The following is a 57,671-nucleotide window of genomic DNA, read 5'->3' as shown; positions in this document are numbered from 1 at the left end:
ATTTAAAGCATTTAAGCGAAGAATGTAAATTGTTACTTCATAAAAGTAGTTTAAAATTCAGTGAAGTAATTATTAATGATATTGATGATCCTCGTTATCACGTAGTTGAAAATCCTGAAGCTTTTAATTAGTATTTAAAAATGAAATCCAATCTTTTTTAGTATTTAAATTCTTCGTTATAGAAGAATCATTTACAAGCACATATGAAATGCTTTTTTCAGGAAGTTTTTTTAGTTGATAATCTAATCTGGCATCTTCACTTTGTAAGTCAACCTTAATTAATTGTTTCCAAAAAGAATAAGAAAGTTTAACAGGATGTCCTTTTTTATTTTTAAATGAAGGGATTACAACAGTATTTTTAAGTTCAATTATTTTATTAAAATCGTTAGGGTTTAAAATAGGAATATCAATATGGTTAATTAGTACATCCTCTTTGTTTTTTAGGCTTTTTAATACGGTTTGCAATGTTGAAAACGTTCCAAATTCAGGATTTTTATTGATAAGAATGTTTATGGTTAATCCATCAAAAACAAAAGGGTTTTTTGCAGCATTTTCAAACCAAGGAATAGCTTTAAAATAGTTTTTATAATTATATCCTAAACCAATATAAACATTTTTAACCGTAGTTTTCGAAATTCTATGCAGCTGTTCTAAAATCCAAAAAGTATGTTGATATTTTAGCAAACCTTTATCAACTCCCATTCTTTCAGATTTTCCACCAGCAAGTAAAATAAATGTTGTATTAGGTTGCATAAAATTCTTTCAATAATTCAGCTGCTACACTAATAGCAATTTCTTTAGGAGTATTTCCGCCAATTGGTAATCCAATTGGACAATGTACAGGAGATATTCCATCTTTAAAACCTAATTCATTTATAAGTTTATGATGAAATTTATTTTTTTTGGTTTTACTACCAATTAAACCAATGTATTTAGTTTTTTCTGAAAGCGCTAACGCAGTTATTTCAAAATCGAGTTTATGATCATGAGTCATAATAACAATATAACAGTTTTCACCCCAATTAACATAAGATTTGTATAAGTCAAAATCAATATTACTAAACGTTACGTTTTTATCTATAGTAATACTTTCATCCCAATTACTTCTGCTATCTAACAAGTTAATATTAAAAGGAGTATCTTTTAAAATAGCGCATAACTCAATGCCAATATGCCCAGCTCCAAATAAAAATAATTCAGGTGATTTATTCATAGGTTCAATTATTAAGGATACTTTACCGCCACAGCATTGTTCAAAATCTGGACCTAAAGTGTAATCAAGTTCTTTAATTTTATTTTCTGAAATAGCTTTTATAGCTTCATCTATTACTAAAAATTCTAATTTTCCTCCGCCAATAGTTCCAAATAATTCTCCTTGATGAGTAACAATCATTTTAGAAGCTACCTTGCAAGGAGCAGATCCTAAAACTTTAGTAACAGTAACAAGTGCAACAGGTTGATTTTTCTTTTTAAAATCTTGTAATAATTCTATCCAATTATTCATAAATCTAAACTAAACCATAATCAGATAAAGGTAAATTGTAATATCTTTTTCCTGTAATTTGATAAATAGCATTTACAATGGCAGGAGCAATAACAGGAACCCCTGGTTCTCCAACTCCAGTTGGTCTTTCTGAACTTTCTACAATTTCAACATGAACATTCGGAGTATCATTAATTCTAACCATTTTATAATCATGATAATTATTTTGCTCAATGGCTCCATTTTTTGCGGTGATTTTTCCATAGAATGCCAATGACATTCCAAAAACTGCGGCTCCTTCTAATTGAGCTTTTATGGTGTTTCTATTAACAAATGTACCACAATCTATAGCAGTGTAAATATTATGAACTTTTAGTTTGTTATTAATTACTGAAACTTCTACAATAGAGGCTACGTATGTATAAAAACTATAATGTACAGCCAAACCATAAGCATGTCCTTCAGGAAGTTTTTTACCCCATTCGGCATTTTTAGCGGCTATTTTTAATACATTTTTAAGACGGGCTGTATTGTATTTTATAGGATCTTTAGTTTCTTCAATTCTATCTTTACCTATTAAATCTAGCCTAAATTCTAATGGATCTTTATTGGCAGCAATTGCTAATTCATCCGCAAAAACATTTTCAGAAAAACCATGTGGAATATTAATTACAGAACGCAGCCAACCAATTCTAACTTTAGCTGGAGCTTTTCCAACTTCAATTTTCATATTTTCAATTTCAAAAGGAACATTTGATGCGCTAGCAATTTCAAACCCCGCAGCATAATCAACTCCAGGTGAAAAAGTAGAAGCAATAGAAGGCATAGCAAAGCGATGTAGCCAACCTGTTACTTTACCATTTTTATCTAATGAAGCCTTTAAATATTGAGCACTTACTGTATGATAATAATCGTGTTTAATATCATCTTCACGTGTCCATACTACTTGCACAGGAGCATTTAATGCTTTAGACAGCATAACAGCTTCAACAATATAATCTGGCTTAGATTTTCGTCCAAAACCGCCACCTAAAAAAGTAACATTAATAGTAACTTTTTCTTCCTCTGTTTTTAAATAGTTCACCACTTCTTTTCTCGTAGTTTGTGGGGCTTGGGTAGGTGCCCAAACTTCACAAGAATCTCCTTGAACCCAAGCAACTGCATTTGGAACTTCCATTGGAGCGTGAGATAAGTGAGGTAATTGAAATGTACTTTCTATAATTTTATGGGCATTTTTAAATGCTTTGTTAATATTGCCAACATCTTTAGCAACTTTTCCTTGCTTATGAACGTTGGCGGTAATTTCATTCATATATTTTTCGGAATCATAATCACTATTATCCCCATAATTCCATTCAATTTTTAAAGCTTCTTTTCCTTTAAAAGCAGCCCAAGTATTAGATGCAACTACAGCAACTCCTCCTAACGCTCCAAAAGGTCTTTCAATTCTTGGGATTTCAATAACATCTTGTACGCCAGCTATCTTTAAAGCTTCTGTTTTGTCGAACGATTTTACACTTCCAAAAGTAACTGGACAACGTGCAATTGCAACAAATTTCATATTTGGCAAACGCTTATCTAATCCAAAAGTAGCTTTTCCTTGTACATAATCAGCAACATCAACACTTCTTAAACTTTTGCCAATGTATTTAAAATCTTCAGGAGATTTTAGTTTAACGTCTTTTGGAACCTCTAATGTTTTTGCAATTTCTACTAAATCACCATAACCAATTTTTTTTCCACTTGAATGAATTATAAAATGATTTTCTGCTGAACATTCACTTTCTGGAACTTGCCATTTTTTAGCAGCTGCAGTTATTAGCATAGCTTTTGCTGTAGCTCCCATTTGTCTCATAGTTTCGTATAAATAGCGAATACTTCTAGAACCATCGGTATTTTGATCGCCATATTTAGCATCACCAACAGCTTGTTGTACAGTAACTCTATTCCAATCTGCTTCCATTTCATCTGCAATAACAGAAGTTAAGGAAGTTCTAACACCATTACCCATTTCAGAACGTGAGGCAATTAAAATTAAACTACCATCCGAATTTAATTGGACAAATAAATTAGGATTGAAATTGGTTAGATTTTTATTTTTATCTTCTTTGTCAGAAAACAAATTAGTGTTACAGCCTAATATTAATCCTCCAGATGCAATACCAATAGTTTTAACAAAACTTCTACGACTTATATTTTTTATTATCCTCATGATTGTTGATTTTTAAGTTCAACAGTTCTGTGAATAGCATTTTTTATACGTTGGTAAGTTCCGCATCTGCAGATATTACCAATCATTTCTTCTTCAATATCTTTATCTGTTGGATTTTCGTTTTTATCTAATAATGCAGTTGCTGCAATTAATTGTCCTGGCTGACAAAACCCACATTGAGGAACATTTAATTCCATCCAAGATTTTTGTAGTAATTGTAAGTTTTTAGAATTTCCTTCTATGGTTAATATCTCTTTTCCAATTGCCGCCGAAACAGGAATTACACATGACTGAACAGGTGAATTGTCTAATAAAACTTTGCAAGAACCACATAGTCCTTCTCCACATCCATATTTTGTGCCTGTTAAGCCAATAATATCTCTAATTGCCCAAAGTAACGGCATATCAGGTTCAACATCAATGTTGTACTTTTTATTGTTAATAGTTAGTTTAATCATGATTGTTTTTATTTAAAACACCAATTTAAGAATTATTTTATAAATTTACAGTAATCATATTCTTGATTTTTTTATGTAGCCTTTAATTAGGCTCAATATAATTTTATGAAAAAGAATTTTAAATATCAATTTGATAACTCACTCGGCATTTTATTTAAATTTTATTATGGATTAATTACAATAGAAGATATAGAATCTTCTTGGGAGTATGCGTTTAAAAACAGTTTAATACCTAAAGATGTAAAAGGATTTATTTTAGATTATCGAAATTCTAATTTTAATATAAAAGTTGAAGAGTATAATAAGATAGCAGATTTTTATAAAAAACATTTAGAAGTTTTTGGAAATTTTAAAATAGCTATCCTTACTGAGGAACCTAGAGATATTGTTATTCCAGTTCTAGTTGAAACTAAAGATCAAGGTTATAGTTCTAGACCGTTTAGTACGCTTAATTCTGCAATAGACTGGGTATTAAGTTAAAAAATGGTTCACTTCAATTACTTCACCAATATTCATTTGGTTTAGTTTTATTTTTCCTATTCTAACTCTAATTAAACGTAATGTTGGAAAACCAACTGCAGCAGTCATTTTACGTACTTGTCTAAATTTTCCCTCCGTTAAAGTAATAGAAATCCAACTTGTAGGACCATGGCGCTCATCTCTAATTTTTTTTCTTCTTTCAGGAAGTTTAGCGGGTTCTTCTATTTTAGAAACTTTGCATTTTTTTGTAGTGTATTTTATTCCTTCAAAACCTATTTCTACCCCTTTTTTTAATTTTTCAATTGCTTCGAATGAAATTTGTCCATCTACTTGTGCGTAATATTCTTTTTCAACTTTAGCGCTTCGTATAAATTCACTGGTTTGTCCATCTGTAGTTAGTAATAATAAGCCTTCTGAATGTTCATCTAACCTTCCAATTGCCATAGTTTTTTCTGGAAAATCATACAATTCGCCTAACATTTTTTTATTTTTTCTTCGAGTTTGGTTATTTACAAACTGACTTAGATAACCATAAGGTTTAAATAAAATAAAGTGTTTGTGCTTAGTGTTTTCCATTTAAAATGTTATAAACAAGTTCTTTAGAAAGAGTTTGTCCATTTGCTTTTTTTCTAACGTCATCAAAGCTAAAAATAAAATCGCAACCATTTTTAAATTCACTGCAACCATAAGCTGATTTTCCTTTTAAAATAATTCCTTTTTTACATTTAGGACAAGTTAATTTATCTGGGGTTTTCTTCTCTGAAACTTTTTTCTCTTCTAATTTTAATTGAAAATTGTCATCGAATCTAAGTAATCCTTCAATATTACCATTATCTGTTTTAAACCCTTTTAAATTAACAGTACATCCTTTTTGTAATAAACGTATATATTGATTTTCGGAAATTTTTTTATTTAAAAAACTAAATGGAAGTTTAAAATTACATCCGTTTTTATAATTGCTGCAACCATATGCAGTTTTACCTTTTAAGAGAGCTCCTTTTTTGCATTTTGGACATTCTTCAGAGGAAATTTTATTCTTTTTTTTAAGGTTTGATTTTTCGGAAATTATTTTAGTAGAAGAATTTACTGAAGTAATATTTGCTCTAACTTTTTCTGAACGAACTTCATATACTAAATCATCCACCATTCTTTTCATGTTTTTTATAAAAGTTCCAGCGTTAAAAGTTCCTTGCTCAATTTCTTTAAGTTTTTTTTCCCATTGCCCAGTTAATTCCGCAGATTTTAATAATTCATTTTGAATGGTTTCTATTAATTGAATACCTGTTTGGGTTGGTAAAATTTGCTTTTTTTTACGCTCAATATATTTACGTTTAAACAATGTTTCAATAATATTTGCTCTTGTTGAAGGACGGCCAATTCCATTTTCTTTCATCAACTCACGTAAATCTTCATCATCTACTTGTTTGCCAGCAGTTTCCATAGCACGTAAAAGTGTAGCTTCTGAAAATTGATTTGGAGATTTGGTTTCTTTTTCTAAAAATGAAGGAAAATGAGGGCCTTTTTCCCCTTTTACAAAAGTTGGTAAAATATCAGTAGTTGTTTTACTGATTGAATTATTTGGAGAAGTGGTTTCAAAAACTACACGCCAACCTTTTTCTACAATCTCTTTTCCATTGGTTTTAAAAGTTACCTTATTTGCATCTCCAATTACGGTTGTGTTGGCAACTTTACAATCTTCATAAAAAACGGCAATAAAACGTTTAGTTATTATATCATATACTTGTTGTTGGTTGTATTGCAAATTAATTTGTATTCCTGTTGGTATAATAGCATGATGATCGGTTACTTTTTTGTCGTTAAAAACTTTGCTTGATTTTTTTATTTTCTTTGTTAATAGTGGCTGTGTTAATTTGCTGTAATTTGTTAAGTTTTTTAATATTCCAGCTACTTTTGGATATACATCATTAGGTAAAAAAGTGGTGTCAACTCTTGGATAGGTAACTACTTTTTGCTCATATAATTTTTGAACAATTTTTAGTGTTTCCTCAGCAGTAAAGCCAAATTTATTGTTACAATAAACTTGTAAGCCAGTTAAATCAAAAAGTTTAGGAGCATATTCTTTTCCAGCTTTTTTAGTTATAGAAACAATTTCAAAATCACTTTCCTTTACTTTATTTGCAAACAGTTCGCCATCTTCTTTTTTTAAAAAACGACCTTCTTCACAATTAAAAATGGTTTCTCTATATTCAGTTTGTAATTCCCAATAAGGTTGAGGTTTAAAATTTTCGATTTCTTTATATCTGTTTACTAGCATTGCTAAAGTTGGAGTTTGCACTCTTCCAACAGATAAAAGTTGTTTATAACCTCCGTGTTTTAAAGTATATAATCTGGTGGCATTCATTCCTAAAAGCCAATCTCCAATAGCTCTAGAAAAGCCCGCGTAATATAAATTATCGTAGTTTTTAGAAGGTTTTAAATTTTGAAATCCTTCTATTATAGCTTCTGTGGTTAAAGAAGAAATCCACAAACGTTTTACTTCTCCTTTATAATTTACTTGATTAATTACCCAACGCTGAATTAATTCTCCTTCTTGTCCTGCATCACCACAATTTATGACTACTTCAGCTTTATCGAATAAACTTTTTACAATATTAAATTGTTTTTGAATTCCTTGATTGTTAACCACTTTTGTTTCAAACTTTTCAGGAAGCATAGGTAAATTATTTAAATTCCAGCTTTTCCAATGCGGTTTGTAATCGTTAGGTTCTAATAAAGTACATAAATGCCCAAAAGTGTAAGTTACCGCATAACCATTTCCTTCAAAATAGCCATCATGTTTTGTGTTTGCGCCTAAAACTGAGGCTATTTCACGTGCAACACTAGGTTTTTCAGCAATACATACTTTCATTTAAATTTTTTTAATAGACTTTATAAATTGGAAGTTTTAGATACGCTGCTTCGTAATATGGAGAATTTTTATAAACAAAATCTAGTTGAGCTTTTGGATTTTTAGCAAAATCTACATCCGATTCAATTTTATTCTTCAAAGCTTCTTTTATAGATGGATTTTCTTTTAAAAATTGCGCTGCAATATCTTCAAAAACATAAGGAGAATATCCTTCTTTTCGTTGAAGAATGGTATCAAAATAATTCCAGTTGAAAAATGAATCCGTGGCAGATGCTTCTAAAGTTTCAAATAAATATCTTGCACCTGACTGATTTACAGGGATATAAATATCTCCTTTTGAAAATTTAACTTGTTGTTTAGTTTGAGTAACTTCAGTATTGTAATGCATATAATGTCCTTCAAAAACTTTTGAACTAGTTTTAAAATCCTTAATGTGTTGGTTTACAGCGTTTATAGAAGTATCTTTTTTAATAGAAATATATTTAATATGATTTTCTTTCAATCTATTTAAAACTCTCCACCAACCATTTTTTAAAATATAAGCTTTAGGAATGTTTATATATTTTGTTGGTTTAAACTGATTATAATAATCAATTGGTTTTGTATATGGTTTGGTTTCATCATAAAATAAACGTTTTCCTGTAGTTACTTTGCTTGGAACATAACTTCCTTCATATCCTTTAAATTGTAAAGTGGTGAAATTGTTTTTATCTAGTTGATATTGAATTGGGTAGGTTTTATTTTTTAAAATATTCTTCAATGCATTTTTACGAAGTTCTTTAATTCTTTTTCCATTTTGGATAGTGAATTCTATAACCGAATTCATTAAACTATATGTTTGTTCAACACGTACTTTATAAGGTTTTAGCATATGTGTTTCCACCATTAAACCTAGTGTGTTAAAAAGTGTTGTATAACCTGTTGAATATCTTGGAGAATCAAAAAATTGACTAAAACCACTTTCAGGAGTTTTTCCCCAGACGTTAACATAAGGAGTTATTAATATATTTTTTTTTAGTAATGAATTTTCAATAGCTGGTCTCATTTTTTGTTCAATAAAGTCGCCTAATTTATTTCCTAATTTATTATGCTGGGTAAATAAATGAGTAATACTATATTGATAATCAGCGCCATTACTTACGTGATTGTCCACAAAAACATCTGGATTTAAAGAAGTGAAAATATTAGCAAAGCTTCTAGCGTTTTTGGTGTCAGCTTTTATAAAATCTCTATTTAAATCAAAATTTCTGGCATTTCCCCTAAATCCATATTCTTTTGGACCATTTTGATTTGCTCTGGAATGGCTGTTTCTATTTAATGCTCCACCAACATTATAAATAGGAATTATAGCTAAAATAATTGAATTTAATTTTTTAGTTTGTTCCTTATTTTGAACTATATCGCGTAATAAAAGCATAGTAGCATCTATACCATCAGATTCACCAGGATGAATACCGTTGTTTATAAAAATGATGTTTTTGGAACTGTTTTTTAGTTGTTTTAAATCAAAATTTTTATCGGTATTAAAAAACACTAAATAAAGCGGATAACCACTATCTGTTTTTCCAATTTCTTGAATGTTAATTTGAGGATATGTTTTTGCAAGTTTTTTATAGAAATTTATCGTTTCAGAATAAGTTGCAGTTTCGGTTCCGTTTGATTTTTCAAATTTAGTAGTAAAATTTTCGGATGTTTTTGGTGAAGTTTTTGAGCATGAAATAGTAATTAATGTCAAAATAATAACCCAATATTTCATAAAATAATTAATTGCTGGTTACACTTTTAGGAACTAAACCTGAAATATCTCCGCCATTTCTAAGTACATCTCTAACAATACTTGAACTTATATACGAAGTTTCTGCTGAAGTTAATAAAAACACAGTTTCAACAGGAGCTAATTTTCGATTAGTTTGAGCTATTGCTTTTTCAAATTCAAAATCAGCAGGGTTTCGTAAACCTCTTAAAATAAAGTCGATATTTTTTTTATTACAATAATCTATCGTTAAACCTGTGTAAGTTTCCACTTTAATTTTTGGTTCATTGGCAAAAGTCTTTTTAATAAATTCCACTCGTTTTTTTACAGGAAACATATATTTTTTATCTGCATTTATACCAATAGCAATAATAATTTCATCAAATAAAGGTAATGCTCTATTAATAATATCAACGTGTCCTAAAGTTATTGGGTCAAATGATCCTGGAAATATAGCGCGTCTCATAATTAGTTATTTAAAGCCATCTCAATAGCGTTGTGAAAAAGATTTTGTAAAGTAATACCAGCAGCAGCTGCTTGCTGCGGAATTATACTTTCATTAGTTAAACCTGGAACGGTATTCATTTCTAAAAAATAAGGTTCGTTATTTACTAAAATATATTCAGATCGTGTAAAACCTGACATATTTAATATTTGATATACTTTTTTTGCAAGAATTTCTAATTTCTGATGCATTTCATCAGAAATACGTGCAGGTGTTATTTCATCGGATTCTCCTAAATATTTTGCTTCATAATCAAAAAAATCATTGTTGGTAACAATTTCTGTCATTGGCAAAACTTTAATTTCACCTTTGTAATTCAACACTCCAATGGTAACTTCTGTGCCATCTAAAAATTCTTCAATTAGTAATTCGGAATCTTCTTTAAATGCTTTTTCTATAGCAGGAATTAACTCTTCTTTTAATTTTACTTTAGAAATTCCGAAGCTTGAACCTGCATTGTTAGGTTTAACAAAACAAGGTAAACCGAGTGTTTTAATTATTTCATCTACATTAAAATTTTCTCCTTTATTTAAATATATTGATTTGGCTGTTTTAACACCATACTTTTTTAAAACACTTAAACAATCACGTTTATTAAAAGTAAGTGCCATTTGATAAAATGGAGCAGAAGTATGTTTTAAACCAAGTAATTTAAAATAAGCTAAAATGGTTCCATCTTCACCAGGATGACCGTGAATTGCGTTAAAAACACAATCAAAAGTTATTTTATTTTGGTTAATAATTACCGAAAAATCATCTTTATTAATTGGATATTCAAGGTCATTATCATCAACTAAAACCCATTTATTTTTTAAAATATGTATTTTGTAGGTGTTGTATATTTCTTTTGAAATTTGTTGATATACTACTTCACCACTTTTTAAAGAAATATTGGCTTCAGAAGAATATCCACCCATAATGATGGCAATATTTTTTTTCATTTACTGTTATTAACGTGTAATACAAACTTACATATTTAAAGTTTAAAATAATATCGTTTTTTTACTTTGTGAAAAAGTATACTAAACAAACTGCTTTTAAATGGTTTGTAACTTACTATTAATAAAGTATCTTTGTCCATTATCAAAATATACCTATGAATTTTATAAATTTTTTAAAATCTAAAGTTTTTTTTACACAACTTATTATTGCAGCAGTTGGGTTAATTATCGTTTTTTATGCTTTAGCAAAATGGTTAAATATATCTACACATCATAATCAAAAAATAGAAGTTCCAGATTTAAAGAAAATGAGTTTAGTAAAAGTTAAACAAGCACTAGATGAAGTTGATTTAAAAATGGTAGTACTTGATTCTGCTAGTTATAACCCTAATTACCCAATAAATTCTGTAATTGACCAATCTCCAGAAGCAGGTGATTTTGTAAAAGAAAATAGAAAAATTTATTTAACACTTAATCCATCTGGATATAAAAGTATTCCTATGCCTGATTTATATGGAAAAACAAAAAGACAAGCTACAGCACATTTATTAGCTTTAGGGTTTAAAGTTAGTAGTAATGAGATACGTGTTTCAGATATAGCCAAAGATGTAGTAAGAGGATTAAGATTTAATGGAAAAGAATTAAAGCCAGGAGAAAAAATTCCAAAAAATTCCGTAATTACGTTAAAACTAGGAGATGGTAAAGGCTCAGGAAGCTATAAACGAAATTTTGAATAAAAAATACCGATGAGTATAGAAGAGATTGAAAGGGAGGAGTTGTATGAGCATTTTAACTATGTTGCAAGTGAAGGACAAGAGCCTTTAAGAGTAGATAAATTTTTAATGAATTTTATTGAAAATGCTACTCGTAATAAAATTCAGCAAGCTGCAAAAGCAGGTAATATTTTAGTAAATGATCTGCCTGTAAAATCTAATTATAAAGTAAAACCTTATGATGTTGTTCGTGTTGTTTTAGCACATCCTCCACATGAAAATTTATTAGTTGCAGAAAATATTCCTTTAGATATTTTATTTGAAGATGAGCAAGTTTTGGTAGTTAATAAACCTGCAGGAATGGTAGTGCATCCAGGTCATGGAAATTATAGCGGTACATTAGTAAATGGTTTAATATATCATATAGAAAATTTACCAAATAATTCTAATGAACGTCCAGGATTAGTACACAGAATTGATAAAGATACCAGCGGACTTTTAGTGGTTGCTAAAACCGAATTTGCAATGGCACATTTATCCAAACAATTTTTTGACAGAACTACGGAAAGATTATATTATGCTTTAGTTTGGGGTAATATAGAAGAAGATGAAGGCACTATTGAAGGAAATATAGGAAGAAGTTTAAAAAACAGATTACAAATGTCCGTTTTTCCTAATGGAGAGTTTGGTAAACATGCAGTTACGCATTATAAAGTAGTGGAGCGTTTTAGTTATGTTACATTAGTGCAATGTAAATTAGAAACTGGTAGAACGCATCAAATTAGAGCACATTTTAAACATATTGGCCATACACTTTTTAACGATGAACGATACGGAGGAAATGAAATTTTAAAAGGAACTACATTTACCAAATACAAGCAATTTGTTGAAAACTGCTTTAAAGTTTTACCTCGTCAGGCATTACACGCTAAAACATTAGGATTTGAACATCCAACTACCAAAAAATTTATGCAATTTGATTCTGAAATACCTTTAGACATGCAACAATGTTTTGAAAAATGGAGGAGTTATACCATTAATCAAAAAGATTAAAAATGAAAGAATTTGATGTTGCAAACTGGAACAGAAAACCACAATTTGAGTTTTTTAAATCCTATGAAGATCCTTTTTTTAATGTAACTGCTAATTTAGAAGTTACTAATCTTTATAATTTTTGTAAAAAGCATAATTTGTCTTTTTCATTAGCTTGCATTTTTGTAGCCTTAAAAAGCATAAATGAAATTGACGAATTTAAATTAAGAATTCAAAACAATAAAGTATATAGTTTTGAAAAAGTGGATATTGGTTCTACAATTTTAAATGATGATAATACTTTTTCTTTCTGTTATTATAATTATAATCCTTCAATTTTCGAATTCGATAAAGCAGGTAAGCAAGTAATAGAAAATCATAAAAAAGGTATCGTTTTTGAACCAAAAGAAGAAATGCTTAACTTAGTACACTGTTCAACATTACCTTGGATATCCTTTACCGGATTTAAACATGCCAGAAAAGGAGATGAAGCAGAAAAAGGAATTCCAAAAATTATTTTCGGAAAATTATTTGAAGAAAACCAAATTAAAAAAATACCATTTTCAGTAGAAGCTAGCCATGCTTTAATGGATGGTTATCATGTTGCTTTATTATTTGATAAAATGCAACAGTTTATAAATGAATTACTATAAGTTTTAATTATTTTTGAATAATTGTAAAGTATTAAAACAGCTCTTTTTATTTACAAAATAGTTATACTTTTAAATCACTTTAAATCGCAACTTATGAAAATAGTAATTTCTCCGGCAAAATCGCTAGACTTTGAAACTCCGGCTCCATTAAAAAAATATACATCTGGAGTTTTTTTAAAAGAAGCAGAAAAATTAAACGAAGTTTTAAAAAAGAAATCGCCTAAAAAATTAAGCGAATTAATGAGTATTTCACCCAAACTTGGGGAGTTAAATTGGCAACGAAATCAAGATTGGCATCTGCCTTTTACATTAGAAAATGCAAAACAAGCTGTATATGCATTTAAAGGAGATGTTTATATTGGACTAGACGCTTATACATTACCAGAATCTAAAATTGATGAACTTCAACAAAAATTAAGAATACTTTCTGGTCAATATGGCATATTAAAACCTTTAGATTTAATGCAGGCTTATCGTTTGGAAATGGGAACAAAATTAAAGATTGGTAATAAAGAAAATTTATATCAATTTTGGGATAAAACCATTACAAATAATTTAAACTCAGAATTAGCAGATGATGAACTGTTTATTAATTTAGCTAGTAACGAATATTTTAAAGTTATACAACCAAAATCGCTGAAAGTTCCAGTAATTACACCAGTTTTTAAAGATTATAAAAACGGAAAATTAAAAATAATTAGCTTTTTTGCTAAAAAAGCAAGAGGATTAATGGTACGTTATATCATTGATAATTCTATTGAATCTATTGAAGGGTTAAAAGGTTTTAATACAGATGGTTACAGCTTTGATTCTAATTTATCAACAGAAAAAGAACTAATTTTTACTCGATAATTTTAATTTTTTTTAAATAGTATTGTTTTTTTATATATGTTTGTCACGTTATTTTTGATTAACGTTGAAAAATTTATATTTTTTCGATAGTAACTTTTTTATTAAGAAGTTTTTAGGTTACTATGTGGTATGGAATCACAACGAAAAATTAAGGCAAAAGACAACTTCTGTAAACTGCATTTCTAAAATTTACAATCAATTATTGGTTGTAGATAGTCGACACACACATTTAGTATTAAGAGTATAGGTATTAACACTTTATCTCAGGTTAATATCAGCCATATTTTAGGCTGCATTTAAATTTTAATGAATAAAATACTAATAATGAATACTAAATATATTGATTTAATAAATCAAACATTTGATTTCCCACAGGAAGAATTTACCATAGATAAAAATAAAAATTTACATTTCCATGAAATTGATACCATGCAATTGGTTGAAAAATTTGGAACACCTTTAAAATTCACCTATTTGCCAAAAATAAGTGAAAACATTCAAAATGCTAAAACATGGTTTAAGCATGCAATGAAAAAGCATAAATATAAAGGAAAATATAATTATTGCTATTGTACTAAAAGCTCTCATTTTAAGCATATTTTAAATGAAGCTTTAATAAATGATATCCATATTGAAACTTCATCAGCGTTTGATATTGATATTATTCAAAATTTAAAAAAAGAAGGAAAAATAACTGATAAAACCTATGTAATTTGTAATGGTTTTAAAAGAGATGCTTATATAAGTAAAATTCAAGATTTAATAAATAGTGGACATAAAAATTGCATTCCAATTATTGATAATTACGAAGAAATTGGTTTGCTTACAAAAGGCATTAAAAAAAAAATAAATATTGGAATTAGAATTGCATCAGAAGAAGAACCAAAGTTTGAATTTTATACCTCTAGATTAGGAATTGGTTACAAAAATATAGTTGATTTTTATAAACGAGATGTTGAAAACAATAAAAAATTGAAGCTAAAAATGCTGCATTTCTTTATAAATACTGGAATAAAAGATAATGCATATTATTGGAATGAGCTAAATAAGTGTTTAAAGGTGTATATCAATTTAAAACGAATTTGTCCTACTTTAGATAGTTTAAATATTGGAGGAGGATTCCCAATAAAAAACTCATTAGCATTTGATTACGATTATGAATATATGGTGGATGAAATAATAAATCAAATTAAAAGTGCTTGTGATGAAGCTAATGTACCAACTCCTCATATTTTTACTGAGTTTGGAAGCTATACAGTTGGAGAAAGTGGAGGAAGTATTTATAAAATTTTATATCAAAAAAAGCAAAATGATAGAGAGCGTTGGAATATGATAAACTCTTCGTTTATTACAACATTGCCAGATAGTTGGGCAATAAACAAACGATTTGTTTTATTACCTTTAAACCGATGGAATGATAATTATGAACGTGTTTTATTAGGAGGTTTAACTTGTGATAGTGATGATTATTATAATTCTGAACAACATATTAACGCTATTTATTTGCCAACTTATAAAGAAGAAAAACCATTATATATTGGCTTTTTTAACACAGGAGCTTATCAAGAATCACTTGGTGGATATGGTGGATTACAACACTGTTTAATTCCTCAACCAAAACACGTAATTATTTCAAAAAATAACGAAGGAAAATTAGAATATAAAGAATTTAAAGAACAACAAACCGCAAACGATTTTTTAAAAATATTAGGATATGAGCAATAAAACCTATGCTGGAATTCCAGAACAATATGCTAAAAGTGAAACTTCAAAAATAGTTTTAATTCCTGTACCTTATGATGGTACAAGCACTTGGCAAAAAGGAGCAAATAAAGGTCCTGAAGCATTTTTACATGCTTCAGAAAACATGGAAATTTATGATATAGAAACAGATTCTGAAGTATACAAAAATGGTATATTTTTAGCGGATTCTATAGAGGAAAATTCTTCTCCGGAAACTATGGTTGATGCCGTACATAAAACTGCAAAATCATACATAAATAAAAACAAGTTTGTAACACTTATAGGCGGTGAACATTCCGTTTCTATTGGCTCGATTAGAGCATTTAATGAATGTTTTAATAATTTAACAGTACTTCAAATTGATGCTCATGCCGATTTACGAAAAGAGTATGAAGGCTCTAATTGTAATCACGCTTGTGCAGTTTATGAAGCAAGTCAAAACACTAATTTAGTTCAGGTTGGAATACGCAGTATGGACAAAATTGAAAAAACAGTTATGGATTTAGATAAGGTGTTTTTTGCAAATGATATTTTGACAGACGATTATTGGATGGAAAACGCTATAGATTTAATGACCGACAATGTGTTTATTACTTTTGATTTAGATGCTTTAGATCCTTCAATTATGCCGTCAACAGGAACACCTGAACCAGGTGGACTTTTGTGGTATGAAACTTTAGATTTTTTGAAAAAAGTTTTTGAAGAAAAAAATGTTGTTGGTTTTGATATTATGGAATTATGCCCAAATGAAAAGGATAAATCTTCAGATTTTTTAGCTGCAAAATTATATTATAAAATGTTAAGCTATAAATTTAATAATCAGGATGATGAAGATGATTTTGATAATAATTCATTGTCAAAATCAATTAATAAAAAAAGCAAATTTGAAGAAGATGACTTTGAAGAATAATATATAATGATTCATAATGTTATTGCATATCATTTAGGTAAACGAATAAAATTAAAAAGTATTCGTAATAAATTTTCTTTTGAAATAGTAAAAAGAGAACACTCTTTTTTATTGTTTCAAATAGAGGAAAAATCATTTTTTTACCTAAAAGATTATGGTAGTATTGTTTTTATAAATACGAGTAAAGAATTAATAAAAACAATTATTGAACAAATTCTTGATGAGGTAATTTCAATAGACGATTTTCCTAATGAAAATTATCAATTAAAGGAAAACGTTGGAAATAAAATTCTTGTAGATTTTAACACAATTACAGTACCTAAATTTACATTAGATACTGCTCATATTGTGATGTTAAATTTAGGTCAATCGGTTGCGTTAGATAATTATTTTGATATGTCAATTGCATTGCTAGAAAATACAAGAGTTTATGCAAATGAATTAGAAAGTAGAGGATATATAAATCTAACAAGAAAAAAAGTTAGAAAATTTATTGGTAAAACAATGAACCTTAAAAATAGTATTGCTGAGAATCTGTTTATTTTTGAAACTTCTAATTTAGCATGGACAGATAGTAACTTAGCTATGCTTGACAATCAGATGCGAGAAGAATTAGAAATCGTAAACAGGCATCATGGATTACAACATAATTTAAGCGTAATAAGTGAAAATTTAGATTTTTTTAAAGACATTTTACAACACAGACATAGTAGTATATTAGAATGGATAATTATCATCTTAATTCTATTTGAAATTATACAAGTATTATTTGAATAAATATTAAAAAAATGAATAAACCAATATCAGAATTTATAGAAAAATATTATCTGCATTTTAATGCAGCTACTTTAGTGGATGCAGCTAAAGAGTACGATAATCAGTTAAATAAAGGTTCAAAAATGTTAGTCTCTTTGGCTGGAGCTATGAGTACAGCAGAAATAGGTAAAATATTTGCTGAAGTTATACGGCAAAATAAAGTGCATATAATTTCTTGTACAGGTGCAAATTTAGAAGAAGATATTATGAATTTGGTGGCGCATTCTCATTACAAAAGAGTGCCAAACTATAGAGATTTAACTCCTAAAGATGAATGGAATTTATTAGAAAAAGGGTTAAATAGAGTAACAGATACTTGTATTCCTGAAGAAGAAGCTTTTAGACGTTTACAAAAACATATTTTTAAAATTTGGAAAGATGCAGAAGAAAAAGGAGAACGTTTTTTTCCACATGAATTCATGTACAAGTTAGTTTTGTCAGGAGTATTAAAACCTTATTATGAAATTGATCCAAAAAATAGTTGGATGTTAGCAGCGGCTGAGGCAAACTTACCTATGGTAGTTCCAGGTTGGGAAGATAGTACAATGGGAAATATTTTCGCATCCTATGTAATGAAAGGGGAGTTAAAAGCAAGTACTATGAAAACAGGAATTGAATACATGAGCTTTCTAGCAGATTGGTATACTAAAAACTCAGAAAATGGCATAGGATTTTTTCAAGTAGGGGGAGGTATAGCAGGAGATTTTCCTATATGTGTTGTTCCAATGCTTTATCAAGATTTAGAAAGAACAGATACTCCATTTTGGAGCTACTTTTGTCAAATTTCAGATTCAACAACAAGTTATGGATCTTATTCAGGAGCAGTTCCTAATGAAAAAATTACTTGGGGGAAATTAGATATTGATACGCCAAAATACATTATTGAATCCGATGCAACCATTGTAGTACCATTAATATTTGCCTATTTATTAAAAATGTAAATTTTATATATGAAAAGAATAATTGTTGATTACAGTAAATTAACGAGTGATATATTAGATTTATTAGTCGAAAAATTCCCAACAGGATATAATTATAAAGATATAATTACATTTAAAAATGCTAAAGGTGAAACCATAAGAGCTGTTGAAGTTAGAACCGAAGATACCATTTATCTTGTTAAAATAAGTCTAAAATTAGAAGAAACTATGGATGAATATGATGCGGATGAAGATAATTTTGATGAAGCGTATGATGATGATTTTGAAGGAGTAGCAGAAGATATGGATGAGAGTTAATAAAGAACAGACATTATTAAAAATAAAAAACCCGCAAACTGCGGGTTTCTTTTTTTAGCAAGAAAAGTATTTAGTATTTAGATTCTTGTCCTAATTCTTTTACTAATAAATAATATACAATTGCTCTGTATTTATTTCGGTTAGATTTTCCCATTTTTTCAATTACTTTCTCAATAGCACTATCTAATTTTGGACTATCAGGCAAGCCTAATTTTTTCATTAAAAAGTTGTTTTTAACTGTTTCAAGTTCTTTAGGATCAGATCCAGATACTGTTTCAGCATCATTTTTATAGATTGATGGACCTAAACCTTTTGTTACTTTAGTTAATAAATCAGCATTAAAGCTGATTCCTAAATCTTTCATAGCACTTTCATATTGGGCTACTTTTTCATCGAATTTACTCATGAGTTGAATTTTTATTTTAACAATAGTATACTCAAATATATAAAATAAAATTAATCTTTTGTAGAAATATAATTCCTTCAATTTTGCCTTGCTAATAACCAGTTATTTAAAATGTAGAATTGCCATTTTTAACCAATATTTTAAAATTACTCAATGATTTTATGACAAATTGACATAAATAAAATAATGGCATAATCATTGTCTATTTTGTAATTGTTAAAAAAATAGAAACAGAAATTAAAAACATAAATTATGAGTAAAATTATAGGAATAGATTTAGGAACAACCAATTCTTGTGTTGCTGTAATGGAGGGTAACGATCCAGTGGTTATTCCTAATGCAGAAGGAAAAAGAACTACACCATCAATTGTTGCATTTATTGAAGGAGGAGAAAGAAAAGTAGGTGATCCTGCAAAACGTCAGGCAGTTACCAATCCTCTTAAAACCATTTCTTCAATTAAAAGGTTTATGGGGAATAAATTTTCTGAATGTAAAATGGAGGCAGATAGAATCCCATATAAAGTAGTAAAAGGAGATAATGATACGCCACGTGTAGATGTTGATGGAAGATTATATACTCCTCAAGAAATATCAGCAATGATTCTTCAAAAAATGAAAAAAACTGCTGAAGATTATTTAGGTACAGAAGTAACTGAAGCTGTAGTAACAGTGCCAGCTTACTTTAATGATTCTCAACGTCAAGCAACTAAAGAAGCAGGAGAAATTGCAGGTTTAAAAGTTAGTAGAATTATAAATGAACCTACTGCGGCAGCTTTAGCATATGGTTTAGATAAAAAAAGTGATGATGAAAAAATAGTAGTTTTTGATTTTGGTGGAGGTACACATGATGTATCTATATTAGAATTAGGAGATGGTGTTTTTGAAGTGTTAGCTACAGATGGTGATACTCACTTAGGAGGAGATGATGTAGATCAAAAAGTAATTGATTGGTTAGCAGATGAATTTAATAAAGAAGAAAGCATTGATTTAAGAAAAGATCCAATGGCTTTACAACGTTTAAAAGAAGCCGCTGAAAAAGCCAAAATTGAACTGTCATCATCTGCAAGTACAGAAATTAACTTGCCTTATATTACCGCTACAGCTTCAGGTCCAAAACACTTAGTTAGAACTTTATCAAAAGCAAAATTTGAAACTTTAATTGACGATTTAGTTCGTAGAACTATTGAACCTTGTAAAAAAGCATTAGAAAGTGCAGGTTTAACTACTTCTGATATTGATGATATTATTTTAGTAGGTGGTTCGACTCGTATTCCAGCAGTACAAGCTGCGGTAGAAAAATTCTTTGGTAAAGCTCCATCAAAAGGAGTAAATCCTGACGAAGTTGTTGCTGTAGGAGCTGCAATTCAAGGAGGAGTATTAACAGGAGATGTTAAAGATGTATTGTTATTAGATGTTACACCACTTTCTTTAGGAATTGAAACTATGGGTAATGTAATGACTAAATTGATTGAAGCCAATACAACCATTCCAACTAAAAAATCACAAGTGTTCTCAACAGCAGCAGATAATCAACCTTCCGTTGAAATTCATGTATTGCAAGGAGAAAGAGCAATGGCAGCAGATAATAAAACTATTGGTCGTTTTCATTTAGATGGGATTCCACCATCACCAAGAGGAGTGCCTCAAATTGAAGTAACTTTTGATATTGATGCAAACGGTATTATTCACGTTAAAGCTTCTGATAAAGCTACAGGTAAATCACAAGATATTCGTATTGAAGCATCTTCTGGATTAACTGAAGAAGAAATCAAAAAAATGAAAGCAGATGCAGATGCAAATGCTGAAGCAGATAAAAAAGCAAAAGAAACTGCAGAAAAAATTAATGGTGCAGATTCTATGATTTTTCAAACAGAAAAACAATTAAAAGAATTTGGTGATAAATTGTCAGCAGATAAAAAAACACCAATTGAAAATGCTTTAGCTGAATTGAAAAAAGCTTATGAATCTAAAGACCTTGCCCAAATTGATGCAGCAATGGAAAAGATAAATGAAGCATGGAAAGCTGCAAGTGAAGAAATGTACAAAGCAGAACAAGCAGGTCAACAACAAGCACAAGGAGCTCCAACAGGTGACGCAGGTAATGCAGAACCTAAAAATGAAGGAGATAATGTAGAAGATGTTGATTTTGAAGAAGTAAAAGAAGATTAAAACCTTTTTAATAGTAAAAAAAGAGGCTCAATTTTGAGCCTCTTTTTTGTTATAATTAATTTGTTATGCACGCATAATAATTAGTATATTTGAAAAAATAATTCGTAATGACTACCACAAAATTAACCGAACTTTTAAAGATAAAATATCCAATCATTCAGGCTCCAATGTTTTTAGTCTCTAATACTAAAATGGTTATTGAAGCTATGAAAAGTGGAATAGCAGGATGTATACCTGCGTTAAATTATAGAACGGATGAGGAGTTACGAGCAGCTCTTCAAGAGCTAAAAAATGCGAAAGTTGATGGAGGTTCATTTGGTTTTAATTTAATAGTTAACAAATCTAATGTTAAGTATAAACATCAATTAGATATTATTTGTTCTGAAGGAGCTGATTTTATTATTACTTCTTTAGGTAATCCTTCAGAAACGATAAAAAAGGCACATGAAAAAGGAATAAAAGTTTTTTGTGATGTAACGGACTTAAAATTTGCTCAAAAAGTGGAAAGTCTAGGAGCAGATGCAATTGTAGCGGTTAATAATCAAGCAGGTGGGCATAGAGGTAATATTGAACCAAAGGAATTAATTACTCAAATTGTTGAGAACTGTTCAATTCCAGTTATATCAGCTGGTGGAGTAGGATGTAAGTCCGATTTAGATAAAATGTTAGATTATGGAGCAGTTGGAGTTTCTGTTGGGAGTCCTTTCATTGCTTCTGAAGAAGCTAATGTAACACAGGAATATAAACAAGCTTGCGTAGATTATAATGCAAAATCTATTGTGGTTACTGAAAAGATTTCAGGAACGCCTTGTACAGTTATTAATACACCTTATGTAAAAAAAATTGGAACAAAACAGACTTGGATTGAAAATCTGTTAAATAAAAATAGAAAATTAAAAAAATGGGTGAAAATGATACGGTTTTCTATAGGGATGAAAGCTACACAAAATGCAGCTACAAAAGCTACCTATAAAACTGTTTGGGTTGCGGGGCCAAGTATTCAACACACTAAGGCAATTTTACCTGTACGTAAAATTATAGAAAACTTAATTAATTAAATTTTTAAATGCAGCTTCTAAGTTTTGAAATTTGAATTTAAAACCTGTATTCATTATTTTTTTTGAAGATACTCTACTTCCTTTTAATAAAATAATAGACATTTCACCAAAAATTAATTTAAATATAAAGGAAGGTATATTTGGCAACCAAATTTTTTTACCTAAAGAACTTGCTATTTTTTTGGTAAGCTGTTTGTTATTACAATAATCTGGAGCAACAGCATTATAAACACCTTTTAGTTCATTATTTTCAATTGCTTCTAAATACATATTACATAAATCATCAATATGTATCCAAGGGATGTATTGATTTCCGCTACCTAAAGCAGCTCCAAATCCAAATTTTATAGGTTTAAATATTTTTGGAAATGCACCACCTTCGTTTGAAAGTACAACTCCTGTTCTAAAAATAACAGTTCTTATATTTAAAGAATTAAATTGCAAGGATGCTTTTTCCCATAATTTGCAAATTTCACTTACAAAGTCATCTCCTGAAGTATCATTTTCTTCATAAATTTTTTCAGTAGTTGCTGCTCCATAATATCCAATTCCAGAAGCAGAAATAAAGCCTTTTAGATTTGGATTAATTTCTTTTACTTTTTTAAATAATAAATCTGTTGAATCAACTCTACTATTAATTAAAACTTTTTTTCTTGCCTTAGTCCATTTTTTATCAGCAATACCAGATCCCGCCAAGTGAATTATATAATCTGTTTCAATTATAGCTTGTTCATCAATATAATTATTATTAATATTCCAATAAAATGATGTTGGTTCTTCTTTTTTAGTTCTACTTAAAACTAATACTTTGTAGCCTTTTTTATTTAGTAGATTGGCTAAATGTTTTCCAATAAGACCAGTACCTCCAGTTATTAAAATATTTACCATAAAAAAACAGTTATTTTGTAATATTTAAATATACAAAATAACTGTTTTAAAGAATAAAACTATTAAATTTAATTGTGTGCAATTTGATTTGCCAATTTTAATGGGGCTACATTATTCATTCCTATTTTTAATGCTTCTTCATTTAAAGGAATTAAATGATGATATCTTTCTGGAAGTGATTTTTCAAGTCCAGCAAGTACATTTTCTAATTTAACAATTGGTTTAATTTTTAGAAATGCACCCATTACCACCATGTTAAATATCTTTTTATTTCCCATTTCAGCAGCCAATTTACTACCTTCAATTTGAAATATTTGAATATCGGTTCTTGTTGGATGATGTGTAATACCATTAGGATCATATATTAAAACTCCACCTGGTTTTACAGATTCTTCGAATTTATCCATTGACTGCTGATTTAAAATAATAGCAGTATCATAAACTTTTAAATAAGGAGAACTTATTCTTTCATCACTTAAAATAACAGTTACGTTAGCGGTTCCGCCACGCATTTCTGGTCCATAAGATGGCATCCAACTTACTTCTTGATCTTGCATTATGCCAGAATAGGCTAAAATTTTACCCATAGAAAGTACACCTTGTCCACCAAATCCAGCTATAATAATTTCTTCTGTCATAACTATATTATTTTAATTTACCATTTACTTTAATATCTCCTAAAGGATAATATGGAAACATATTATCTACCATCCACTCATTAGCGTCATTTGGTGTCATTTTCCAACCTGAATTACAGTTCGAAACTATTTCAACAAATGAAACTCCTTTTTTTAATTTCAAGTTTTCAAAAGCTTGGCGTATTGCTTTTTTAGCTTTACGCGCATGTTTGTGAGTATGAACAGATTGTCTTGTAACATAGTAGGTTCCGGGTAACTGAGCTACTAATTCAGTCATTTTTAAAGGAGATCCCATAGTTTGTATATCTCTACCAAAAGGAGATGTTGATGATTTCATTCCTTCTAAAGTGGTTGGAGCCATTTGTCCACCAGTCATTCCATAAATACCATTATTTACAAATATGATAACAATATTTTCACCTCTATTACAAGCATGAATAGTTTCAGCAGTTCCAATAGCTGCTAAATCTCCATCACCTTGATAAGTAAATACATATTTTTTAGGCCATGTTCTAGCAATTGCTGTTGCAACAGCAGGAGCACGTCCATGTGCTGCTTGAGTCATATCTATGTTCATGAAGTCATATGCTAAAACAGAACATCCAACAGGAGCAACACCAATAGTATCTTCTGTAATTCCCATTTCATCAATAACTTCCATAGTTAAATTATGGGCAGTTCCATGACCACACCCAGGGCAATAAGACAATGGTGTGTCGGTCATTAATTTTGTTTTACAAAATACTTGATTCTCGGGTTTTATGATGTCTAATACTTCCATTATTTATAATTTTTTGTTCTAAAGCTTCTAAAATTTCTTCAGGAGTATGAATAATTCCTCCTGTTCTACCAAAATGTTCTACTGGTATTTTAGACTCTACGGAGAGTCTAACATCTTCTACCATTTGACCAGAGTTTAATTCAACACTTAACATTCCTTTTACTTGGTCTGCTAATTCAAATAATTGTTTTTTAGGAAAAGGGAATAGAGTTATTGGGCGTAATAATCCAACTTTTATTCCTTTTTCTCTTGCTATCTCAACTGCTTTTTGTGCAATTCTGGCACTTGATCCATAGGCTACAATTAAATATTCAGCATCATCGCAATTAATTTTTTCAAAACGAAGATCTTCATTTTCCATTTGCTCATATTTTTTCATTAATCTATGAACTCTAGCTTCCATTTTCTCAGATTGTAGATCAAGCGAAGTTATAATATTTCTTTCTCTACCTTTGGTTCTACCAGTTGCAGCCCAACTTCCACATTCTTTAATTACTTCTTCGTCTGTTCTGCGTTGTTTTTGTGGTTTCAACTCTACTTTTTCCATCATTTGACCGATTAAGCCATCGGATAAAATAAGTACAGGTGCTTTATATTTAAATGCGATATCAAATGCATCTTCAACAAAATCTGACATTTCTTGAACGGATGATGGTGCAAGTACATATAATTTATAATCGCCATGACCACCACCTTTTACAGATTGAAAATAATCTGCTTGTGAAGGTTGAATTGTACCTAAACCTGGTCCACCACGAACTACATTAACTATTACAGCAGGCAATTCAGCTCCTGCTATGTAAGAAATTCCTTCTTGTTTTAATGAAATACCAGGGCTAGAAGAAGAAGTGAAAACTTTTTTTCCTGTACTAGCGGCTCCATAAACCATGTTTATTGCTGCAATTTCACTTTCTGCTTGTAAAACAACCATTCCTGTACGTTTTTCAGGTTGTTCATTCATTAAATATTCTATTAATTCTGTTTGTGGGGTAATTGGGTAACCAAAGTAAGCATCTGCACCTGCTCTAATAGCTGCTTCAGCTAAAGCTTCGTTTCCCTTCATTAATTTTAATTCTGACATGTTACTAAGTTTTAAATTATGCTGAAACTTTAACTCTATATACTGATATAGCTCTATCAGGGCAAACTATTGCACAGTTTGTACAACCAGTACAAGCTTCAGGGTTTTCCATATAGGCATAATGATATCCTTTACGGTTAACTTCTTTGGACATACTAATAACGTTGTCTTGACATACAGGCATACATACCTCACAGCCTTTACAAGTTTCAGTATCTACAACTATTGCTCCTTTTACTTTTGCCATTTTAATAATTTTAATAGTTATTACTACATTGTAATTTAATTATTTTCAAAGATACAGCGAAAACGTTATCGAAACTATGATATTTGTCAATACAAATGTGATATCCATTTTTTGAAATGTTTTAATATGCTTTTTTGTTTTGTTAATTAAATATATATTTTTATCTTTGACTGACTATTCAGTCATAAAACATATAATGTAGATGTCACCACGTACTGAGAAACAATTTGAAGAAATAAGACGCGTTAATGAAAAAATAATATTAGAAGCGGCTTTATCTCTTTTTGCTGAAAAAGGATATAATAGCACTTCTATGGATTCTATTGCTAAACAGGCAAAAGTTTCTAAAGGAAACTTGTATAATTATTTTAAAAATAAAGAGGCTTTATTAGAAAGTGTTTTGCAGAACGGAATTAATCAGTTTTCTGAACTTTATTATGAAAATCAACTTGAATTAGAATCTGAAGATGATTTTGAGCAATTTTTAAGGGCTAACTTCAAAATTTTAAAAGCAAATAAACAGTTTTGGAAACTATATTACAGCTTACTTACTCAAACTCAAATTCAACATTTATTTCAAAAATTATTTTCACCTTTTTTAGAACAATATATGAAAGTTTTTGAAGCTTATTTTTATAAGAAAGGTGATGAAAATCCAACTGCAACAGCTATGCTTTTAGGAAGTATTATTGATGGCGTTTCACTTTGTTTTATTGTTATGGAAGAAATTTATCCATTAGAAGATGTACAAAAAAAAATAATTGAAAAATTTAAATAAATATGTAATGAAACTAAAAACCCTTTTTATCATTTTATTAATTTTTGCAATCGGATCAGTAGAAATTAATGCTCAGGAAAATTTAACCGCGTCAGAAATTGTTCAAAAATCGGATGAATTAATTCGTGGAAAAACAAATACTTCTATAGTTAATATGGAGATAATTAGACCCACTTGGAAACGTACAATAGGAATAAAAAGTTGGGGAAGAGGACAAGATTATTCAATGGACTACATTACTTCGCCGGCACAAGACAAAGGTCAGGTTTTTTTGAAACTGAAAACAGAAATGTGGAATTACATTCCCGCAATTGGCAGAATGATTAAAATTCCGGCTTCAATGTTATCACAAGGTTGGATGGGTTCTGATTATACCAATGATGATATTTTAAAGCAAAGTTCAATTGTGGTAGATTACAATCATAAACTAATAGATGAAGAAACCGTAAATGGTTATAAAAGCTATAAAATTGAAATGACACCAAAAGAAGATGCTGCAGTGGTTTGGGGGAAAATAATTATGTGGATAATTGAAGATAACTTTATTCAAATTAAAACCGAGTTTTACGATGAAGACAATGATTTGGTTAAAAGTGAATTTGGGTATGATTTTAAAAATATGGGTGGAAGATTAATCCCTACCCGAATAGAAATTGTTCCAGCAAATGAAGAAGGTAAAAAAACAGTGCTGTACATAAAAGAAATGAAATTTAATATTGATTTGCCGGCAACGTTTTTTTCACAACAAAACATGAAACGTGTACACTAATTTTGTAAATCTTAAGAAATGCTTACAATTTTAAAATTAGCCTGGCGAAATATTTGGCGAAACAAACGTAGAACTGCAATAACTATTGCATCCATAATGTTTGCATTGTTTTTTGCAATTATTATGCGCGCTTTTCAAATTGGCTCGTATGTAAAAATGAAAGAAAATGCTGTTGAATCGTATTCCGGTTATTTTCAAATTCATAAAAAAGGATATTGGAGTGATAAAAAAATAGATGCTGTTTTTAATATGAATGAAGACAGTATAAAAAAATTAGCGAAAAACCCAAAAATAAAAGTGATAATTCCGAGATTAGAGTCTTTTTCATTAGCTTCTTCCGGAAGTGTTTCAAAAGGTGTTGCCGTGTTGGGAATTGATCCTGAAAAGGAAAATGAAATGACTAAAATTAAAAGCTATTTAAAAGAAGGAAGTTATATAAACGCAACCGATAATTCAATTTTGGTAGCGAGTGATTTAGCCAAGTTTTTAAATGTACAAGTAAACGATTCGTTGGTTTTATATTCCTCAGGTTATCATGGTTCTAGTGCTGCAGGATTATTTCATATAAAAGGAATTTTAAAATTGCCGATGCCCGAAATGAACAAAAGTACCTTGTACATGCCGCTGGCAGCAGCTCAAAAATTTTTTTCAACAGGAAACCAATATACAGGATTAATTTTTGATTTGTATGCCATTGATGATGCGCCAATTGTTGAACAAACTATTTCAAAACAGCTTAATTTGAATACCTATGAAATTATTGACTGGCAAATAATGAATAAAGATTTATTGCAAATGATAGCTTCAGACAATGCCGGCGGAATTATTATGATTGTAATTTTATATTTGGTAATTGCATTTGGAATTTTTGGAACTGTATTAATGATGACTACCGAACGCATCCGAGAATTTTCGGTAATGATAGCTATTGGTATGCAAAAAGCTAAATTGATATGGGTGGTAATTTGGGAATTAATACTCATTACTTTTTTAGCAGTTATAGCAGGAGTAATATTGAGTTTGCCAGTATTAATTTATTTTTATTACAATCCAATTCAATTTACTGGTGAAGCAGTTCAAGCAATGAAAAATTTTAATTTCGAGCCTGTAATGCCTGTCGCAATAAATACGCAATTATTTGTAAATCAAGCTATCGCAATTGCTATTATAAGCATGCTGGCTATGTTTTATCCGGTATTAAAAATAAAAATGTTAAAAGTTGTTGAAGGATTAAAATCGTAATTATATGTCTATGTTATTTAAAATTGCCTGGAGAAATATTTGGAGAAGTAAGCTCAGAAGTGTTGTGGTTATTTTTGCTATTGCATTTGGATTGGTAGGTGGTTTGGGTGCATCAGCATGGATGAATGGTATGGCCAAACAAAGAGTTAAAAATTCTTTTGATTATCAAATAGCGAATATTCAATTGCATAATCCGAATTTTGCACTGAATTTAGATGTTAAAAAAACAATTGATAGTGTCAATCAAAAAATAGCAGCTATAAAAAAGATGAATGGTATCAAGGCTGTTACAAAGCGGTTAAAAGTTTCTGGAATGGCTTCAACTGCAAATAAAAACTTAGGAGTTACTATTATTGGTGTAAATCCAAAAAGTGAAAGAGAAGTTTTTAGCCTGTATAAAACAATTGATTCTGTTTCAGGAAATTTCTTTGAAACTGAAACAAAAAATGGCATTGTTATTTCTAAGGCTCTAGCAAAAAAATTAAAGGTAAAACTACACTCTAAAATTGTACTTACATTTCAGGATTTTAATGGTGAATTAACAGGTGCTGCATACAAAATTATTGGTCTGTTTAAAACTAGTGATAGTAATTGGGATAAATCAAATGTATTTGTAAGAAATAATAATTTCAGAAAAGTTTTAGGAGTTCCAGCAAATGAATACCATGAAATTGATATTACGTTAAATGATTATAAACAAGCTCCTATCATTTCAAAGATAATTCAACAGAAATTTCCAAAAGTACTTAGTGAAGACTGGGCACAAATAGATCCGTATACAAGTCTTTTAAACAATGTTATGGGTGTTATGATGGGTGTTTTTATGATGATTATTTTAGCAGCTCTTGGTTTTGGTATTGTAAACACCATGTTAATGGTAATTTTAGAACGAACCAAAGAAATAGGTATGTTAATGGCTATAGGTTTAAATAAGAAAAAACTTTTTATAGTTATTATGTTAGAAACCATTTTTTTGTCGTTAGTAGGCGCCATTGTAGGCGAGCTTATAAGTATGTTGTTAATCAGGTATTTTGGTGTTGTTGGAATTGATTTATCATCTATGCAACAAGGGTTGGAATCTGTTGGTTACAGCGCTATTACTTATCCAACATTAGAGTTTATCCGCTATATACAAATTACAATAATGGTAATTATTACCGGAATTTTAGCTTCAATTTATCCGGCTTTAAAAGCATTAAAATTAAATCCGGCTGAAGCAATTAGAACAGTTTAATAAAAAATAAAAATAAAATGAGTGTTATAAAAATATCAAACCTAACAAAAATATATAACAAAACGCAAGTGCCAGTACATGCGGTTAATGGAATTAATTTAACCTTTGAAGAAGGTGAGTTTGTAGCAATTGTTGGGCCCTCAGGCTGTGGCAAAACAACATTTATGAATATGATTGGTGGTTTAGAAGAACCAACTTCAGGAAGTGTTGAAATTAACGAAACCAATATTTCAGCTTTAACTTCAAACCAGCGTATTAATTTTAGATTGCAAAATATTGGTTTTATTTTTCAATCTTATAATTTAATTCCTGTGCTTACTTCAAAAGAAAATGTGGCATTTATTATGCAACTTCAAAATAAGCCAAAAAACGAAATTGAAGAACGTACTACTCAATTATTGCAATCGGTAGGTTTAGGAAATAAAATTAATAGCAAACCAAATCAAATGTCGGGCGGGGAGCAACAACGTGTAGCGGTTGCAAGAGCGTTGGCTTCGAAACCAAAATTTGTGTTGGCAGATGAACCAACTGCTAACCTCGATTCTAAAGCAACTACACAATTGCTTGATATTATGAAAAAATTAAATGAGGAAGAAAATATGACATTTATTTTTACAACGCATGACCAGCGAGTTGTAGATAAAGCTCGCCGAATTATTACGCTTGAAGATGGGAAAGTTATTTCCGATCAAATTATCAGCTAATGTATTTGCAATTAAAACTTTTTAAAATGAAACAATTTTGGTTGAGTATTTTTTTGATTTTCAGCTGTTTAAGGGTTGTAAATGCACAAGAAAATTATTCTTTAAGTGGCTATGTAAAAGGGTTATCTTCCATACAGTTTTCAAATACTTCTAAGTCTTTTGTTGAAAATACAATCCACAATCGTTTTGATTTTAATTGGTACGCCACCAATAAAATAACAATTACTGCAGGGATGAGAAATAGATTTATTTTTGGAAGTTCCATAAATCAAATTCCTGATTACGCTCGTTATTTAGGTGAAGATTCGGGTTTTTTAAATTTAACAGATATTTGGCTTAATAAAAATGCCACAATCGGAATTTCACAACTCGACCGATTTTTTATGGATTATACTTCTGGAAAATTTGAAGTTGCAATTGGTAGACAACGCATAAATTGGGGACAAGCGTTTGTATGGAATCCGAATGATTTATTTAATACCTATTCCTATTTCGATTTTGATTATGAAGAAAAACCAGGAAGTGATGCTTTACGAATGCAATATTATTTGAATGAAACCAGTAAAATAGAATGGACAACTGCAATTGATAATGATAAAAAAGTTACTTCTGCATTATTGTATAAATGGAACACGCATGGTTATGATATTCAGGTTTTAACTGGTATTTATTCACAAACCGATTGGGTAGTTGGAGCAGGTTGGTCGGGAAGCATTGCCGGTGGAGGTTTTAATGGTGAATTAACTTACTTCCATCCAATTACAACTTCTATAAATAATGATAAGTTAACGGCAGTAATTCATTACGATTATACCTTTAAAAACTCTTTGAGTTTACAATTTGAAACGTTATACAATGGTTTTGGTAACAATTCAAGTAGTAGTTCTTTAGAATCGTTTTCTTTAATGAGTTTAAATGCTAAAAATTTATTCCCTGCTAAAACAGCTTTTTTTGGTAGTGCTTCTTATAATGTAAGTCCTTTGTTAACAGCAATGCTTTCCGGAATGGTTGGTAAAGGTGGTGATTTTTTATATGCTGGACCAACGCTTACATATTCACTTTCAAATAACAAAGAATTATCCGTTGTAGCTCAGTTGTATCAACTTAAAAAGGATGCTTTAACTATGCAATCTATTTTTGGCGGAGCAGTTTTTGCTCGCTTAAAATGGGCATTTTAATTTAATATAAAGATTTATATTTAGTTGGATTAGCTTCGTGCATTACGTTATAAATTGCTTCAAAAATAGTTTCATGGTTTGGTTTAGAAAAATAATCTCCATCAGTACCAAATGCAGTTCTATGATTTTTAGCCGTTAAAGTGGTAGGTTTACTATCTAAAAATTGATACGCATTTTGTTTTTCTAAAATTTCTTGCAATAAATAAGCGGATGCTCCACCTGGAACATCTTCATCAATAATTAATAATCGATTGGTTTTTTCAATACTTTTTACAACCTCATGTTTTAAATCGAATGGTAATAAACTTTGTACATCAATTAGTTCTATATCAATTTCAACTTGTTGTAATTTAGTAATAACTTCTTCTACTATTTTAAGTGTAGAACCGTAAGAAACTACTGTAATGTCGTTACCTTCTTTTAACACTTCTATTTCCCCAATAGGGGTTTTAAATTCCCCAAGATTATTAGGTAATTTTTCTTTTAATCGATATCCATTTAAATTTTCAACAATTAAAGCAGGTTCATCACATTCTAATAAAGTATTGTAAAATCCTGCAGCTTTTGTCATATTTCTAGGAACTAATATATTCATTCCTCTTAATAAATGTACAATTGCTCCCATTGGGGAACCTGAATGCCAAATACCTTCTAATCTATGTCCACGAGTTCTAACAATTAATGGGGCTTTTTGTTTACCAGCAGTTCTATAATGTAAGGTTGCTAAGTCATCACTCATTATTTGTATTGCGTACAATAAATAATCTAAATATTGAATTTCAGCAATTGGACGTAATCCACGTAATGCCATTCCAATACCTTGTCCAATAATTGTAGCTTCTCTAATACCTGTGTCTGCAACACGTAATTCTCCATATTTTTCTTGTAAACCAACTAAACCTTGGTTAACATCACCAATTTTACCGGTATCTTCCCCAAAAATTAGTAAGTTTTTATGATTGCTAAAAAGAGTGTCAAAATTTTCTTTTAAAACTAACCGGGCATCTACTAACTTTGCATTTTCATCATAAGTAGGATTTACTTTAGAGGAAGAATTTACTTTTTGTTCCGAATTACTGTATAGATGAGAATCAAATTTTGGTTGTTCAGATTTGGTATAATTAGCTATCCAATTTTGTAATTCTGTTTTTATATTAGAATTTTCATTTATCGTATAAATAAGAGCATTTTTTGCTGCTGAAATTATATCCTTTCTAGCTGGATCAATTTCGCTCATTAAATCTGTTCGTAATTTTAGAATAAATGTTTTGTTTTTGCTGGTATTTGCAATTTTTTCAAGTAATACTGCAACTTCTTTTCTTTTTTCTAAAATAGGATTTAAAAACGCATTCCAAGCATTTCTTTTTGCTTCTCTAACTTCTTTTTTTGCTTCTTTTTCTATTTCAATTATTTCGTCTTCAGAATTCACAATTTTTAAAGAGTTACCATTTTCGTCCTCTAAATTAAATTCTAAAACCCAATCTCTTAATTTTGAGTTACAATCGTTTTGTTTTTCATAGTTTAAACGATCTTTGTCTTTATATCTTTCGTGAGAACCAGAAGTTGAATGTCCTTGAGGTTGTGTTAAATGTTTAACGTGAATTAATACAGGAACATGTTCTTCTCTTGCAATTTTAGAAGCTTTGGCGTAAACATCAATTAATTTTGGATAATCAAAGCCGTCAACAACAAATATTTCATAACCTTTTTCATTTTCATTTCGTTGAAAACCTGCTAGAATTTTTGAAATACTTTCTTTTGTAGTTTGATATTTTGCAGGAACTGAAATACCATAATCATCATCCCAAACACTTATTACCATTGGAACTTGTAAAACTCCAGCGGCATTAAAAGTTTCAAAAAATAAACCTTCTGAAGTACTTGCATTTCCTATTGTTCCCCATGAAATTTCGTTCCCGTTATTTGAAAACAATGGGTTTTTAAGTCCGTCAACATTTCGATAAATTTTAGAAGCTTGTGCAATTCCTAGCATTCTAGGCATTTGTCCAGCGGTAGGTGAAATATCGCTACTAGAATTGTATTGCTCGGTTAAATTTTTAAACTGTCCGTGATTGTCTAAACTATGCGTAGCAAAATGACCTCCCATTTGTCTACCTCCAGACATTGGATCATCTTTAATACTTGGGTTAGCATATAAACCAGCAAAAAATTGTTCAGGAGAAAGTTCTCCAATTGCCATCATAAAAGTTTGATCTCGGTAATAACCCGATCTAAAATCACCTTTTTTAAAAGCTTTAGCCATTGCTAATTGTGGCACCTCTTTTCCATCGCCAAAAATACCAAACTTTGCTTTACCGGTTAAAACTTCTCGTCTTCCTAAAATACTACATTCTCTACTTATAACGGCTAATTTATAGTCATTTAAAACTTCTTTTTTAAATTGTTCAAAGGAAAGCTGTTTAGAATTAGTAGTAGAAATAGTCGACATATAATTTTGATTTTTTAGTTTTGCAAAGTTACAATTTTTATATCATTTTTAAAAATACGATAATCAAACTGAAATATTTCAATTTATATTGAATATAATTCAATAAACACATCTATAATTTGATAAATAGGAAATGAAAAATAAATAATTGTAAAAATTAGAAAAATCCTCTTCGTATAAAATTATAGATTTTTTTTGGTTGAATTTCTAAAACAAACCTAATTCTTGAACTATAACTTGGTTGACTAAGTTCCCATCCTAAATTGGAATGAAAAGGGAAATAAATTTCTAAAATATCTTGTATAAAATTTAAACGAATACCGTTTTCATGTGCAAAATATACTTTTGAATTTTTGTTTTTTACAAAACCAACATCGTTATAAACTTCAATCCATCTCCAAATTCCAATACTGGTGTTAAATGTTGATAACCATTCATTTGCATAAGGCACTTCTAATTTAGATTTGAATCCTCCTTCGTTTATAATAACCTGTTGGCTAAAAATTCCCGAAGTTTCGGATCTTCCTAAATAGTTGTATTGAAATAGATAATCTGTAGGTCTATCTAATGCAAAATTAAAATAAGTAGATTGTGTTTTATTAGACAAAAATACTCCTGCAAAAAATCTAAAATCGAATTGTCTGTTAGTGTCTGTTAGTTTTCGGTATCTAGCTGTTAACGAAACCTTACTAAATTTATTTGCTACCTGGATATCAGTGAACAATCTGATATCTTCAATAATTGCAGGTTTGGCATAACCATAACTAAGATTAAATACATTGTATTTATTAGTTTCTAACGGTAAAGTTTGCGTTGGAGATTTTTCTCTATCAATCATTGTAAAAGATGCCATTAGTGCATTGCTACTAACATCTCTTAAATTTTTACGTTTAAATTGTACTAAAACGTACGGGTTTAAACTGTTGTAAGTTAGGTTGTTATCATAATGATAGTTGCTTCCAAACAAACCTATAGCAAATTTGTTTACTTTTTTATTTTCGGGTAGATATTCATAAAGCATAGAATAATTCCCTGAAAAAGTCTTACTTTTTGTACTATATGAAGGAATAATTTTATAAGTGAAATTTTTCTTTAAAATAGTTTTATTAGAGATTGCTAAACCAATTATTGCACCATCATAATAATTAAATCGGAAAACAGGAGTGTAAAATAATTCGTTATAATATGGGTTTTCAATATCCTTTAAAAATTTAACTTGTAAAGGACGATTTAAAATGCTTTTATTAATGTTTTTCCAATTATTTTTAAAATTACTTTCAGGTAATAAGGATTCGTAATTTAAAGAAAGCCTGTTAAATCCATCTTTTGGAATAGTTATTTTAGTTATTGAATCAATATTTGTAAGCCATTTTCTGTATTTAATTTCCTTGTCTTTAATACCATATAATTCAATTGGAGCTGTAAAATTTCGTTTATTTTCAATCGTTACTTTTAAGGAATCGTTTTCTTGTTCAATTTTTTTAATAGTATAATCAATTTTTTTATTAGTATTTAAAAAATCGGTTTTAAACCATTTAATATCTTTATCCGTATTAATAAAATTAAAAAATAAATTGCTATTTGTTTTTTTGCTGACATAAGCTTTTGAAAAGTGTACAATAGCGCTATCAATTTTTTGATTTCCCAAATAATGATTTAGATATTGCAAACCAATACCAGCTTTATATTTATTGGTTATTTTTCGATTAAAGTTAGATAAAGAATCGGCTTGCATAGTTAATGCCTGATCTAAATTTTTACGTGCCGCAAATTGATGAACAAAATTGTATTTCTGATTAAAATCAATTTTAGCAATATTGAAATTTCTAATTCCCCATATTTTTGAAGCACTTCCAATAGCTTTAATTTCTGGATAATAATTTTCAACATATTTAATCATTAAATAGGTTTGTATGCCATCAGCTAACCAATTATCTTTTCTTCTATTAAATAAAAATGAGCGATTAATGTACTCTTCGGTAATTGCCTTAAACATTTTAATATCCCATTCAAAAGTATCACTAAAAGGGGCTATAAATGAAGGAAGCTGATTAAAACCGTAAATTGGATTTTTATCATAATTTACCTTATTAACAAACAATTTTTTATGTGGAAATTTCCCTAAATAACTTTTAATAAATTCTAATTCTCTATTTAATATTTCTGTTTTTACAGGAATTTTAAGTTTATCAGAATTTAAGTTAGAAACTACATTAACAGGTTTTGATTTGTAAGAAACAAAATCTTTTAAATCATCAATATTTATTTCAACATCTAATATGTTTTTTCCAGATAAATTATAAATATTCTCCTTGTTTTTTGTACTGTAACTACTAGTTAAATTGGTATGAATTTCAAATTTTTCAGGAACTGTAAATGTAATTTTATAGTTGGTGAAATTTTGATACAAATCATCCATGTTTAAATTGGAATAGGCTTGCCAAGTTTTATCAAAAATAGCAGGAGCTAAATACCAATATCGTAAATTATATTCGTCATCAGAAAATCCATATCCTGTATATTTTGAATAAGGTAATTTAACCGTGTATTTTGCAGTAATTAAAATAGAATCTTTTGGTTTTAAAGGTTTATCAAGTATTACTTTTAAAATATCAGGATTTTTATCTTTAATTTCCCAATTAGCTTCTTTGTTACTAACTAATAGTTGATGAATATTGGTGTTTCCTCTGTTTTTATCAGGTGCAAAATGAAAGGCTTTTTTATAATTTTCAACAAATCGTTCAGCTAAAGGAGTATTTTTATCTTTGTAAGCATTTGCCCAGTTATGAAAATAAACTTCATTAAAAGCAACCTTAGAATTATTATAAAAAACAGTTCTTTGAGTAATATCTATTTCATTAGTTTCTACATTTAATTTTGCATTAATATAAATGGAATTGTTTTGAGAAATAGATTTCTGAATACAAAAAACGTAAATAATTATAGTTGCTAAAATGTATTTTTTCAATTTAGGGGCTTTTAAAAATTTGGGCTAAATTTGTATTTGTTATAAAATGTATCAATAACTTCTAAAACTTCATCTTCTGAATCCACAATAGAAAACAGGTTTAAATCTTCTTTATTAATATTTCCTTGCTCAATTAGTGTGTTTTTAAGCCAATCAATTAAAGGAGTCCAAAAAGTTACACCTACTAAAACAATTGGAAATTTTCCAATTTTTTTCGTTTGAATTAAAGTGATTGCTTCAAAAAGTTCATCCATAGTACCAAATCCACCTGGCATAGCAACAAAGCCTTGAGAGTATTTAGTAAACATTACTTTGCGTACAAAAAAGTAATCAAAATCTAAAACTTTATCATCATCTATATAAGGGTTCTCATGTTGTTCATGTGGTAATTCAATATTCAATCCTACCGATGTTCCACCGCCACGTTTTGCACCTTTATTACCTGCTTCCATAATTCCAGGACCACCACCAGTTATAATTCCGTAACCGTGTTTGGTAAGTTTATAGGCAATATTTTCAGCTAATTTATAATACTTATGATCTGGCTTTGTACGTGCAGATCCGTAAATAGTAACGCAAGGTCCAATTTTACTCAAACGCTCAAATCCTTCTACAAATTCTGCCATAATTTTAAAAATCGCCCAAGAGTCATTAGTTTTTACTTCGTTCCAAGTTTTTTGTTTAAACTTTTCACGAATTTTGTTTTCTTCGTTTTTAGTCATTTTTATGATTTTTTTTTAAAGCGAATGGCTAAGTTAATTCTTTTTTTAAAAACTTAGCAGTGTAGCTTTTATTGTGTTTAACAATTTCTTCTGGCGTTCCTTGGCATACAATTGTACCGCCTTTTTTTCCTCCTTCCATACCAATATCAATAATATAATCGGCTAATTTTATTACGTCTAAATTATGCTCAATTACTAAAACGGTATTTCCTTTGTTAGTTAACTTATTTAGAACTTCCATAAGTACTCTTATATCTTCAAAATGAAGTCCAGTAGTAGGTTCATCTAAAATATAAAAAGTGTTTCCAGTATCTTTTTTTGATAATTCCGATGCTAATTTTATTCGTTGGGCTTCGCCTCCGGATAATGTTGTAGATTGCTGACCTAAAGTTATATATCCTAAGCCAACATCTTGTATGGTTTTTAATTTTCTATGTATTTTAGGTATATTTTCAAAAAATTGAACCGCAACATTAATGGTCATATTTAGAATATCAGAAATAGATTTTCCTTTATATCTAATTTCTAGAGTTTCTCTGTTAAATCGTTTTCCTTGACAAGTTTCACATTCTACATGAACATCCGGTAAAAAATTCATTTCAATAACTTTTACACCTGCACCTTGACAAGTTTCGCATCTTCCACCTTTAACATTAAAAGAAAATCTTCCTGGTTTATAACCTCTAATAGATGCTTCGCTTGTTTTAGCAAACAGGCTTCTAATTTCACCAAAAACACCTGTGTATGTTGCAGGGTTTGAACGTGGGGTTCTACCAATAGGAGACTGGTCAATAGCAATAACTTTATCCACATAATTTAACCCTTCAATATTTTTATAAGGCATTGGTTTTTTTACACCTCTGTAAATATGATGGTTTAAAATAGGGTATAAGGTTTCGTTAATTAATGTAGATTTTCCACTTCCAGAAACACCTGTAACACAAATCATTTTACCTAAAGGAAAACTAACGGTTACGTTTTTTAAATTATTTCCGGAAGCTTCATAAAGTGTAATTTGATTTCCATTACCATCTCTTCGATGTTTTGGAATTTCAATGGTTTTGGTTCCGTTTAAGTAATCAGCGGTTAAGGTTTTATGTTTTTTTAATTGTTGAAAATTTCCTTCGCTTACAATTTCTCCTCCGTGTAAACCAGCTCCTGGACCAATATCTAAAACAAAATCGGCATGTTCAATCATCTCCTTATCATGTTCCACTACAATTACAGAATTACCTATGTCGCGTAAATTTATTAAGGAATTAATTAATTTTTTATTATCTCGCTGATGTAAACCGATACTTGGTTCATCTAAAATATATAAAACTCCAACTAGTTGAGAACCAATTTGAGTTGCTAATCTAATGCGTTGTGCTTCACCACCGGATAAAGATTTAGAACTTCTATCGAGTGTTAAATAACCTAAACCTACATCTAATAAAAACTGAATTCTTGTCCTAATTTCTTTTAAAATTTCAGAAGCTATTTTGAGTTGTTTTTCTGAGAGTTTTTCTTCAATTTTTGAAAACCATTTTGCTAATTCCTGAATATCTAAATGAGCAAGATCGGAGATATTTTTATTGTTTATTTTAAAATATAAAGCTTCTTTTCTAAGTCTATTTCCGTGGCACGTTTCACAAGGAATTTCATCCATAAAATTATTAGCCCAACGTTTAATAGAACTACTTTCGCTATGTTTATATTGGTTTTCAATAAACTTAATAATACCTTCAAAATCTATTTCATAATTACGGGTAATTCCCAAGGTTTTTGATGCAATTTCAAATTTTTCATTTCCACCATTTAAAATGGTATCTAATGCTTCTTTTGGAATTTTAGAAATAGGATCGGTTAATTCAAAATTATAGCGTTCAGCAATTAATCGAAGCTGTTTAAAAATCCAACTATTTTTTTGTTCTCCTAGTGGAACTATTCCTCCATTTTTTATGGAAATACTATTGTCAGGAATTATTTTTTTTATGTTGACTTTATTGTTTTTTCCTAATCCGTTACAAGTTTTACAGGCTCCTTTTGGAGAATTAAATGAAAAAGTATTTGGCTCAGGATTTGGGTAAGAGATACCAGTATCAGGACACATTAAATCTCTGCTGAAATACCTTGGTGTTTCAGAGTTGTGTTCTATTAACATAAGTACGTTATCTCCTGTATATAAAGCTGTTGTGATTGTTTCTTCTAATCTTTTTTCAGAAGATTTGTTAACTAATAAACGATCAATAACAATTTCAATATCATGAGTTTTATATCGATCTAATCGCATTCCTCTTTCCAGCTCTTTTATTTCTCCATCAACTCTAACACGAATAAATCCTTGTTTACTAATTTGTTCAAACAGCTCACGATAATGCCCTTTTCTTGATTTTACAATGGGAGCTAAAATCACAATTTTTTTACCATCAAATTCAGTTAAAATTAAATTTTTTATTTGCTCATCGCTATAGCTAACCATTTTTTTATTGGTGTTATACGAATAAGCATCAGAAGCTCTAGCAAATAAGAGTCTTAAAAAATCATAAATTTCAGTAATAGTACCAACGGTAGAACGTGGACTTTTATTAGTAGTTTTTTGTTCAATTGAAATTACCGGAGAAAGTCCTTCAATTTTATCTACATCAGGTCGTTCTAATCCTCCTAAAAATTGCCTAGCGTAAGCTGAAAAAGTTTCAATATACCTTCGTTGACCTTCAGCATATATGGTGTCAAATGCTAATGAAGATTTTCCACTACCGCTTAAACCAGTTATTACTACTAATTTTTCTCTAGGAATTCGTACATCAATATTTTTCAAGTTGTGTACCCGTGCTCCAAAAACTTCTATATATTCTTCGTTAGTTGCCATTCAGTTTTTTGCAAAAACGCAAAGTTAAAAAAATGAAACCAAAATTTAGGCTAATGTTGATGTCTTATTTTGAAAATTAGTATATTGCGTTAAAAATTTACTCTTTTGAAATATATAGAATCATTACGTCATTTTTTTGAAAAACACGGTTTTGCTGTTTCTTCAAGATTAGCAGATAGGTTAGGAATGAATGTGTCTAATGTTCGATTATTTTTTATTTACATATCGTTTGTAACTTTAGGTTTTTCGTTTGGAATTTATTTAACGTTAGCTTTTTTATTACGATTAAAAGATATGATTTACACCAAACGAAGTTCTGTTTTTGATTTATAATTGATGAGACCAAAATCTAAATTTCATATATCGTTATTATTATTGTTTTTTGTTATTGCAATTGGTATAATTGGATATGTGTTTATAGAAAATGGATCGTTTATTGATTCGTTTTATATGACCATAATTACCATGTCAACAGTTGGTTTTGGTGAAATACATCAACTAACTCAAGCAGGTAAATTATTTACTATATTTTTAATAATTATTAGTTTAATAGTTTATGTATATGCTGTTACTTCGTTAACAGAATATATTGCAAATGAAAAAATATTTCAAAATTTAAAGTATAAAAGGGTGCAAAAAAAAATTAATAAACTAGAAAATCATTCTGTGGTTTGTGGTTATGGCAGAAATGGAAGACAAGCTGTAGCAAAATTAAAGCAATTTAATATGCCTGTAGTAGTAATTGAAAAAGATAAAGCTTTAATAGAAGAATTAGATCAAGATAATATTTTATTTATTGAAGGAGACGCTACAGAAGATGAAGCAATAGAAAAAGCATCTTTAAATACTGCAAAAAGTTTAATTACCGCTTTACCATCGGATGCAGATAATTTATTTGTAGTATTATCTGCTCGACAATTAAATAAAAATTTAACCATAATAAGTAGAGCATCTAGCGAAACTTCTTATAAGAAATTATTAATTGCAGGAGCAAGCAATATTATAATGCCAGATAAAATAGGAGGTATGCATATGGCATCATTAGTTGTAACTCCTAATTTAGTTGAGTTTGTGGATAGATTGAATATATCTAATGAATGCGAAACTAATTTAGAAGAGGTTTCAATTGATGATTTGCCAGAAGAATTTAAAAATAAAACAATTTTAGATTTAGATTTAAGAAAAAGAACAGGTTGTAATGTTATAGGCTTTAAAACAGATGGAGATAATTATGTGGTAAACCCAGAGGCAACTACAAAACTTGTTCCGCATTCAAGTTTAATTGTTCTTGGTAGACCTAATCAAATTCAAAAATTACGCGAAATTCTATAACAATTATAAAAAGTTGTTTTTGTTATTAGGTTTGTAACTTTATGATTAAAAATTTGCGGTATGCTCATTTTTTTACCATATTGCATCGATTTTTAAAAAACTACCTCGAACACTATGCAGAAAAAAATACTATCGCTACTAGCAATTTTACTTCCAATTGTAACATTTGCACAAGAACCAAGTACTTCAGAAAAAATAGATACCACATTTAGAGCTTATACCGAATGGTTTGTACATGGTATATTTTATGCTATTCCTTTTACAGATACCGTTAGAATTCCTTGGGTGTTATTTGTTTTAGTAGGAGGCGCAATATATTTTACATTAACGTTTAGATTTGCTCAAATAAGATTGTTAAAAACATCAATAAAGGTTGTTAAAGGAGATTATGATGATATTGATGAAAAAGGAGCTCAAGATGTACATCCTTCTGAAGATGATTTAACCATAGTGGATGGAGATTTACCAGAAACTATAAAAGTTGAAGGTCATCATGGAGAAGTTACTCACTTTCAAGCTTTAACTGCTGCATTATCTGCTACAGTTGGCTTAGGAAATATTGCAGGTGTTGCAGTAGCAATTTCAATTGGGGGTCCAGGAGCTACTTTTTGGATGATTTTAGCCGGGTTGTTAGGTATGGCTTCAAAATTTGCAGAATGTACATTAGGTGTGAAGTATAGAGATGTTGGCCCAGATGGAACAGTATATGGAGGGCCAATGTATTATCTTACCAAAGGATTAAAAGAAAAAGGATTAGGACGTTTAGGAAAAGTACTAGCTGTATTTTTTGCTGTAATGGTTATTGGAGGATCATTTGGAGGAGGAAATATGTTTCAAGCTAATCAAGCAGCAGCTCAATTTGTAGATTTATTTCAATTAACAAATGCTAATGCTGGTTTATACTTTGGTATAGTAATGGCCATTATTGTGGCTGTTGTTATTATTGGAGGAATAAAAAGAATAGCTTCTGTTACAGAAAAAATTGTACCATTTATGGCAGTTATTTATGTTGGAGCAGCATTAGTAATTATAGTATTAGATTTTAAATTAGTGCCAAAAGCTTTTAGTTTAATTTTTAACGGAGCTTTTTCACCAGCAGGGATAACAGGAGGTTTTATAGGAGTTTTAATTCAAGGTTTTAGAAGAGGAACTTTTTCTAATGAAGCAGGAGTTGGTTCTGCAGCAATAGCTCACTCTGCTGTTAAAACTAAATATCCAGCTAGTGAAGGTATTGTAGCTTTGTTAGAGCCGTTTATTGATACGGTAATTATATGTACAATGACAGCTTTAGTTTTAGTAATAACTAATATTAAAGGTGGTTATTTTGAATATGGAATTGAAATTAAAGAAGGTGTTGAATTAACTGCATCAGCATTTGATTCTGTAATTCCACACTTTTCAATTGTATTAACTATTGCAGTAATTTTATTTGCATTTTCTACAATGATTTCTTGGTCTTATTATGGAATGCAAGGTTGGAAATTTTTATTCGGAAAAGGAAAAGTAACCGATTTAATTTATAAAATTTTATTCTTATTATTTGTAATAATTGGAGCTTCAATAAGTTTAGGTGCTGTAATCGATTTTTCGGATGCTATGATTTTTGCAATGGTAGTTCCAAATATGATAGGTGTAATCATTTTATCTCCTAAAATTAAGGTAGAATTAAATAGATATTTAAAAGCAATAAAAGTTAAGTCCTAAAAGCTTTTAAGACATGAATTTTTTCAAATCCCACTTTAAGTACAATAAGTATCAAAAAAGTGGGATTTTTGTTTTAATTGGAATTATTGTTTCACTTCAATTAATAGTCTATTTTGTAAATTTTTCTCCAAATAAAATTTCTAGTAATTTATCGGCAAAAGAATTAAAGGCTTTTACTTTGCAAATGGACTCTTTGCAAAAGGTTAAGTTAAATTCTAAAAAGATATATCCTTTTAATCCAAACTATATTTCCGATTTCAAAGGATATCAATTAGGACTTTCAATTAAAGAAATTGATAAGTTATTAGCTTTTAGAAAGCAAGGAAAATTTGTAAATTCAACAAAAGAATTTCAGAATATTACTGGGGTTTCAGATAGTTTACTTAAAACGATTAGTCCTTATTTTAAATTTCCAAATTGGGTAATTAAAAAGAGAAATTCTAGTAAACTTAAAATTGTAAATTCAAAAAATATTGAAATAAAAGATATTAACACAGCAACAGTTTCCGATTTTAAAAAGGTGAATGGAATTGGAGAAAAGTTATCGGAGAGAATTGTAAAATATCGAAATAAATTACAAGGTTTCACTTTTAATAAACAACTTTATGAAGTATGGTATTTAGATAAAGAAGTTGCAGATAAAGTTTTACGGAGATTTCAAGTAAAAAAACTTCCAATAATATCAAAAATAGATGTTAATAATTCAACGGCTGGAGAGCTAGCCAAAAACGTGTATATTAATTACAATTTAGCTAAAAAAATAATTTCTTATAGAGATGAAGTTGCTGAAATTCAATCTATTGAGGAATTAAAAAAAATTGATGGTTTTCCGTTGGACAAATTTAATTTAATCGCCTTATATTTGGATGCTAATTAGCGTAAAATAATTTAATAAGCTACAATTAATTTACAATGATGTATTTTACTGAAGAACACGAAGCATTTAGACAAAGTTTCCGAGATTTTTTAAATAAAGAAGTAGTTCCACATATTGATAAGTGGGAAAAAACAGGCAATATAGAACGTTTTATCTGGAAAAGATTTGGTGAAATGGGTTATTTTGGTTTGAATTATCCTGAAAAATATGGTGGATTAGGATTAGATGTTTTTTATACTGTAATTTTTTTAGAAGAATTGCAAAAAGTAAATTCAGGAGGTTTTGCAGCGGCAATGTGGGCACACACTTATTTAGCAATGACACATTTAAACACCGAAGGATCTGAAAAAATAAAAAATGAATATTTAACGTCTAGTATTAATGGAGATAAAATAGGGTGTTTGTGTATTACAGAGCCTTATGGAGGTAGTGATGTTGCAGGAATGAAAACTACTGCAGTTAAAAAAGGAGATAATTATGTAATTAATGGCTCAAAAACGTTTATAACAAATGGATATTATTCAGATTATTTAATTGTTACAGCTAAAACAGATACCTCTTCTCGAACAAAAGGAATTAGTATCTTTATTTTAGATAGAGAAACTAAAGGTATTTCTGCAACTAAATTAGATAAATTAGGTTGGAGAGCTTCAGATACTGCTGAAATAGCTTTTGATAATGTTACTATTCCTGCAGAAAATTTATTAGGCGAAGAGGGTAAAGGGTTTGCATATTTAATGAGTCATTTTGCTTTAGAGCGATTAGTTATGGGGGTGAATGCACATGCTAGAGCAGAATACGCTTTAAATTATGCCATTCAATATATGTCTGAACGAAAAGCATTTGGAAAAACTTTAGATAGTTTCCAAGCATTACGTCATAAAGTAGCTGATATGGCAAGTGAAGTAGAAATGAGTAAAGAGTTTAATTACTCAATTGCTCAGAGAATGAAGGACGGACAATATATTGTTAAAGAAGCAAGTATGTCTAAATTACTTTCTACTAAAATAGCGGATAGAGTTATTAATGAATGTCTTCAGCTGTTAGGTGGTTACGGATATATGGAAGATTATCCGATGGCTAGATTGTTGCGAGATAGCAGACTAGGACAAATTGGAGGAGGAACTTCGGAAATTTTGCGAGAAATTATAGCTAAAATGGTTATTGACAAAAAAAGCTATAAGCCGGCTACATAAGTTTATAATTAAATATATATTAAAAACATCTTAAAATATTTTAAGATGTTTTTTTATGGAATTATAATTGATAATAAAGCGAGTTTTTAACACTAAAACGTTTTCGTAAAATTTGATACAATACACCCTCATTAAAAAGCATTATTTTAACAAAAAATTAATAATATAAATTATGAAACCCCTAAAAATTTATTTCCAAGTAGCACTTTTTAGTGCTCTTTTATTTGTAAGTTGTTCTAAAGAAAGTTTAGAAGAATTACCCCAATTACAAAACAATGTTAAATTAACAACTCAAACTTCTGCAAGAACTGGTTTAAAACCTATAGGCTCAGGAGTTATGATGCAAGCTTTTTACTGGGATGTTCCAGCTGGAGGAGTTTGGTGGAATACCATAAAAGGAAAAGTTCAGGCATGGAGCGATGCAGGTATAGATGCTATATGGTTGCCTCCAGCTTCTAAAGCTCAAAATGGAGCTTTTTCTATGGGATATGATCCTTATGATTATTTTGATCTTGGGCAATATAATCAAATGGGAAGTATAGAAACTCGATTTGGTTCTTCAGGAGAGTTACAAAGTTTAATAAACACTGCTCATACAGCAAAACTAAGTGTGATTGCTGACATTGTTATTAATCATAATAGTGGAGGAAATAGCGAAATTAATCCTTATACAGGTACTAGTACTTGGACAAATTTCACCCCTTTATCAGGAAAATTTAACAGAACATATAATGATTTTCATCCAAATGGAATTCATAATAATGATTCTGGTGCATTTGGAGGTTTTCCAGATTTATGTCATGATCAACCAAATGTGCAAAACTGGTTATGGAAAAGTTCTGAATCCGTAGCTAAATATTATAAAAATGTTATAGGTTTTGATGGTTGGCGTTTTGATTATGTAAAGGGATTTGCTCCTTGGGTTGTAAAAGATTGGGATACAGAAGTAGGTGGCTTTGCGGTTGGTGAATATTGGGATTCCAATGTAAATACTTTAGATTGGTGGACAAGTCAATCACAAGCTAGCGCATTTGATTTTGCTTGCTATTATAAAATGAATGATGCCTTTGATGGAAATGATTTAAATAAATTAAATGATGATATGCTTTGGAAACGCAATGCTAGTAAAGCAGTAACTTTTGTGGCTAACCATGATACTGATGAAATTTATAACGGAAAAATGTTAGCTTATGCATATATTTTAACTCATGAAGGTTATCCAACAATTTTTTACAGAGATTATGAAGAATGGCTAGATAAAAACAAATTAAATAATTTGATTTGGATTCATAATAATTTGGCAGGAGGCACAACAGATATTTTATATACGGATACTGATGAGTATGTTGCTCGAAGAAATGGCTATAATAACGCAGGGTTAGTAGTTTATATAAATAATTCAAATTATTGGCAAGAGCGCTGGGTCGAAACTAATTGGTCAAATACTACAATAAAGGATTATACAGGTAATTCTACATGGGAGCCAGTAACACAATCTGGTAAATGGGTAAAAATTCAGGCACCACCAAAAGGCTACTCAGTGTGGTCTCCAAAATAAAAAATAAAACAACTATTTTAAATTAAAAAATAATTGTATCTTTGCAGTCCAAAAATTAAAAAAAGAACGATTTGAAAGGAGGTGCTAAATTATGTTAATTATACCAGTAAAGGACGGAGAAAATATTGATAGAGCGTTAAAACGTTACAAAAGAAAATTTGACCGTACAAAAACAATGAAGAATTTACGAAATCGTAAACAATTCAATAAGCCTTCAGTAACAAAACGTGCTCAAAACATAAAAGCTCAATATGTTCAAAAATTAAGAACAGCAGAAGAGCAAGGTTAAAATTTAGCCAAAAACAGTTAAACCATTAGTATAAATAAATTACAATTTGTAATTTTGAGTATTAATGGTTTTTTTATGACTATAACTTATTTTCTAGATTACTTAAACTTAGAAAAAAAATATTCCAAACACACTATTATTGCGTACAAGAATGATTTGAATTCTTTTCAAGAATTTTGTAATGAAGAATATCAAAATCAAGAAATTAGTAGTGTCAATTATTCCCAAATAAGAAGATGGATTGTTAGTTTGGTAGAATTAGGAATTTCAAATAGAACCATTAACAGAAAAGTTTCTAGTTTAAAATCTTTTTATAAGTTTCTTCAAAAAACCAATCAAATTCAAGCTAATCCATTAATTAATCATCAACCTTTAAAAGTAGCTAAAACGGTACAAGTGCCTTTTTCGGAAAAGGAAATTTTAGAAATTTTAAAAACAAATGATGAAGATGATTTTGAATCTGTTAGAAATAAATTAATTGTTGAATTATTTTATGCCACAGGAATTAGAAGATCAGAACTGATTAATATAAAAATAACCGATATTAATTTTGATAATGAAACTGTTAAAGTTTTAGGTAAACGAAACAAGGAACGTTATATTCCGTTATTAAAAATAGTACAAAACAATATTCAAAAATATTTGAATTATCGTTTAAAAATCAACACAAAAGAACCATATTTATTTGTAACTTTAAAAGGTAAAAAAGTATACGATACACTTGTGTATCGGATAATAAATAATTATTTTAGTAAAGTGTCCACAAAAGTTAAAAAAAGTCCACATATTATTAGACATACTTTTGCAACACATTTATTAAATGAAGGAGCGGATTTAAATGCAGTAAAAGAATTACTTGGACATTCTAGTTTAGCATCCACTCAAATTTATACCCATAGTAGTTTGGGTAAATTAAAAGAAATATATAACCAGGCTCATCCAAGGAGTCAGAAAAACTAATTTATTATGAAAGTATATGTACAATCTGTTAATTTCAATGCGGACAAAGATTTGATTGATTTTGTTGAAAAAAAAGTAAATAGTTTAGAAAAATTCTATGATAAAATTGTGGATTCAGAAGTGTTTTTAAAAGTACAGCAAACAAGCGAAAAGGAAAATAAGAATGTTGAAATAAAAATTAATGTACCAGGCAATGATATTGTTGTAAAGAAACAAGGTAAAACCTTTGAAGAAGGTACCATGTTAGCTGTTGATTCTTTAAAGAGACAATTAGCTAAAAAAAAGGAAAAAATCAGAGTTAAATAAAATTATTAAAAATTACGTATAAAAGGTTTGTTTAAAAATAAAAACTTTAATACATTTGCAGTCCGTTAGAAATAGCGGGCTTCTTTTATGGAGTAAAATGCCGATGTAGCTCAGCTGGCTAGAGCAGCTGATTTGTAATCAGCAGGTCGTGGGTTCGAGTCCCTCTATCGGCTCAGGTCTTTGAAAAGAATGGTGAGATACTCAAGTGGCCAACGAGGGCAGACTGTAAATCTGCTGCGCAAGCTTCGGAGGTTCGAATCCTCCTCTCACCACATTAATAAGTTTAGATAATAAACTAATGATGAAAAAATATTGCGGGAGTAGCTCAGTTGGTAGAGCTTCAGCCTTCCAAGCTGACTGTCGCCGGTTCGAGCCCGGTCTCCCGCTCCATTTTTCAGGCCGGTGTAGCTCAGGGGTAGAGCGTTTCCTTGGTAAGGAAGAGGTCACGGGTTCAAATCCCGTCATTGGCTCATAAAAAAGAATTAAATTTAACACTATATATAACTAAGATTTAAAAATTAATAATCATGGCAAAAGAACATTTTGATAGATCCAAACCACATTTAAACATTGGTACAATTGGACACGTTGACCACGGTAAAACAACTTTAACAGCTGCTATTACTAAAGTATTAGCAGAAAAAGGTCTTTCTGAAATAAAAGACTTTGACCAAATTGATAATGCTCCAGAAGAAAAAGAAAGAGGTATTACAATTAACACGGCTCACGTAGAATACCAAACAGCAAATCGTCATTACGCACACGTTGACTGTCCAGGTCACGCGGATTACGTAAAAAACATGGTAACTGGTGCTGCTCAAATGGATGGTGCTATTATTGTAGTTGCTGCAACTGATGGCCCAATGCCTCAAACAAGAGAGCATATCTTATTAGGTCGTCAGGTAGGTATTCCTAGATTAGTTGTATTCATGAATAAAGTGGATATGGTTGATGATGAAGAATTATTAGAGCTTGTTGAAATGGAAATTAGAGATTTATTATCATTCTATGAATATGATGGTGATAATACTCCTGTTATTCAAGGTTCAGCTTTAGGAGCTTTAAATATGGAACCTAAATGGGTTGAAAAAGTAATGGAATTGATGGATGCTGTTGATACTTGGATTGAGTTACCTCAAAGAGATGTAGATAAAAATTTCTTAATGCCAATTGAAGATGTTTTCTCAATTACTGGTCGTGGTACTGTAGCAACAGGTCGTATTGAAACTGGTGTTGCAAACACAGGTGATGCAGTTGATATTATTGGTATGGGAGCTGAAAAATTAACATCAACTATTACTGGTGTTGAAATGTTCCGTAAAATATTAGATAGAGGAGAAGCAGGAGATAATGTAGGTTTATTATTAAGAGGTATAGCAAAAGAAGACATAAAAAGAGGAATGGTAATCTGTAAACCAGGTTCAGTAACTCCACATGCTAAATTTAAAGCAGAAGTTTATGTTCTTAAAAAAGAAGAAGGTGGTCGTCACACACCATTCCATAACAACTACCGTCCACAATTCTATGTTAGAACTACTGACGTAACAGGTACAATTAATTTACCTGATGGTGTTGAAATGGTAATGCCAGGTGATAACTTAACAATTACTGTTGAATTACATCAACCAATTGCATTAAACGTTGGTTTACGTTTTGCAATTCGTGAAGGTGGTAGAACAGTGGGAGCTGGTCAGGTAACAGAAATGTTAGACTAATTAGTATGCCTAAAATATAGTGAATATAAAGGTGCTCTTTATAGAGGAGCACCTTGTATTTACGGGTGTAGCTCAGTTGGTAGAGCACTGGTCTCCAAAACCAGGTGTCGGGAGTTCGAGCCTCTCCACCCGTGCAAATAAATAAAAATATGAACTTAGTTAAATATATTAAAGACTCATTTGTAGAGTTACGCAATAAAGTATCTTGGATTTCTTGGGAAGAAGCTCAAAAATCTACTGCAGTTGTTGCAATATTTACAATTTTGTTTGCTTTGGCAGTATTTCTTGTAGATAAAGTATTTCAAACAGGTTTAGGAGAATATTTTAAACTATTTTAATTAGTAATATAGATTATGACTGATTCTGTAAAAAAATGGTATGTGGTTAGAGCCATAGGCGGGCAAGAAAATAAAGTGAAAACTTATATTGAAAATGAAATTGCACGTTTAGGGATGACAGATTATGTTGATCGTGTTTTAGTACCAACAGAAAAAGTGATTCAAGTTCGTAATGGAAAAAAAATTCATAAAGAAAGAGTTTATTTTCCAGGATATGTAATGATTGAAGCTAATTTAAGTGGAGAATTACCTCACATAATTAAATCTATTACAGGTGTAATTGGTTTTTTAGGAGAAGTAAAAGGAGGAGATCCAGTTCCTATGAGAAGATCCGAAATTAATAGAATGTTAGGAAAAGTGGATGAATTATCTGTTCAAAATGAAAATGTTGCTATACCATATGTAGTAGGAGAAACAGTTAAAGTAATTGACGGACCATTTAACGGATTTGATGGAACTATTGAAAAAATAAATGAAGAAAAGCGTAAACTTGAAGTAATGGTTAAAATTTTCGGAAGAAAAACACCATTAGAGTTAAGTTATATGCAAGTAGATAAAATTTCATAATTGTTACAATAAATTTTGATATTGCAATTCGCTTCCAACAAAATGTAATATCTAATTAAACATTTAAAAATGGCAAAAGAAGTAAGTAAAGTTGTAAAATTACAAGTTCGTGGAGGTGCGGCAAATCCGTCACCACCAGTTGGACCTGCTTTAGGTGCTGCCGGAGTTAATATTATGGAGTTCTGTAAGCAATTTAATGCTAGAACTCAAGACAAACAAGGAAAAGTTTTACCAGTAGCAATTACTGTATATAAAGATAAATCTTTTGATTTTGTTGTAAAAACTCCACCAGCAGCGGTGCAAATTTTAGAAGCAGCTAAAGTAAAAAAAGGTTCACCAGAACCAAACAGAAGCAAAGTAGCTTCAGTTACTTGGGATCAATTAAGAACAATAGCTGAAGATAAAATGGTAGATTTAAATGCATTTACTATAGAATCTGCAATGCTTATGATGGCAGGTACGGCTCGTTCAATGGGTATTAATGTAAAAGGAACAGCTCCTGTAAAACAATAAAACAGTTATTAATATGGCAAAATTAACTAAAAAGCAAAAAGAAGCTCAAGCTAAGGTAGATAAAAATCAATCTTATAGCTTAAAAGATGCTTCAGCTTTAGTAAAAGAAATTACTAATGTAAATTTTGATGCATCTATTGATTTAGCTGTTAGATTGGGTGTTGACCCTCGAAAAGCCAATCAAATGGTTAGAGGTGTTGTTACATTACCACATGGTACAGGTAAAGATGTTAAAGTATTGGCATTAGTTACTCCAGACAAAGAAGCAGATGCAAAAGAAGCAGGTGCTGATTATGTAGGACTAGACGAGTATCTTCAAAAAATAAAAGATGGCTGGACAGATGTTGATGTGATTATTACTATGCCAAGTGTTATGGGTAAATTAGGTCCATTAGGTCGTATTTTAGGACCTAGAGGTTTAATGCCTAACCCAAAAACAGGTACTGTAACTATGGATGTAGCTAAAGCAGTAACAGAAGTAAAAGCTGGTAAAATAGATTTTAAAGTTGATAAAACAGGTATTGTACATGCAGCAATTGGAAAAGCATCATTTGATGCAGATAAAATTATGGATAATGCTGAAGAATTAATTCATACTTTAATTAAATTAAAACCAACTACAGCTAAAGGAACGTATATTAAAAGTATTTACTTATCAAGCACTATGAGTCCTGGAATAAGTATTGATGCTAAATCAGTTTAACCTAGTTAAATCTTATAATTATGACGAGAGAAGAAAAATCACAAGTAATAGAAGTTTTAACAACTCAGTTAACTGAAGGAAACATAATCTATTTAGCAGATATCTCAGGATTAAATGCACTAGATACATTTAATTTACGTAAAGCTTGTTTTAAAGCTAACGTAAAATTAGCAGTTGTTAAAAATACATTGCTTGAAAAAGCAATGGAAAAGTCAGATAAGGATTTTGGAGATTTACCAAGTATTTTAAAAGGTAATACTTCATTAATGTTATCAGAAACTGGTAATGCACCAGCAAAAGTAATTAAAGAATTTCGTAAAAAATCTGATAAGCCTTTATTAAAAGGAGCTTATGTTGAAGAAGCAATTTATGTTGGTGATGACCAATTAGAGACTTTAGTTAACATAAAATCTAAAGAAGAACTTATTGGAGACGTAATTTCCTTATTACAATCTCCTGCTAAAAATGTTATTTCAGCATTACAATCTGGAGGTAATAAATTATCTGGTATTATAAAAACATTATCAGAAAAATAAACAAAGAGCACTAATAAACTAAATAATAAAAATTAAACAAAGAGAAATGGCAGATTTAAAAGATTTCGCAGAACAACTTGTTAACTTAACAGTGAAAGAAGTAAATGAGTTGGCTAATATTTTAAAAGACGAATATGGTATTGAACCAGCTGCAGCTGCAGTAGCAGTAGCAGGTCCAGCAGCAGGAGGAGAAGCAGCAGCTGAAGAAAAATCAGAATTTGATGTGATTTTAAAAGCAGCAGGACAATCTAAATTAGCAGTTGTTAAATTAGTTAAAGAATTAACTGGTTTAGGATTAAAAGAAGCTAAAGGTATTGTTGATAGTGCACCCGCTCCAATTAAAGAGGGTATCTCTAAAGACGAAGCTGAAGGTTTAAAAGCGTCATTAGAAGAAGCTGGAGCTGAGGTTGAGCTTAAATAAGCTTAGCAGCTCAAAAACAAATACGGGTTTAGGTCTGAGTTAATAACTTAGACCTAGACCATTTTGCGTATATATTCGTTCTTATATTTTAATATTTTTTTAACCTAAAGTTATTGTCCATTGGCATCAAAAAAATTCACCGAAAGAATAAACTTCGCATCAGCTAATTTGGTTATGGAATATCCAGATTTTTTGGATATTCAAGTAAAATCGTTTCAAGATTTTTTCCAATTAAAAACCAAAGCAGATGAGAGAAGTACCGAAGGATTATATAAAACCTTCCTAGATAACTTCCCTATTACAGATACTCGTAACAATTTTGTGTTAGAGTTTTTGGACTACTTTGTAGATCCTCCAAGATATACTATTCAAGAATGTATTGAAAGAGGATTAACATATTGTGTTCCTTTAAAAGCTCGATTAAAATTATATTGTACCGATCCAGAACATGAAGATTTTGAAACTATTGTTCAGGATGTATATTTAGGTACAATCCCTTACATGACACATAGCGGTACATTTGTAATCAACGGCGCTGAGAGAGTTATTGTATCTCAGTTGCACAGATCGCCAGGGGTATTCTTCGGGCAATCATTCCACGCAAACGGAACCAAGTTGTACTCTGCTAGAGTTATTCCATTTAAAGGATCTTGGATAGAATTTGCAACAGATATCAATCAAGTAATGTATGCTTATATTGATAGAAAGAAAAAATTACCTGTAACCACTTTATTTAGAGCAATTGGTTACGAAAGAGATAAAGATATTCTTGAAATTTTTAATCTTGCTGAAGAAGTAAAAGTTTCAAAAAGTGGTATTAAAAAAGTTTTAGGTAGAAAATTAGCGGCTCGTGTATTAAAAACTTGGTTTGAAGACTTTGTAGATGAAGATACAGGAGAAGTTGTTTCCATTGAAAGGAACGAAATAATATTAGATAGAGATACTGTTTTAGAAAAAGAACATATTGATGAAATTGTAGAATCAGGTTCTAAAACTATCTTACTTCATAAAGAAGATAATCAAATAGCGGAATATTCAATTATTCACAATACGTTACAAAAAGATCCAACAAACTCTGAAAAAGAAGCTGTTGAACATATTTACAGACAATTGCGTAATGCTGAACCGCCAGATTTTGAAACTGCAAAAGGTATTATTGATAAATTATTCTTCTCAGAACAACGTTATAACTTAGGTGAGGTAGGACGTTATAGAATGAATAAAAAGTTAGAACTAAATGAAAGTATAGATCAAAAAGTTTTAACTAAGTTAGATATAATTACTATTATTAAAAACTTAATAAAATTAGTTAATTCTAAGGCTGAAGTTGATGATATTGACCACTTGTCAAATAGACGTGTAAGAACAGTAGGTGAACAAATGGCCAGCCAATTTGGTGTAGGTTTATCTCGTATGGCACGTACTATTCGTGAGCGAATGAATGTTAGAGATAATGAAGTATTTACGCCAATTGACTTAATTAATGCTAAAACATTATCTTCTGTTATAAACTCATTTTTTGGTACAAACCAATTATCTCAATTTATGGATCAAACTAATCCATTAGCTGAGATAACACACAAAAGAAGATTATCTGCATTAGGACCAGGAGGTTTATCACGTGAAAGAGCTGGTTTTGAGGTAAGGGATGTTCACTATACACATTATGGACGTTTATGTCCAATTGAAACTCCAGAGGGTCCAAACATTGGGTTAATTTCATCTTTAGCAGTTTATGCCAAAGTAAACAATTTAGGATTTATTGAAACACCATATAGAGAAGTTTTAGAAGGAAAAGTAAATCTAAATGAATTGCCAAAATATTTAAGTGCTGAAGAAGAAGAAGGAAAGAAATTTGCTCAATCTAATTTACCACTAGATACAGAAGGTAATTTTGTAAGTGATAGAGTTATTGCTCGTGAAGAAGCAGATTATCCAGTAGTTGAACCAAACGCGGTTAATTATATGGATGTTGCCCCAAACCAAATAGCATCTATCTCAGCATCTTTAATTCCATTCTTAGAACATGATGATGCAAACCGTGCTTTGATGGGATCAAATATGATGCGTCAGGCAGTTCCATTATTACAGCCAGAATCTCCAATTGTAGGTACTGGTTTAGAACGTAGAGTTGCAAAAGATTCTAGAATTTTAATTAATGCAGAAGGAGAAGGAGAAGTAGAATATGTAGATGCAAATATTATTACCATTAAATACGATAGAACTGATGAAGATCGTATGGTTAGTTTTGATGGAGATAGTAAAACTTACGATTTAATTAAGTTTAGAAAAACAAACCAAGGTACCTCAATCAACTTAAAACCAATTGTTCAAAAAGGGGATAGAGTTGAAGAAGGACAAGTACTTTGTGAAGGTTATGCAACACAAAAAGGAGAATTAGCACTTGGTAGAAATATGAAAGTTGCTTTTATGCCTTGGAAAGGGTATAACTTTGAGGATGCAATTGTAATTTCTGAAAAAGTAGTAAAAGAGGATATTTTTACTTCTATCCATATTGATGAATATTCAATGGATGTTAGAGATACAAAACTTGGTGCAGAAGAACTTACAAATGATATTCCAAATGTTTCAGAAGAAGCAACTAAAGATTTGGATGAAAATGGAATGATTAGAGTAGGTGCAGAAGTAAAACCTGGAGATATTTTAATAGGTAAAATTACACCAAAAGGAGAATCTGATCCAACACCTGAAGAAAAATTACTAAGAGCTATTTTTGGTGATAAAGCGGGTGATGTAAAAGATGCATCATTAAAAGCTTCTCCTTCTTTAAGAGGTGTAGTTATTGATAAAAAACTGTTTGAAAGAGCAGTAAAAGATAAAACTAAAAGAGCTCAAGATAAAGTAAATATTGCAAATTTAGAAAGTAAATTTACAGCTAAATTTGAAGAATTAAGATCTGCTTTAATTGAAAAATTATTTACTCTAGTAAGTGGAAAAACATCACAAGGCGTTTTAAATGATTTAGGAGAAGAAATTTTACAAAAAGGTAAAAAATTCACTCTTAAAATGTTAAATGCTGTACCTGATTACAACCATTTAACTAAAGGAACTTGGACAACAGATGATCATTTAAATGATTTAGTTTCGGAATTAATTCACAATTACAAAATTAAAGTGAATGATTTACAAGGTTCATTACGTCGAGAGAAATTCACTATCTCAGTTGGAGATGAATTGCCTTCAGGTATTTTAAAACTAGCCAAAATTTATATTGCTAAAAAGCGTAAATTAAAAGTTGGAGATAAAATGGCTGGACGACATGGTAACAAAGGTATTGTTGCTCGTATTGTTCGTCAAGAAGACATGCCTTTCTTAGAAGATGGAACACCAGTTGATATAGTTTTAAATCCACTTGGGGTACCTTCAAGGATGAATATTGGTCAAATTTATGAAACCGTTTTAGGTTGGGCTGGGCAAAAGCTTGGTAATAAATTTGCTACTCCAATTTTTGATGGTGCAACTATTGATGAAATTACTGATTTAACAGATAAAGCAGGAGTTCCACAATATGGACATACGTATTTATATGATGGAGGTACAGGTCAACGATTTGATCAAAAAGCAACAGTAGGTGTTATTTATATGATTAAATTAGGTCATATGATTGATGATAAAATGCACGCACGTTCAATAGGTCCTTATTCATTAATCACACAACAACCTTTAGGTGGTAAAGCACAAATGGGTGGTCAACGTTTAGGGGAAATGGAAGTTTGGGCATTAGAAGCATATGGAGCATCTGCAACCTTACGTGAAATGTTAACCGTAAAATCTGATGATGTTATTGGTAGAGCAAAAACGTATGAGGCTA

General features: G+C 29.9%; 55 protein-coding genes and 5 tRNA genes (2 of these 60 cut by a window edge). 41 read left to right on the top strand and 19 right to left on the bottom strand.

Annotated features, from left to right (window positions below):
* Positions 1-131, top strand: the end of a protein-coding gene (locus R3342_RS10145; protein WP_318939920.1) for a SulP family inorganic anion transporter. It extends 1,474 nt beyond the left edge of the window; only the last 131 of its 1,605 coding nucleotides appear in the window; its start codon lies off the left edge, out of view; its stop codon occupies positions 129-131.
* On the opposite strand, the gene R3342_RS10140 is transcribed toward R3342_RS10145, so the two are convergent.
* From R3342_RS10140 to R3342_RS10125, 4 genes are read right to left on the bottom strand one after another with little or no spacing between them, the layout of a single operon-like run.
* On the bottom strand, positions 124-753 hold the full coding sequence (locus R3342_RS10140) for an NTP transferase domain-containing protein (protein WP_318939919.1): 630 nt from the start codon (positions 751-753) through the stop codon (positions 124-126). The two genes, R3342_RS10145 and R3342_RS10140, sit on opposite strands and share 8 nt — an antisense overlap.
* Positions 743-1,504 (bottom strand): xanthine dehydrogenase accessory protein XdhC, encoded by a 762-nt coding sequence (gene xdhC, locus R3342_RS10135; protein WP_318939918.1) that lies wholly within the window; start codon positions 1,502-1,504, stop codon positions 743-745. Before xdhC ends, R3342_RS10140 begins: the two co-directional genes overlap by 11 nt.
* A 4-nt stretch (positions 1,505-1,508) precedes the next feature.
* Complete coding sequence (locus R3342_RS10130) at positions 1,509-3,695, bottom strand: xanthine dehydrogenase family protein molybdopterin-binding subunit (protein WP_318939917.1); 2,187 nt, start codon at positions 3,693-3,695, stop codon at positions 1,509-1,511.
* On the bottom strand, positions 3,692-4,153 hold the full coding sequence (locus R3342_RS10125; protein ID WP_318939916.1) for a (2Fe-2S)-binding protein: 462 nt from the start codon (positions 4,151-4,153) through the stop codon (positions 3,692-3,694). Before R3342_RS10125 ends, R3342_RS10130 begins: the two co-directional genes overlap by 4 nt.
* A 105-nt stretch (positions 4,154-4,258) precedes the next feature.
* Between R3342_RS10125 and R3342_RS10120 the strand changes: the two genes are divergently transcribed.
* Positions 4,259-4,633 carry a hypothetical protein gene (locus R3342_RS10120; protein WP_318939915.1) on the top strand — a complete coding sequence of 125 codons (375 nt, stop codon included), beginning with the start codon at positions 4,259-4,261 and terminating at the stop codon, positions 4,631-4,633.
* On the opposite strand, the gene R3342_RS10115 is transcribed toward R3342_RS10120, so the two are convergent.
* The 5 genes from R3342_RS10115 to R3342_RS10095 are packed head-to-tail and all read right to left on the bottom strand — an operon-like array spanning position 4,625 to position 10,701.
* Positions 4,625-5,209: a pseudouridine synthase gene (locus R3342_RS10115; RefSeq protein ID WP_318939914.1), complete on the bottom strand. Its 585-nt coding sequence runs from the start codon at positions 5,207-5,209 to the stop codon at positions 4,625-4,627. The two genes, R3342_RS10120 and R3342_RS10115, sit on opposite strands and share 9 nt — an antisense overlap.
* A complete protein-coding gene (locus tag R3342_RS10110; RefSeq protein WP_318939913.1) occupies positions 5,196-7,502 on the bottom strand; it encodes a DNA topoisomerase 3 in 2,307 nt (768 codons plus the stop codon). Before R3342_RS10110 ends, R3342_RS10115 begins: the two co-directional genes overlap by 14 nt.
* Positions 7,503-7,512: 10 nt before the next feature.
* A complete protein-coding gene (locus R3342_RS10105) occupies positions 7,513-9,258 on the bottom strand; it encodes a M14 family metallopeptidase (protein WP_318939912.1) in 1,746 nt (581 codons plus the stop codon).
* Positions 9,259-9,265: 7 nt separating this feature from the next.
* The gene (coaD, locus tag R3342_RS10100; protein WP_318939911.1) at positions 9,266-9,721 is read right to left on the bottom strand and encodes a pantetheine-phosphate adenylyltransferase; all 456 of its coding nucleotides are present in this window, start codon (positions 9,719-9,721) and stop codon (positions 9,266-9,268) included.
* A gap of 2 nt (positions 9,722-9,723) precedes the next feature.
* Entirely contained in the window at positions 9,724-10,701 is a 978-nt protein-coding gene (locus tag R3342_RS10095) for a D-alanine--D-alanine ligase (RefSeq protein WP_318939910.1), read from the bottom strand.
* Between the two features lie 155 nt (positions 10,702-10,856).
* Here R3342_RS10095 and R3342_RS10090 point away from each other — a divergent pair, with 155 nt between their 5' ends.
* The 9 genes from R3342_RS10090 (at position 10,857) to R3342_RS10050 (ending at position 18,658) form a co-directional block, all read left to right on the top strand.
* Positions 10,857-11,438 (top strand): PASTA domain-containing protein, encoded by a 582-nt coding sequence (locus R3342_RS10090; RefSeq protein ID WP_318939909.1) that lies wholly within the window; start codon positions 10,857-10,859, stop codon positions 11,436-11,438.
* 9 nt (positions 11,439-11,447) lie between these two features.
* Entirely contained in the window at positions 11,448-12,467 is a 1,020-nt protein-coding gene (locus R3342_RS10085) for an RluA family pseudouridine synthase (protein WP_318939908.1), read from the top strand.
* A gap of 2 nt (positions 12,468-12,469) precedes the next feature.
* The gene (locus tag R3342_RS10080) at positions 12,470-13,099 is read left to right on the top strand and encodes a CatA-like O-acetyltransferase (protein ID WP_318939907.1); all 630 of its coding nucleotides are present in this window, start codon (positions 12,470-12,472) and stop codon (positions 13,097-13,099) included.
* A 93-nt stretch (positions 13,100-13,192) separates the two neighbouring features.
* The gene (gene yaaA / locus R3342_RS10075; RefSeq protein WP_318939906.1) at positions 13,193-13,951 is read left to right on the top strand and encodes a peroxide stress protein YaaA; all 759 of its coding nucleotides are present in this window, start codon (positions 13,193-13,195) and stop codon (positions 13,949-13,951) included.
* Between the two features lie 324 nt (positions 13,952-14,275).
* Positions 14,276-15,676 carry an arginine decarboxylase gene (locus tag R3342_RS10070; RefSeq protein ID WP_318939905.1) on the top strand — a complete coding sequence of 467 codons (1,401 nt, stop codon included), beginning with the start codon at positions 14,276-14,278 and terminating at the stop codon, positions 15,674-15,676.
* Complete coding sequence (gene speB / locus R3342_RS10065; protein ID WP_318939904.1) at positions 15,666-16,604, top strand: agmatinase; 939 nt, start codon at positions 15,666-15,668, stop codon at positions 16,602-16,604. Before R3342_RS10070 ends, speB begins: the two co-directional genes overlap by 11 nt.
* 6 nt (positions 16,605-16,610) lie before the next feature.
* The gene (locus tag R3342_RS10060) at positions 16,611-17,381 is read left to right on the top strand and encodes an RMD1 family protein (protein ID WP_318939903.1); all 771 of its coding nucleotides are present in this window, start codon (positions 16,611-16,613) and stop codon (positions 17,379-17,381) included.
* A gap of 11 nt (positions 17,382-17,392) precedes the next feature.
* The gene (locus tag R3342_RS10055) at positions 17,393-18,361 is read left to right on the top strand and encodes a deoxyhypusine synthase family protein (protein WP_318939902.1); all 969 of its coding nucleotides are present in this window, start codon (positions 17,393-17,395) and stop codon (positions 18,359-18,361) included.
* A gap of 9 nt (positions 18,362-18,370) precedes the next feature.
* A complete protein-coding gene (locus tag R3342_RS10050) occupies positions 18,371-18,658 on the top strand; it encodes a hypothetical protein (protein WP_318939901.1) in 288 nt (95 codons plus the stop codon).
* A 70-nt stretch (positions 18,659-18,728) separates the two neighbouring features.
* Here the strand turns inward: R3342_RS10050 and R3342_RS10045 are convergent, their stop codons facing one another.
* Positions 18,729-19,064 (bottom strand): DUF2853 family protein, encoded by a 336-nt coding sequence (locus tag R3342_RS10045; RefSeq protein ID WP_318939900.1) that lies wholly within the window; start codon positions 19,062-19,064, stop codon positions 18,729-18,731.
* Between the two features lie 252 nt (positions 19,065-19,316).
* Here R3342_RS10045 and dnaK point away from each other — a divergent pair, with 252 nt between their 5' ends.
* Together dnaK and R3342_RS10035 are read left to right on the top strand one after the other, a co-directional pair.
* On the top strand, positions 19,317-21,233 hold the full coding sequence (gene dnaK, locus R3342_RS10040) for a molecular chaperone DnaK (protein WP_318939899.1): 1,917 nt from the start codon (positions 19,317-19,319) through the stop codon (positions 21,231-21,233).
* 107 nt (positions 21,234-21,340) lie between these two features.
* Positions 21,341-22,291 (top strand): nitronate monooxygenase, encoded by a 951-nt coding sequence (locus R3342_RS10035; protein ID WP_318939898.1) that lies wholly within the window; start codon positions 21,341-21,343, stop codon positions 22,289-22,291.
* Here R3342_RS10035 and R3342_RS10030 read toward each other — a convergent pair.
* From R3342_RS10030 to R3342_RS10010, 5 genes are all read right to left on the bottom strand, one after another.
* Complete coding sequence (locus R3342_RS10030; RefSeq protein WP_318939897.1) at positions 22,280-23,179, bottom strand: TIGR01777 family oxidoreductase; 900 nt, start codon at positions 23,177-23,179, stop codon at positions 22,280-22,282. The two genes, R3342_RS10035 and R3342_RS10030, sit on opposite strands and share 12 nt — an antisense overlap.
* A gap of 68 nt (positions 23,180-23,247) precedes the next feature.
* Positions 23,248-23,817: a 2-oxoacid:acceptor oxidoreductase family protein gene (locus R3342_RS10025; protein ID WP_318939896.1), complete on the bottom strand. Its 570-nt coding sequence runs from the start codon at positions 23,815-23,817 to the stop codon at positions 23,248-23,250.
* Between the two features lie 7 nt (positions 23,818-23,824).
* Entirely contained in the window at positions 23,825-24,598 is a 774-nt protein-coding gene (locus R3342_RS10020; protein ID WP_318939895.1) for a thiamine pyrophosphate-dependent enzyme, read from the bottom strand.
* On the bottom strand, positions 24,552-25,679 hold the full coding sequence (locus R3342_RS10015; RefSeq protein ID WP_318939894.1) for a 3-methyl-2-oxobutanoate dehydrogenase subunit VorB: 1,128 nt from the start codon (positions 25,677-25,679) through the stop codon (positions 24,552-24,554). The genes R3342_RS10020 and R3342_RS10015 overlap by 47 nt, the downstream gene beginning before the upstream one ends.
* 16 nt (positions 25,680-25,695) lie before the next feature.
* Positions 25,696-25,926, bottom strand: coding sequence for a ferredoxin family protein (locus tag R3342_RS10010; protein ID WP_318939893.1), 231 nt, complete (start codon positions 25,924-25,926; stop codon positions 25,696-25,698).
* Positions 25,927-26,128: 202 nt separating this feature from the next.
* Between R3342_RS10010 and R3342_RS10005 the strand changes: the two genes are divergently transcribed.
* The 6 genes from R3342_RS10005 to R3342_RS09980 are packed head-to-tail and all read left to right on the top strand — an operon-like array spanning position 26,129 to position 31,831.
* On the top strand, positions 26,129-26,704 hold the full coding sequence (locus tag R3342_RS10005) for a TetR/AcrR family transcriptional regulator (protein WP_318939892.1): 576 nt from the start codon (positions 26,129-26,131) through the stop codon (positions 26,702-26,704).
* A gap of 7 nt (positions 26,705-26,711) precedes the next feature.
* Complete coding sequence (locus R3342_RS10000) at positions 26,712-27,473, top strand: outer membrane lipoprotein-sorting protein (RefSeq protein ID WP_318939891.1); 762 nt, start codon at positions 26,712-26,714, stop codon at positions 27,471-27,473.
* An 18-nt stretch (positions 27,474-27,491) separates the two neighbouring features.
* Positions 27,492-28,715, top strand: a complete 1,224-nt coding sequence (locus tag R3342_RS09995) for an ABC transporter permease (protein WP_318939890.1) — start codon at positions 27,492-27,494, stop codon at positions 28,713-28,715.
* A 4-nt stretch (positions 28,716-28,719) separates the two neighbouring features.
* Entirely contained in the window at positions 28,720-29,949 is a 1,230-nt protein-coding gene (locus R3342_RS09990; RefSeq protein ID WP_318939889.1) for an ABC transporter permease, read from the top strand.
* Positions 29,950-29,966: 17 nt separating this feature from the next.
* Positions 29,967-30,653 (top strand): ABC transporter ATP-binding protein, encoded by a 687-nt coding sequence (locus R3342_RS09985; protein ID WP_318939888.1) that lies wholly within the window; start codon positions 29,967-29,969, stop codon positions 30,651-30,653.
* 26 nt (positions 30,654-30,679) lie between these two features.
* Positions 30,680-31,831 (top strand): hypothetical protein, encoded by a 1,152-nt coding sequence (locus tag R3342_RS09980; RefSeq protein ID WP_318939887.1) that lies wholly within the window; start codon positions 30,680-30,682, stop codon positions 31,829-31,831.
* A gap of 1 nt (position 31,832) precedes the next feature.
* On the opposite strand, the gene R3342_RS09975 is transcribed toward R3342_RS09980, so the two are convergent.
* The 4 genes from R3342_RS09975 to uvrA all read right to left on the bottom strand — a co-directional run bounded on the left by R3342_RS09975 (position 31,833) and on the right by uvrA (position 40,824).
* A complete protein-coding gene (locus R3342_RS09975; RefSeq protein WP_318939886.1) occupies positions 31,833-34,280 on the bottom strand; it encodes a thiamine pyrophosphate-dependent enzyme in 2,448 nt (815 codons plus the stop codon).
* 157 nt (positions 34,281-34,437) lie between these two features.
* Positions 34,438-37,248, bottom strand: coding sequence for an aminopeptidase (locus tag R3342_RS09970; protein ID WP_318939885.1), 2,811 nt, complete (start codon positions 37,246-37,248; stop codon positions 34,438-34,440).
* A gap of 11 nt (positions 37,249-37,259) precedes the next feature.
* The gene (locus tag R3342_RS09965; protein WP_318939884.1) at positions 37,260-37,970 is read right to left on the bottom strand and encodes a TIGR00730 family Rossman fold protein; all 711 of its coding nucleotides are present in this window, start codon (positions 37,968-37,970) and stop codon (positions 37,260-37,262) included.
* A gap of 28 nt (positions 37,971-37,998) precedes the next feature.
* Positions 37,999-40,824, bottom strand: a complete 2,826-nt coding sequence (uvrA, locus tag R3342_RS09960) for an excinuclease ABC subunit UvrA (protein ID WP_318939883.1) — start codon at positions 40,822-40,824, stop codon at positions 37,999-38,001.
* A gap of 105 nt (positions 40,825-40,929) precedes the next feature.
* Between uvrA and R3342_RS09955 the strand changes: the two genes are divergently transcribed.
* The 22 genes from R3342_RS09955 to rpoB form a co-directional block, all read left to right on the top strand.
* Entirely contained in the window at positions 40,930-41,157 is a 228-nt protein-coding gene (locus R3342_RS09955; RefSeq protein WP_318939882.1) for a PspC domain-containing protein, read from the top strand.
* A gap of 3 nt (positions 41,158-41,160) precedes the next feature.
* Positions 41,161-42,156 (top strand): potassium channel protein, encoded by a 996-nt coding sequence (locus tag R3342_RS09950; protein WP_318939881.1) that lies wholly within the window; start codon positions 41,161-41,163, stop codon positions 42,154-42,156.
* 114 nt (positions 42,157-42,270) lie between these two features.
* Positions 42,271-43,860, top strand: a complete 1,590-nt coding sequence (locus R3342_RS09945) for an alanine/glycine:cation symporter family protein (RefSeq protein WP_318939880.1) — start codon at positions 42,271-42,273, stop codon at positions 43,858-43,860.
* Positions 43,861-43,873: 13 nt separating this feature from the next.
* Positions 43,874-44,737, top strand: coding sequence for a helix-hairpin-helix domain-containing protein (locus tag R3342_RS09940; RefSeq protein WP_318939879.1), 864 nt, complete (start codon positions 43,874-43,876; stop codon positions 44,735-44,737).
* Positions 44,738-44,775: 38 nt separating this feature from the next.
* Positions 44,776-45,933, top strand: a complete 1,158-nt coding sequence (locus R3342_RS09935; protein WP_318940093.1) for an acyl-CoA dehydrogenase family protein — start codon at positions 44,776-44,778, stop codon at positions 45,931-45,933.
* Positions 45,934-46,105: 172 nt separating this feature from the next.
* On the top strand, positions 46,106-47,491 hold the full coding sequence (locus R3342_RS09930) for an alpha-amylase (protein ID WP_318939878.1): 1,386 nt from the start codon (positions 46,106-46,108) through the stop codon (positions 47,489-47,491).
* A 91-nt stretch (positions 47,492-47,582) separates the two neighbouring features.
* Positions 47,583-47,780, top strand: a complete 198-nt coding sequence (gene rpsU, locus R3342_RS09925) for a 30S ribosomal protein S21 (RefSeq protein WP_318939877.1) — start codon at positions 47,583-47,585, stop codon at positions 47,778-47,780.
* A gap of 75 nt (positions 47,781-47,855) precedes the next feature.
* Complete coding sequence (locus R3342_RS09920; protein WP_318939876.1) at positions 47,856-48,740, top strand: tyrosine-type recombinase/integrase; 885 nt, start codon at positions 47,856-47,858, stop codon at positions 48,738-48,740.
* Between the two features lie 6 nt (positions 48,741-48,746).
* Positions 48,747-49,046, top strand: a complete 300-nt coding sequence (gene hpf, locus R3342_RS09915) for a ribosome hibernation-promoting factor, HPF/YfiA family (protein WP_318939875.1) — start codon at positions 48,747-48,749, stop codon at positions 49,044-49,046.
* Positions 49,047-49,145: 99 nt separating this feature from the next.
* Positions 49,146-49,219 (top strand) — tRNA-Thr (locus tag R3342_RS09910).
* A gap of 18 nt (positions 49,220-49,237) precedes the next feature.
* Positions 49,238-49,318 (top strand) — tRNA-Tyr (locus R3342_RS09905).
* Positions 49,319-49,360: 42 nt separating this feature from the next.
* Positions 49,361-49,436, top strand: a tRNA-Gly gene (locus R3342_RS09900).
* Positions 49,437-49,444: 8 nt separating this feature from the next.
* Positions 49,445-49,516, top strand: a tRNA-Thr gene (locus R3342_RS09895).
* 57 nt (positions 49,517-49,573) lie between these two features.
* Complete coding sequence (gene tuf / locus R3342_RS09890; RefSeq protein ID WP_318939874.1) at positions 49,574-50,761, top strand: elongation factor Tu; 1,188 nt, start codon at positions 49,574-49,576, stop codon at positions 50,759-50,761.
* A gap of 61 nt (positions 50,762-50,822) precedes the next feature.
* Positions 50,823-50,895: transfer RNA gene (locus R3342_RS09885), tRNA-Trp, on the top strand.
* 15 nt (positions 50,896-50,910) lie between these two features.
* Positions 50,911-51,099, top strand: coding sequence for a preprotein translocase subunit SecE (gene secE, locus R3342_RS09880; protein ID WP_318939873.1), 189 nt, complete (start codon positions 50,911-50,913; stop codon positions 51,097-51,099).
* A gap of 15 nt (positions 51,100-51,114) precedes the next feature.
* Positions 51,115-51,666 carry a transcription termination/antitermination protein NusG gene (nusG, locus tag R3342_RS09875; protein WP_318939872.1) on the top strand — a complete coding sequence of 184 codons (552 nt, stop codon included), beginning with the start codon at positions 51,115-51,117 and terminating at the stop codon, positions 51,664-51,666.
* Between the two features lie 69 nt (positions 51,667-51,735).
* Positions 51,736-52,179, top strand: a complete 444-nt coding sequence (rplK, locus tag R3342_RS09870; protein WP_318939871.1) for a 50S ribosomal protein L11 — start codon at positions 51,736-51,738, stop codon at positions 52,177-52,179.
* Between the two features lie 13 nt (positions 52,180-52,192).
* Positions 52,193-52,882: a 50S ribosomal protein L1 gene (rplA, locus tag R3342_RS09865; protein ID WP_318939870.1), complete on the top strand. Its 690-nt coding sequence runs from the start codon at positions 52,193-52,195 to the stop codon at positions 52,880-52,882.
* A 20-nt stretch (positions 52,883-52,902) separates the two neighbouring features.
* Positions 52,903-53,418 carry a 50S ribosomal protein L10 gene (rplJ, locus tag R3342_RS09860; RefSeq protein WP_318939869.1) on the top strand — a complete coding sequence of 172 codons (516 nt, stop codon included), beginning with the start codon at positions 52,903-52,905 and terminating at the stop codon, positions 53,416-53,418.
* 46 nt (positions 53,419-53,464) lie between these two features.
* The gene (rplL, locus tag R3342_RS09855; RefSeq protein ID WP_318939868.1) at positions 53,465-53,839 is read left to right on the top strand and encodes a 50S ribosomal protein L7/L12; all 375 of its coding nucleotides are present in this window, start codon (positions 53,465-53,467) and stop codon (positions 53,837-53,839) included.
* 120 nt (positions 53,840-53,959) lie between these two features.
* On the top strand, positions 53,960-57,671 hold the 5' portion of the coding sequence (gene rpoB, locus R3342_RS09850; RefSeq protein WP_318939867.1) for a DNA-directed RNA polymerase subunit beta. The gene runs 104 nt beyond the window's last position; only the first 3,712 of its 3,816 coding nucleotides appear in the window; its start codon is at positions 53,960-53,962; the stop codon falls past the right edge of the window.

This window comes from Lutibacter sp. (genome assembly GCF_033723435.1).
GTDB lineage: Bacteria > Bacteroidota > Bacteroidia > Flavobacteriales > Flavobacteriaceae > Lutibacter.
This window is presented reverse-complemented; position numbering and strand designations above follow the sequence as displayed.

Coding starts and splice junctions, on each gene's coding strand:
- R3342_RS10140 (WP_318939919.1), bottom strand. CDS start 753: ATGCAACCTAATACAACATTTATTTTACTTGCTGGTGGAAAATCTGAA.
- R3342_RS10130 (WP_318939917.1), bottom strand. CDS start 3,695: ATGAGGATAATAAAAAATATAAGTCGTAGAAGTTTTGTTAAAACTATT.
- R3342_RS10030 (WP_318939897.1), bottom strand. CDS start 23,179: ATGGTAAATATTTTAATAACTGGAGGTACTGGTCTTATTGGAAAACAT.
- R3342_RS10120 (WP_318939915.1), top strand. CDS start 4,259: ATGAAAAAGAATTTTAAATATCAATTTGATAACTCACTCGGCATTTTA.
- R3342_RS10005 (WP_318939892.1), top strand. CDS start 26,129: ATGTCACCACGTACTGAGAAACAATTTGAAGAAATAAGACGCGTTAAT.
- R3342_RS10105 (WP_318939912.1), bottom strand. CDS start 9,258: ATGAAATATTGGGTTATTATTTTGACATTAATTACTATTTCATGCTCA.
- R3342_RS09930 (WP_318939878.1), top strand. CDS start 46,106: ATGAAACCCCTAAAAATTTATTTCCAAGTAGCACTTTTTAGTGCTCTT.
- secE (WP_318939873.1), top strand. CDS start 50,911: ATGAACTTAGTTAAATATATTAAAGACTCATTTGTAGAGTTACGCAAT.
- R3342_RS09935 (WP_318940093.1), top strand. CDS start 44,776: ATGTATTTTACTGAAGAACACGAAGCATTTAGACAAAGTTTCCGAGAT.
- R3342_RS09995 (WP_318939890.1), top strand. CDS start 27,492: ATGCTTACAATTTTAAAATTAGCCTGGCGAAATATTTGGCGAAACAAA.
- R3342_RS09940 (WP_318939879.1), top strand. CDS start 43,874: ATGAATTTTTTCAAATCCCACTTTAAGTACAATAAGTATCAAAAAAGT.
- R3342_RS10110 (WP_318939913.1), bottom strand. CDS start 7,502: ATGAAAGTATGTATTGCTGAAAAACCTAGTGTTGCACGTGAAATAGCC.
- rpsU (WP_318939877.1), top strand. CDS start 47,583: ATGTTAATTATACCAGTAAAGGACGGAGAAAATATTGATAGAGCGTTA.
- R3342_RS10115 (WP_318939914.1), bottom strand. CDS start 5,209: ATGGAAAACACTAAGCACAAACACTTTATTTTATTTAAACCTTATGGT.
- R3342_RS10070 (WP_318939905.1), top strand. CDS start 14,276: ATGAATACTAAATATATTGATTTAATAAATCAAACATTTGATTTCCCA.
- R3342_RS09965 (WP_318939884.1), bottom strand. CDS start 37,970: ATGACTAAAAACGAAGAAAACAAAATTCGTGAAAAGTTTAAACAAAAA.
- R3342_RS09990 (WP_318939889.1), top strand. CDS start 28,720: ATGTCTATGTTATTTAAAATTGCCTGGAGAAATATTTGGAGAAGTAAG.
- R3342_RS10125 (WP_318939916.1), bottom strand. CDS start 4,153: ATGATTAAACTAACTATTAACAATAAAAAGTACAACATTGATGTTGAA.
- uvrA (WP_318939883.1), bottom strand. CDS start 40,824: ATGGCAACTAACGAAGAATATATAGAAGTTTTTGGAGCACGGGTACAC.
- R3342_RS09985 (WP_318939888.1), top strand. CDS start 29,967: ATGAGTGTTATAAAAATATCAAACCTAACAAAAATATATAACAAAACG.
- R3342_RS09980 (WP_318939887.1), top strand. CDS start 30,680: ATGAAACAATTTTGGTTGAGTATTTTTTTGATTTTCAGCTGTTTAAGG.
- nusG (WP_318939872.1), top strand. CDS start 51,115: ATGACTGATTCTGTAAAAAAATGGTATGTGGTTAGAGCCATAGGCGGG.
- speB (WP_318939904.1), top strand. CDS start 15,666: ATGAGCAATAAAACCTATGCTGGAATTCCAGAACAATATGCTAAAAGT.
- R3342_RS10080 (WP_318939907.1), top strand. CDS start 12,470: ATGAAAGAATTTGATGTTGCAAACTGGAACAGAAAACCACAATTTGAG.
- rplJ (WP_318939869.1), top strand. CDS start 52,903: ATGACGAGAGAAGAAAAATCACAAGTAATAGAAGTTTTAACAACTCAG.
- R3342_RS10025 (WP_318939896.1), bottom strand. CDS start 23,817: ATGACAGAAGAAATTATTATAGCTGGATTTGGTGGACAAGGTGTACTT.
- R3342_RS10055 (WP_318939902.1), top strand. CDS start 17,393: ATGAATAAACCAATATCAGAATTTATAGAAAAATATTATCTGCATTTT.
- rplA (WP_318939870.1), top strand. CDS start 52,193: ATGGCAAAATTAACTAAAAAGCAAAAAGAAGCTCAAGCTAAGGTAGAT.
- R3342_RS10045 (WP_318939900.1), bottom strand. CDS start 19,064: ATGAGTAAATTCGATGAAAAAGTAGCCCAATATGAAAGTGCTATGAAA.
- rplL (WP_318939868.1), top strand. CDS start 53,465: ATGGCAGATTTAAAAGATTTCGCAGAACAACTTGTTAACTTAACAGTG.
- R3342_RS10035 (WP_318939898.1), top strand. CDS start 21,341: ATGACTACCACAAAATTAACCGAACTTTTAAAGATAAAATATCCAATC.
- R3342_RS10085 (WP_318939908.1), top strand. CDS start 11,448: ATGAGTATAGAAGAGATTGAAAGGGAGGAGTTGTATGAGCATTTTAAC.
- hpf (WP_318939875.1), top strand. CDS start 48,747: ATGAAAGTATATGTACAATCTGTTAATTTCAATGCGGACAAAGATTTG.
- R3342_RS10000 (WP_318939891.1), top strand. CDS start 26,712: ATGAAACTAAAAACCCTTTTTATCATTTTATTAATTTTTGCAATCGGA.
- R3342_RS10095 (WP_318939910.1), bottom strand. CDS start 10,701: ATGAAAAAAAATATTGCCATCATTATGGGTGGATATTCTTCTGAAGCC.
- coaD (WP_318939911.1), bottom strand. CDS start 9,721: ATGAGACGCGCTATATTTCCAGGATCATTTGACCCAATAACTTTAGGA.
- R3342_RS10060 (WP_318939903.1), top strand. CDS start 16,611: ATGATTCATAATGTTATTGCATATCATTTAGGTAAACGAATAAAATTA.
- R3342_RS10050 (WP_318939901.1), top strand. CDS start 18,371: ATGAAAAGAATAATTGTTGATTACAGTAAATTAACGAGTGATATATTA.
- R3342_RS09975 (WP_318939886.1), bottom strand. CDS start 34,280: ATGTCGACTATTTCTACTACTAATTCTAAACAGCTTTCCTTTGAACAA.
- xdhC (WP_318939918.1), bottom strand. CDS start 1,504: ATGAATAATTGGATAGAATTATTACAAGATTTTAAAAAGAAAAATCAA.
- R3342_RS09945 (WP_318939880.1), top strand. CDS start 42,271: ATGCAGAAAAAAATACTATCGCTACTAGCAATTTTACTTCCAATTGTA.
- tuf (WP_318939874.1), top strand. CDS start 49,574: ATGGCAAAAGAACATTTTGATAGATCCAAACCACATTTAAACATTGGT.
- R3342_RS09950 (WP_318939881.1), top strand. CDS start 41,161: ATGAGACCAAAATCTAAATTTCATATATCGTTATTATTATTGTTTTTT.
- R3342_RS09920 (WP_318939876.1), top strand. CDS start 47,856: ATGACTATAACTTATTTTCTAGATTACTTAAACTTAGAAAAAAAATAT.
- R3342_RS10010 (WP_318939893.1), bottom strand. CDS start 25,926: ATGGCAAAAGTAAAAGGAGCAATAGTTGTAGATACTGAAACTTGTAAA.
- R3342_RS10015 (WP_318939894.1), bottom strand. CDS start 25,679: ATGTCAGAATTAAAATTAATGAAGGGAAACGAAGCTTTAGCTGAAGCA.
- dnaK (WP_318939899.1), top strand. CDS start 19,317: ATGAGTAAAATTATAGGAATAGATTTAGGAACAACCAATTCTTGTGTT.
- R3342_RS10090 (WP_318939909.1), top strand. CDS start 10,857: ATGAATTTTATAAATTTTTTAAAATCTAAAGTTTTTTTTACACAACTT.
- yaaA (WP_318939906.1), top strand. CDS start 13,193: ATGAAAATAGTAATTTCTCCGGCAAAATCGCTAGACTTTGAAACTCCG.
- rplK (WP_318939871.1), top strand. CDS start 51,736: ATGGCAAAAGAAGTAAGTAAAGTTGTAAAATTACAAGTTCGTGGAGGT.
- R3342_RS10020 (WP_318939895.1), bottom strand. CDS start 24,598: ATGGAAGTATTAGACATCATAAAACCCGAGAATCAAGTATTTTGTAAA.